At 72.7% G+C, this 56,325-nt stretch carries 51 protein-coding genes (2 of these 51 cut by a window edge); 34 read left to right on the top strand and 17 right to left on the bottom strand.

Annotated features, from left to right (window positions below):
• Positions 1-997, bottom strand: partial view of a YafY family protein gene (locus MTF69_RS30390; protein WP_243339384.1) — the 5' portion only. Its footprint begins 116 nt before the window's first position; the window shows 997 of its 1,113 coding nt (coding positions 1-997); the start codon lies at positions 995-997; its stop codon lies off the left edge, out of view.
• A 113-nt stretch (positions 998-1,110) separates the two neighbouring features.
• Between MTF69_RS30390 and MTF69_RS30385 the strand changes: the two genes are divergently transcribed.
• Positions 1,111-1,584: a hypothetical protein gene (locus tag MTF69_RS30385; RefSeq protein WP_243339383.1), complete on the top strand. Its 474-nt coding sequence runs from the start codon at positions 1,111-1,113 to the stop codon at positions 1,582-1,584.
• A 55-nt stretch (positions 1,585-1,639) separates the two neighbouring features.
• On the opposite strand, the gene MTF69_RS30380 is transcribed toward MTF69_RS30385, so the two are convergent.
• Positions 1,640-2,347: an HAD-IA family hydrolase gene (locus MTF69_RS30380; RefSeq protein ID WP_308401473.1), complete on the bottom strand. Its 708-nt coding sequence runs from the start codon at positions 2,345-2,347 to the stop codon at positions 1,640-1,642.
• A 322-nt stretch (positions 2,348-2,669) separates the two neighbouring features.
• Here MTF69_RS30380 and MTF69_RS30375 point away from each other — a divergent pair, with 322 nt between their 5' ends.
• The 7 genes from MTF69_RS30375 (at position 2,670) to MTF69_RS30345 (ending at position 12,107) form a co-directional block, all read left to right on the top strand.
• Positions 2,670-3,485 (top strand): TIGR03084 family metal-binding protein, encoded by an 816-nt coding sequence (locus MTF69_RS30375; protein ID WP_243339382.1) that lies wholly within the window; start codon positions 2,670-2,672, stop codon positions 3,483-3,485.
• 68 nt (positions 3,486-3,553) lie between these two features.
• Entirely contained in the window at positions 3,554-5,611 is a 2,058-nt protein-coding gene (locus tag MTF69_RS30370; RefSeq protein ID WP_374324364.1) for an acyclic terpene utilization AtuA family protein, read from the top strand.
• The gene (locus MTF69_RS30365; RefSeq protein WP_243339380.1) at positions 5,608-7,206 is read left to right on the top strand and encodes a carboxyl transferase domain-containing protein; all 1,599 of its coding nucleotides are present in this window, start codon (positions 5,608-5,610) and stop codon (positions 7,204-7,206) included. The genes MTF69_RS30370 and MTF69_RS30365 overlap by 4 nt, the downstream gene beginning before the upstream one ends.
• 44 nt (positions 7,207-7,250) lie before the next feature.
• Positions 7,251-9,227, top strand: a complete 1,977-nt coding sequence (locus MTF69_RS30360) for a biotin carboxylase N-terminal domain-containing protein (RefSeq protein ID WP_374324361.1) — start codon at positions 7,251-7,253, stop codon at positions 9,225-9,227.
• Positions 9,224-10,399, top strand: a complete 1,176-nt coding sequence (locus MTF69_RS30355; protein WP_243339379.1) for an acyl-CoA dehydrogenase family protein — start codon at positions 9,224-9,226, stop codon at positions 10,397-10,399. Before MTF69_RS30360 ends, MTF69_RS30355 begins: the two co-directional genes overlap by 4 nt.
• Positions 10,400-10,776: 377 nt before the next feature.
• Positions 10,777-11,520, top strand: coding sequence for an enoyl-CoA hydratase family protein (locus MTF69_RS30350; RefSeq protein ID WP_243339378.1), 744 nt, complete (start codon positions 10,777-10,779; stop codon positions 11,518-11,520).
• Positions 11,508-12,107, top strand: coding sequence for a TetR/AcrR family transcriptional regulator (locus MTF69_RS30345; RefSeq protein ID WP_243339377.1), 600 nt, complete (start codon positions 11,508-11,510; stop codon positions 12,105-12,107). Before MTF69_RS30350 ends, MTF69_RS30345 begins: the two co-directional genes overlap by 13 nt.
• Before the next feature lie 151 nt (positions 12,108-12,258).
• Here MTF69_RS30345 and MTF69_RS30340 read toward each other — a convergent pair whose 3' ends face one another.
• Positions 12,259-13,365, bottom strand: a complete 1,107-nt coding sequence (locus MTF69_RS30340) for a citrate synthase 2 (protein WP_243339376.1) — start codon at positions 13,363-13,365, stop codon at positions 12,259-12,261.
• A 237-nt stretch (positions 13,366-13,602) separates the two neighbouring features.
• On the opposite strand from MTF69_RS30340, the gene pdxH reads away from it, so the two are divergent.
• Positions 13,603-14,226 carry a pyridoxamine 5'-phosphate oxidase gene (gene pdxH, locus MTF69_RS30335; RefSeq protein WP_243339405.1) on the top strand — a complete coding sequence of 208 codons (624 nt, stop codon included), beginning with the start codon at positions 13,603-13,605 and terminating at the stop codon, positions 14,224-14,226.
• 324 nt (positions 14,227-14,550) lie between these two features.
• Here the strand turns inward: pdxH and MTF69_RS30330 are convergent, their stop codons facing one another.
• Together MTF69_RS30330 and MTF69_RS30325 are read right to left on the bottom strand one after the other, a co-directional pair.
• Positions 14,551-14,973, bottom strand: coding sequence for a hypothetical protein (locus tag MTF69_RS30330; protein WP_243339375.1), 423 nt, complete (start codon positions 14,971-14,973; stop codon positions 14,551-14,553).
• The gene (locus MTF69_RS30325; RefSeq protein WP_243339374.1) at positions 14,970-15,248 is read right to left on the bottom strand and encodes a ribbon-helix-helix domain-containing protein; all 279 of its coding nucleotides are present in this window, start codon (positions 15,246-15,248) and stop codon (positions 14,970-14,972) included. The genes MTF69_RS30330 and MTF69_RS30325 overlap by 4 nt, the downstream gene beginning before the upstream one ends.
• A 161-nt stretch (positions 15,249-15,409) precedes the next feature.
• Here MTF69_RS30325 and MTF69_RS30320 point away from each other — a divergent pair, with 161 nt between their 5' ends.
• Positions 15,410-16,717 (top strand): PAS domain-containing protein, encoded by a 1,308-nt coding sequence (locus MTF69_RS30320; protein ID WP_308401472.1) that lies wholly within the window; start codon positions 15,410-15,412, stop codon positions 16,715-16,717.
• A gap of 152 nt (positions 16,718-16,869) precedes the next feature.
• Here MTF69_RS30320 and MTF69_RS30315 read toward each other — a convergent pair whose 3' ends face one another.
• Entirely contained in the window at positions 16,870-17,625 is a 756-nt protein-coding gene (locus MTF69_RS30315; protein ID WP_243339373.1) for an SIS domain-containing protein, read from the bottom strand.
• Between the two features lie 268 nt (positions 17,626-17,893).
• On the opposite strand from MTF69_RS30315, the gene MTF69_RS30310 reads away from it, so the two are divergent.
• Complete coding sequence (locus MTF69_RS30310; protein WP_243339372.1) at positions 17,894-18,586, top strand: metal-dependent transcriptional regulator; 693 nt, start codon at positions 17,894-17,896, stop codon at positions 18,584-18,586.
• 368 nt (positions 18,587-18,954) lie between these two features.
• Positions 18,955-19,842 carry an alpha/beta fold hydrolase gene (locus MTF69_RS30305; RefSeq protein WP_243339371.1) on the top strand — a complete coding sequence of 296 codons (888 nt, stop codon included), beginning with the start codon at positions 18,955-18,957 and terminating at the stop codon, positions 19,840-19,842.
• Between the two features lie 349 nt (positions 19,843-20,191).
• On the opposite strand, the gene MTF69_RS30300 is transcribed toward MTF69_RS30305, so the two are convergent.
• A complete protein-coding gene (locus MTF69_RS30300) occupies positions 20,192-23,488 on the bottom strand; it encodes a BTAD domain-containing putative transcriptional regulator (RefSeq protein WP_243339370.1) in 3,297 nt (1,098 codons plus the stop codon).
• 164 nt (positions 23,489-23,652) lie between these two features.
• Between MTF69_RS30300 and MTF69_RS30295 the strand changes: the two genes are divergently transcribed.
• On the top strand, positions 23,653-24,741 hold the full coding sequence (locus MTF69_RS30295) for an NADP-dependent oxidoreductase (RefSeq protein WP_243339369.1): 1,089 nt from the start codon (positions 23,653-23,655) through the stop codon (positions 24,739-24,741).
• Positions 24,738-25,322: an NAD(P)H oxidoreductase gene (locus tag MTF69_RS30290; protein ID WP_243339368.1), complete on the top strand. Its 585-nt coding sequence runs from the start codon at positions 24,738-24,740 to the stop codon at positions 25,320-25,322. The genes MTF69_RS30295 and MTF69_RS30290 overlap by 4 nt, the downstream gene beginning before the upstream one ends.
• A 75-nt stretch (positions 25,323-25,397) precedes the next feature.
• On the opposite strand, the gene MTF69_RS30285 is transcribed toward MTF69_RS30290, so the two are convergent.
• Positions 25,398-26,399: a helix-turn-helix transcriptional regulator gene (locus MTF69_RS30285; protein ID WP_243339367.1), complete on the bottom strand. Its 1,002-nt coding sequence runs from the start codon at positions 26,397-26,399 to the stop codon at positions 25,398-25,400.
• A 163-nt stretch (positions 26,400-26,562) separates the two neighbouring features.
• Between MTF69_RS30285 and MTF69_RS30280 the strand changes: the two genes are divergently transcribed.
• The 4 genes from MTF69_RS30280 (at position 26,563) to MTF69_RS43080 (ending at position 30,698) form a co-directional block, all read left to right on the top strand.
• Positions 26,563-26,949 (top strand): hypothetical protein, encoded by a 387-nt coding sequence (locus MTF69_RS30280; protein ID WP_243339366.1) that lies wholly within the window; start codon positions 26,563-26,565, stop codon positions 26,947-26,949.
• A gap of 147 nt (positions 26,950-27,096) precedes the next feature.
• The gene (locus MTF69_RS30275; RefSeq protein WP_243339365.1) at positions 27,097-27,273 is read left to right on the top strand and encodes a hypothetical protein; all 177 of its coding nucleotides are present in this window, start codon (positions 27,097-27,099) and stop codon (positions 27,271-27,273) included.
• Positions 27,274-27,630: 357 nt separating this feature from the next.
• Positions 27,631-29,259 carry a CHAP domain-containing protein gene (locus tag MTF69_RS30270; RefSeq protein WP_243339364.1) on the top strand — a complete coding sequence of 543 codons (1,629 nt, stop codon included), beginning with the start codon at positions 27,631-27,633 and terminating at the stop codon, positions 29,257-29,259.
• Positions 29,260-29,435: 176 nt separating this feature from the next.
• Positions 29,436-30,698: a transglycosylase family protein gene (locus MTF69_RS43080; protein WP_279346439.1), complete on the top strand. Its 1,263-nt coding sequence runs from the start codon at positions 29,436-29,438 to the stop codon at positions 30,696-30,698.
• A 97-nt stretch (positions 30,699-30,795) separates the two neighbouring features.
• Here MTF69_RS43080 and MTF69_RS30260 read toward each other — a convergent pair whose 3' ends face one another.
• The 3 genes from MTF69_RS30260 to MTF69_RS30250 form a co-directional block, all read right to left on the bottom strand.
• On the bottom strand, positions 30,796-32,463 hold the full coding sequence (locus tag MTF69_RS30260; RefSeq protein WP_243339403.1) for a transporter: 1,668 nt from the start codon (positions 32,461-32,463) through the stop codon (positions 30,796-30,798).
• 38 nt (positions 32,464-32,501) lie between these two features.
• The gene (locus MTF69_RS30255) at positions 32,502-33,362 is read right to left on the bottom strand and encodes an ABC transporter ATP-binding protein (RefSeq protein ID WP_243339363.1); all 861 of its coding nucleotides are present in this window, start codon (positions 33,360-33,362) and stop codon (positions 32,502-32,504) included.
• A 155-nt stretch (positions 33,363-33,517) separates the two neighbouring features.
• The gene (locus tag MTF69_RS30250; protein WP_243339362.1) at positions 33,518-34,198 is read right to left on the bottom strand and encodes a bifunctional DNA primase/polymerase; all 681 of its coding nucleotides are present in this window, start codon (positions 34,196-34,198) and stop codon (positions 33,518-33,520) included.
• A 219-nt stretch (positions 34,199-34,417) separates the two neighbouring features.
• On the opposite strand from MTF69_RS30250, the gene MTF69_RS30245 reads away from it, so the two are divergent.
• Both MTF69_RS30245 and MTF69_RS30235 read left to right on the top strand, forming a co-directional pair.
• Complete coding sequence (locus MTF69_RS30245) at positions 34,418-35,797, top strand: transcriptional regulator (RefSeq protein WP_243339361.1); 1,380 nt, start codon at positions 34,418-34,420, stop codon at positions 35,795-35,797.
• Between the two features lie 808 nt (positions 35,798-36,605).
• A complete protein-coding gene (locus MTF69_RS30235; protein ID WP_243339360.1) occupies positions 36,606-37,925 on the top strand; it encodes a hypothetical protein in 1,320 nt (439 codons plus the stop codon).
• A gap of 2 nt (positions 37,926-37,927) precedes the next feature.
• Here the strand turns inward: MTF69_RS30235 and MTF69_RS30230 are convergent, their stop codons facing one another.
• Positions 37,928-39,286 carry an ABC transporter substrate-binding protein gene (locus tag MTF69_RS30230; RefSeq protein ID WP_243339359.1) on the bottom strand — a complete coding sequence of 453 codons (1,359 nt, stop codon included), beginning with the start codon at positions 39,284-39,286 and terminating at the stop codon, positions 37,928-37,930.
• A 231-nt stretch (positions 39,287-39,517) separates the two neighbouring features.
• Here MTF69_RS30230 and MTF69_RS30225 point away from each other — a divergent pair, with 231 nt between their 5' ends.
• Together MTF69_RS30225 and purU are read left to right on the top strand one after the other, a co-directional pair.
• Positions 39,518-39,964, top strand: coding sequence for a hypothetical protein (locus tag MTF69_RS30225; protein WP_243339402.1), 447 nt, complete (start codon positions 39,518-39,520; stop codon positions 39,962-39,964).
• Positions 39,965-39,983: 19 nt separating this feature from the next.
• Positions 39,984-40,862: a formyltetrahydrofolate deformylase gene (gene purU / locus MTF69_RS30220; RefSeq protein WP_243339358.1), complete on the top strand. Its 879-nt coding sequence runs from the start codon at positions 39,984-39,986 to the stop codon at positions 40,860-40,862.
• Positions 40,863-40,907: 45 nt separating this feature from the next.
• On the opposite strand, the gene MTF69_RS30215 is transcribed toward purU, so the two are convergent.
• Both MTF69_RS30215 and MTF69_RS30210 read right to left on the bottom strand, forming a co-directional pair.
• On the bottom strand, positions 40,908-42,281 hold the full coding sequence (locus MTF69_RS30215) for a maleylpyruvate isomerase N-terminal domain-containing protein (RefSeq protein ID WP_243339357.1): 1,374 nt from the start codon (positions 42,279-42,281) through the stop codon (positions 40,908-40,910).
• A complete protein-coding gene (locus MTF69_RS30210; RefSeq protein WP_243339356.1) occupies positions 42,278-42,856 on the bottom strand; it encodes a sigma-70 family RNA polymerase sigma factor in 579 nt (192 codons plus the stop codon). The genes MTF69_RS30215 and MTF69_RS30210 overlap by 4 nt, the downstream gene beginning before the upstream one ends.
• 336 nt (positions 42,857-43,192) lie before the next feature.
• Between MTF69_RS30210 and MTF69_RS30205 the strand changes: the two genes are divergently transcribed.
• Positions 43,193-43,732: an EF-hand domain-containing protein gene (locus MTF69_RS30205; protein ID WP_243339355.1), complete on the top strand. Its 540-nt coding sequence runs from the start codon at positions 43,193-43,195 to the stop codon at positions 43,730-43,732.
• Positions 43,733-43,794: 62 nt separating this feature from the next.
• Here the strand turns inward: MTF69_RS30205 and MTF69_RS30200 are convergent, their stop codons facing one another.
• Both MTF69_RS30200 and MTF69_RS30195 read right to left on the bottom strand, forming a co-directional pair.
• Positions 43,795-44,745 (bottom strand): helix-turn-helix domain-containing protein, encoded by a 951-nt coding sequence (locus tag MTF69_RS30200; protein ID WP_243339354.1) that lies wholly within the window; start codon positions 44,743-44,745, stop codon positions 43,795-43,797.
• Positions 44,746-44,926: 181 nt separating this feature from the next.
• Positions 44,927-46,270, bottom strand: coding sequence for a hypothetical protein (locus MTF69_RS30195; protein WP_243339353.1), 1,344 nt, complete (start codon positions 46,268-46,270; stop codon positions 44,927-44,929).
• A gap of 145 nt (positions 46,271-46,415) precedes the next feature.
• Between MTF69_RS30195 and MTF69_RS30190 the strand changes: the two genes are divergently transcribed.
• The gene (locus MTF69_RS30190; protein ID WP_243339352.1) at positions 46,416-46,898 is read left to right on the top strand and encodes a hypothetical protein; all 483 of its coding nucleotides are present in this window, start codon (positions 46,416-46,418) and stop codon (positions 46,896-46,898) included.
• 45 nt (positions 46,899-46,943) lie between these two features.
• On the opposite strand, the gene MTF69_RS30185 is transcribed toward MTF69_RS30190, so the two are convergent.
• On the bottom strand, positions 46,944-48,494 hold the full coding sequence (locus MTF69_RS30185; protein WP_243339351.1) for an AMP-binding protein: 1,551 nt from the start codon (positions 48,492-48,494) through the stop codon (positions 46,944-46,946).
• A 186-nt stretch (positions 48,495-48,680) separates the two neighbouring features.
• Between MTF69_RS30185 and MTF69_RS30180 the strand changes: the two genes are divergently transcribed.
• From MTF69_RS30180 to MTF69_RS30135, 10 genes are all read left to right on the top strand, one after another.
• Positions 48,681-49,892 carry an amidohydrolase family protein gene (locus tag MTF69_RS30180; RefSeq protein WP_243339401.1) on the top strand — a complete coding sequence of 404 codons (1,212 nt, stop codon included), beginning with the start codon at positions 48,681-48,683 and terminating at the stop codon, positions 49,890-49,892.
• A gap of 5 nt (positions 49,893-49,897) precedes the next feature.
• On the top strand, positions 49,898-51,052 hold the full coding sequence (locus MTF69_RS30175) for an acyl-CoA dehydrogenase (RefSeq protein WP_243339350.1): 1,155 nt from the start codon (positions 49,898-49,900) through the stop codon (positions 51,050-51,052).
• 6 nt (positions 51,053-51,058) lie between these two features.
• Positions 51,059-52,000 carry an acyl-CoA dehydrogenase family protein gene (locus tag MTF69_RS30170; protein WP_243339349.1) on the top strand — a complete coding sequence of 314 codons (942 nt, stop codon included), beginning with the start codon at positions 51,059-51,061 and terminating at the stop codon, positions 51,998-52,000.
• Between the two features lie 418 nt (positions 52,001-52,418).
• Positions 52,419-52,901: an ATP-binding protein gene (locus tag MTF69_RS30165; protein ID WP_243339348.1), complete on the top strand. Its 483-nt coding sequence runs from the start codon at positions 52,419-52,421 to the stop codon at positions 52,899-52,901.
• 253 nt (positions 52,902-53,154) lie between these two features.
• The gene (locus MTF69_RS30160) at positions 53,155-53,772 is read left to right on the top strand and encodes a SigE family RNA polymerase sigma factor (RefSeq protein WP_308401471.1); all 618 of its coding nucleotides are present in this window, start codon (positions 53,155-53,157) and stop codon (positions 53,770-53,772) included.
• Positions 53,769-54,311, top strand: coding sequence for a hypothetical protein (locus MTF69_RS30155; protein ID WP_243339346.1), 543 nt, complete (start codon positions 53,769-53,771; stop codon positions 54,309-54,311). The genes MTF69_RS30160 and MTF69_RS30155 overlap by 4 nt, the downstream gene beginning before the upstream one ends.
• 158 nt (positions 54,312-54,469) lie before the next feature.
• A complete protein-coding gene (locus tag MTF69_RS30150; RefSeq protein ID WP_243339345.1) occupies positions 54,470-55,186 on the top strand; it encodes a hypothetical protein in 717 nt (238 codons plus the stop codon).
• Between the two features lie 135 nt (positions 55,187-55,321).
• Positions 55,322-55,570 (top strand): hypothetical protein, encoded by a 249-nt coding sequence (locus MTF69_RS30145; RefSeq protein WP_243339344.1) that lies wholly within the window; start codon positions 55,322-55,324, stop codon positions 55,568-55,570.
• Positions 55,571-55,592: 22 nt separating this feature from the next.
• Positions 55,593-55,994 carry a hypothetical protein gene (locus tag MTF69_RS30140; RefSeq protein ID WP_243339343.1) on the top strand — a complete coding sequence of 134 codons (402 nt, stop codon included), beginning with the start codon at positions 55,593-55,595 and terminating at the stop codon, positions 55,992-55,994.
• A 123-nt stretch (positions 55,995-56,117) separates the two neighbouring features.
• Positions 56,118-56,325, top strand: the 5' portion of a protein-coding gene (locus tag MTF69_RS30135) for an NUDIX hydrolase (RefSeq protein WP_243339342.1). 224 nt of this gene lie beyond the right edge of the window; only the first 208 of its 432 coding nucleotides appear in the window; the start codon lies at positions 56,118-56,120; the stop codon falls past the right edge of the window.

Below are 56,325 nucleotides of genomic sequence, written 5' to 3'. Positions count from 1 at the left end.
CGAGTACCTCCGCCTCCGCACCGAGCCCCAGGAACTGCGCCTCCGCGTGGTCCTGCGACTCGATCGGCAGCACCGCCCGGGTCCACCCGGGCAGTCCGGGGTCCGGGGTCCCGGTGGCGGCCAGGGCCCTGGCCTGGACACCGGTCAGCCGGGAGGCCGCGCGCGCGGAGACCCGTACCTCCGCCTCCTCCGGGTACAGCCGCTCGTGGAACTCCGCCTGGCTGCGCCGCCAGTGGGCCGCCAGCTCGAAGCCGGCGGGGAGCGCGCAATGCGCGCCGGTCTCCCGTACGGCCAGGATCTGGTCCACCCGGTAGGTGCGCGGGGGGCTCGGCGTTCCCTCTGCGCCCTCCGTTCCCTCCGCGCCCCCCGTGCCCTCCGCGCGCTCCGCCTCTGCGCCCTCCGCGCCCTTCGCCTTCGCCTCCGCCTCCGTCGTGCCCGCGACCAGGTACCAGCGCCCCGCCTTCAGGACCAGCCCGTACGGGGCCAGTCGCCGGTCCACCTCGTGGGGTTCCTTCCAGCGCCGGTACCGGACCTCGACGACCCGCCCCCGCCACACCGCGTCGGCGATCCGCCCCAGGTGCGGGGTCTCCTCGTGCTCCGCGTACCAGCCCGGCGCGTCCAGGTGGAACCGCAGCCGCATCCGGTCGGCCTGCGCACGCAGCTCCGCGGGCAGGGCGGCGCGCAGCTTCAGCTGGGCGGTGGACAGGGCGCGGCCGAGGCCGAGTTCCGCGGCCGGTCCCGGCATCGAGGTGAGGAAGAGGGCCTCCGCCTCGCCCGGGGCCAGCCCGGTGAGGCGGGTGCGGTAACCGTCGAGGAGCTGGTAGCCGCCGCTGTGCCCGGCGTCGCCGTACAGCGGGACACCGGCGGCGGCCAGGGCCTCCGCGTCGCGGTAGACCGTACGGACCGACACCTCCAGCTCCTCGGCGAGCTCGGCGGCGGTCATCCGGCCGCGGGTCTGGAGCAGGAGCAGGATCGAGAGCAGCCGGCTGGACTTCACTGGGACTTCACTGACACATGGTGTCAGTGAAGTCCTCCTACGGTTCCCCCATCAGCGCAGAACAGCGCAGAACAGCAGAGAACAGCAGAGAACAGTTGTTGGGGAGACCGCACATGAACGACTTCGACTTCCTCGTCGGCACCTGGGACGTGTCCAACCGGTGGCTCGCCGACTTCCTGGACGCGGACAGCGGCTGGGAGGCGTTTCCGGCGGTGTCCCGCGTCACCCGCCACTTCGACGGCGCCGCGAGCTTCGACGAGATCGAGTTCCCGACGAAGGGATTCGCGGGGCTGACCCTGCGGCTCTACGAGCCCGAGCACGAGCGGTGGACCCTGAACTGGGTCAGCCGCCGGACCGGAACGCTGTTCCCTCCCGTCACCGGACGGTTCGACCCGGCCACGGGGACGGGCGTCTTCGAGGGCGAGGACACCCATGACGGCAAGGCCGTCCTGGTGCGGTTCGTGTGGTCGCGGACGGAGACGGACTCCCCGCGCTGGGAGCAGTTCTTCTCGGCCGACGGGGCCGAGACCTGGGTCCACAACTGGACGATGGACCTCAGCCGCCGGGCGGCCGGCGCCCTCGCTTGATTCCTTCTGCGCCCGGCTGCGTGTCAGAGGAGCCCGAGCGGCCCGAGGGCCGAGCTCAGTCCGTCCGGCCGCTGCGCGACGGCAGGTGCTCGACCAGTCGGACCGGGCAGCCCAGCGCCGCGGCCCCCGCATCCGCGACGGCGTCGTCGCCGACCATGAGCACGTCCGCGGGCGCCGCCCCGAGGGCTTCGCAGGCGATCCGGAACAGGCGGGGGTCGGGCTTCTGGACCCCGTGTTCGAAGGAGAGCACGTACGCATCGACGAACCGGTCGACCCCGTGGGCGCGGAAGACGGGCCGCAGGTCCCAGCCGATGTTGCTGACGACGGCGACGGGGACGCCCCGTTCACGCAGGGCGGCGAGCGTGGCCGCGGTGTCGGGGTAGGGCCGCCAGGCCGCGGGGACCCGGTGCCGCTCGTAGAGGGCGTCGGCCAGCTCCGCGGAGGGCAGCGGCACCTCCCGAGCGAGGGCGGTATAGGCGGCCCGGTGCTGCGCGGGGCTCAGGTCCCGCTCCCGCCACAGCGGCTCCAGCCGGGCCGGCAGCCGTCGCGGCGACGCGCCGCCGGGAAGGGCGCCCGCCTCTTCCAGCAGGGCGGCGCAGGCGATGAGTTCGGCTTCGGGCAGGTCGATTCCGGCGTCCGCGACGATCGCGCGCAGCCAATCCTCGGTGGGCTCGACGCGGAAGAGGGTGCCGGAGAAGTCGAACATCACGCCTGTGACGGCGCCCGCGAGCACGCCCACGTCGCTGCCCGCTTCCCTGCCCACGCCCCTGCCCGCTTCCCTGCCCACGCCCCTGTCCGCGTCCCTACCCACGCCCCTGTCCGCGTCCCTGCCCACGTGTTTACCCACGCCCCCGCCCGCGTCTCTACCCGCGTCGCTGCCCACGTCGCTGTCCTTGCGCTCGGCCATGACGTGGATCCTCGCCGCGGGCCCACGTCCGTGCAAGCCCCCTCCGCTCGGCGAGTGGTCGCCCCAAGTCCCCGGCCTGCCACCCCCGTTCGCGTCCGCCAAAAATAATGCAAGCACGCTTGATTGTTTTCGTGGCGGCTGCCACGCTTCCCCTCACGCCGAGAAGGGGAGCGCACCCGTGCCCGATCCGTCCGCTGTCGAGAACGTCTTCGCCGTCTTCGCCGATCTCCGCGAGGAGGGGCGGGAACTCGACTCTCTGGTCGGGGAGTTGCCCGCCTCCGACTGGGCGAAGCCCACGCCCGCGCCCGGATGGAGCCTCGCCCACCAGATCGCCCACCTGCACTGGACCGACCGGGCCGCGCTGCTCGCCCTCACCGACGCCGCTGCCTTCGCGGGGCTCGTCGAGGAGGCCCTGAAGGCCCCCGACTCCTTCGTCGACGCGGGCGCCGAGGAGGGGGCCGCGCTGGCTCCCGCCGAGCTGCTCGCCCGGTGGCGGGGCGGCCGGGCCGCACTCGACGAGGCCCTCGCCGCGGCCTCGCCCGACGCCAAGTTCCCCTGGTACGGGCCGCCGATGAAGGCCGCGTCGATGGCGAGCGCCCGCCTGATGGAGACCTGGGCACACGGCCAGGACGTGGCCGACGCGCTCGGGGTGCGCCGCGTACCGACGGCCCGGCTGCGGCACGTGGCGCGGATCGGGGTGCGGGCGCGCGACTACGCGTACGCGGTACGGGGACTGCCCGCGCCGGCGGGGGAGTTCCGGGTGGAGCTGACGGCTCCGGGAGCCCGCGCCGAGGTGTGGACGTACGGCCCCGAGGACGCGCCGCAGCGGGTCACCGGCCCGGCGCTCGACTTCTGCCTGCTGGTGACCCAGCGCGCCCACCGCGCCGACTTGGCCCTGACGGCGTCCGGCCCCGACGCCGACCGCTGGCTCGACATCGCCCAGGCCTTCGCCGGCCCGGCGGGCCCGGGGCGCGCGCCGGGGGCCTCCCGGTGACCCGGCGCCCCCTGCTGATCGGCAACGCGTCGGGCTTCTACGGAGACCGCTTCGACGCCCTGCGCGAGATGCTGACGGACGGCCCCCTCGACGTACTGACCGGGGATTACCTGGCCGAGCTGACCATGCTGATCCTGGGCCGCGACCGCCTGAAGAACCCGGAACTCGGCTACGCCAAAACCTTCCTGCGCCAGTTGGAGGAGTGCCTCGGCCTCGCCCACGAGCGGGGCGTACGGATCGTCGTGAACGCGGGCGGCCTGAACCCGGCGGGACTCGCCGGAGCGGTCCGCGCGCTGGCCGCGAAGCTGTCCGTCCCCGTCGCGGTCGCGCACGTGGAGGGCGACGACCTGATGCCGTACCCGCTGCTGCCGTCGGGGGAGGGCGCGCTCACCGCGAACGCCTACCTGGGCGGCGCCGGGATCACGGCCTGCCTGCGGGCGGGCGCGGACGTCGTGGTGACCGGCCGGGTCACCGACGCGGCGCTGGTGAGCGGGCCCGCGGCATGGTGGTTCGACTGGGCTCCGGACGACCACGACCGGCTGGCGGGGGCGGTGGTGGCGGGCCACGTACTGGAGTGCGGCACCCAGGCCACCGGCGGCAACTACGCCTTCTTCACCCGGCACGACGTGTCCCGGCCGGGGTTCCCGCTGGCGGAGATCGCGCAGGACGGCTCGTCGGTCATCACGAAGCACGCGGGCACGGGCGGAGTCGTCTCCGTCGGCACGGTCACGGCGCAACTCCTCTACGAAACCCAGGGAGTCCGCTACCTCGGCCCCGACGTGACGGCCCGCCTGGACACGGTCCGGCTGACACAGGCCGGCCCGGACCGCGTGGCGATCTCGGGCACCCGCGGGGAAGCCCCGCCCGCCACCCTCAAGGTGGGATTGACCCGCATCGGCGGCTGGCGCAACGAGGTCGTCTTCGTCCTGACGGGCCTGGACATCGACGCGAAGGCGGCCCTGGTGCGGGAGCAGTTGGCCCCGCTCCTGTCCCCGGTGGCCTCCACCGTGTGGACGCTGTCCCGCACGGACCACGAGGACGCGGAGACGGAGGAGACCGCGAGCGCGCTGCTCCGCCTGGTCGTCCGGGACCCGTCCCCCGACCGGGTGGGCCGCGCCCTGACCTCGGCGGCCATCGAACTGGCCCTGGCCAGCTACCCGGGCTTCCACGTCACGGCCCCGCCGTCCCCGGCCCAGCCGTACGGAGTCTTCGACGCGACCACCGTCCCCGCCCGGGAGGTCCCCCACACGGCAGTCCTAGCGGACGGCACCCGAGTGACGGCAAATCCAGCGGCGGCATATCCAGCCCCTCCGGCGTTTGAGGAGCGGGGGTCCGGGGGCGGAGCCCCCGAAGGGGTCCGGGGCGCAGCCCCGGTTTCGGGAAGGGGCGGGGTGAGGGAAAGCCCCGCAGGGCCCACCACCCCCGAGCCGCAGGCCCTGGCCACTCCCGAGCCGCAGGCCCTGGCCACTCCCGAGCCGCAGGCCCTGGCCACTCCCGAGCCGCAGGCCCTGGCCACTCCCGGGCCGCAGGCTCCGGCCGCCCCCGGGCCGGCGGCGCCGCCGACGGTGCCCACCGCCCCCACCCGCAGGGTCCCGCTGGGCACCATCATCGGAGCCCGCAGCGGCGACAAGGGCGGCGACGCCAACGTCGGGCTGTGGGCCGAGAGCGACCCCGCCTGGGAATGGCTCCACCGCACCCTCACCGTCGCCACCTTCAAGGCCCTGCTCCCCGAAACAGCCCCACTGGAAGTGACCCGCCACGCACTCCCCAACCTCCGCTCCCTCAACTTCACCATCACCCGGATCCTCGGCGACGGCGTGGCCTCCGGCCACCGCTTCGACCCCCAGGCCAAGGCCCTGGGCGAATGGCTCCGCTCCCGCCACGTGGACATCCCCGAAGCCCTGCTGCAACCGCCCGCGGAGACTCCCGCACCCCTGCCGGGGCCGCCCGCTGGGACTCCCGTAGCCCTGCCGGGGCCGCCCGCGGGGACTCCTGCACCCCTGCCGGGACCGCCCGCGGAGACTCCCGTACCCCTGCCGGGACCACTCGCGGGGACTCCCCTAACCCTGCCGGGTCCGCCCGCGGAGATCCCCGTGCCCACCACCACCCCGGAGGGGACCCCGTGACCCGCCTCAAGAGCGCCGTCGACCCGCTCGCCCCTGAGCACGCGCAGGCCCGTACCGCCACCCTGGAACGCCTCGCCGAGCTCGATGCCGTGCACGCCACCGCCCTCGCCGGCGGCGGCGAGAAGTACACCGCCCGCCACAAGACCCGCGGCAAGCTCCTCGCCCGTGAGCGCGTCGAGCTGCTCCTCGACCCGGACACCCCGTTCCTGGAGCTGTCCCCGCTCGCCGCCTGGGGCAGCGACTACCCGGTCGGCGCCTCCATGGTCACCGGCATCGGCACCGTCGAGGGCGTCGAATGCCTGGTCACCGCCAACGACCCCACCGTCCGGGGCGGCGCCTCCAACCCCTGGACGCTCAGGAAGGCCCTGCGGGCCAACGAGATCGCCCGCCAGAACCGGCTCCCCTGCATCAGCCTCGTCGAGTCCGGAGGTGCCGATCTCCCCTCCCAGAAGGAGATCTTCATCCCGGGCGGCGCCATCTTCCGCGACCTCACCCGGCTCTCGGCCGACGGCGTCCCCACCATCGCCGTCGTCTTCGGCAACTCCACCGCCGGAGGCGCGTACATCCCCGGCATGTCCGACCACACCATCATGATCAAGGACCGCTCCAAGGTGTTCCTGGGCGGTCCGCCGCTCGTCAAGATGGCCACCGGCGAGGAGAGCGACGACGAGTCCCTCGGCGGAGCCGACATGCACGCCCGGACCTCGGGCCTCGCCGACTACTACGCCCTCGACGAGCACGACGCCATCCGCCAGGCCCGCCGCGTCGTCGCCCGCCTCAACCACCGCAAGGCCCAGCCCGATCCGCCGCGCGCCGAAGAACCCCTCCACGACCCGGAGGAACTCCTCGGGATCGTCCCCGCCGACCTCAAAACCCCCTTCGACCCCCGTGAGGTCATCGCCCGCATCGTCGACGCCTCCGACTTCGACGAGTTCAAGCCCCTCTACGGCACCAGCCTGGTCACCGGCTGGGCGAGCCTCCACGGCTACCCGGTCGGCATCCTCGCCAACGCCCAAGGAGTGCTGTTCAGCGCGGAATCGCAGAAGGCGGCCCAGTTCATCCAGCTCGCCAACCAGCGCGACATCCCGCTCCTGTTCCTCCACAACACCACCGGCTACATGGTCGGCAAGGAGTACGAGCAGGGCGGCATCATCAAGCACGGCTCGATGATGATCAACGCGGTCTCGAACTCGAAGGTCCCCCACCTCTCCGTCCTCATCGGAGCCAGCTACGGAGCCGGCCACTACGGCATGTGCGGCCGCGCCTACGAGCCCCGCTTCCTCTTCGCCTGGCCCAGCGCCAAGTCCGCGGTCATGGGCCCCGCCCAGCTCGCCGGAGTGCTCTCGATCGTCTCCCGCCAGTCCGCGGCCGCGAAGGGACAGCCCTACGACGAAGAGGCCGACGCCGGCATGCGCGCCTTCGTGGAGGCGCAGATCGAGTCCGAGTCCCTGCCGATGTTCCTGTCCGGACGGCTGTACGACGACGGGGTCATCGACCCCCGCGACACCCGCACCGTCCTCGGCCTCTGCCTGTCGGCCGTCCACAACGCCCCCGTCGAGGGCGCCCGTGGCGGCTTCGGCGTCTTCCGGATGTGAGCCCGCACATGAACCCGCACGCGAACCCGACGACGACCGCGCCCATGACCTCGCCCATGAGCGCGGCCATGGACCCGGCCATGACCTCGCCCACAAACCTGACCTCCCTCCTCGTCGCCAACCGCGGCGAGATCGCGGTACGCGTCTTCCGCACGGCCCGTGCGCTGGGCCTGGCCACCGTCGCCGTCCACTCCGACCCCGACGCGGACGCCCTGCACGTCCGCACGGCCGACGCGGCCGTACGGCTGCCCGGCGCGGCCCCCTCCGACACCTACCTGCGCGGCGACCTGGTCATCGCGGCCGCCCTCGCGGCGGGCGCCGACGCCGTCCACCCCGGCTACGGATTCCTCTCCGAGAACGCCGACTTCGCCCGCGCCGTCAGCGCCGCCGGTCTCACCTGGGTCGGCCCGCCGCCCGAGGCCATGGAGGCCATGGCCTCCAAGACCCGGGCCAAGGACCTGATGCGCGCCGCCGGGGTCCCGCTGCTCGACCCCGTCGACCCGCACGCGGCCACCACCGCCGACCTCCCGCTGCTCCTCAAGGCCGCGGCGGGCGGCGGCGGCCGCGGGATGCGGGTGGTCCGGGACCTCGACTGTCTCAAGGAATCCCTCGAAGCCGCCTCCGCCGAGGCCCAGTCCGCCTTCGGTGACGGAGAGGTCTTCGCCGAGCCCTACGTGGAGCGCGGCCGCCACGTCGAGGTGCAGATCCTCGCCGACTCCCACGGCACCGTCTGGGCGCTCGGTACCCGCGACTGCTCCCTCCAGCGGCGCCACCAGAAGGTCATCGAGGAAGCCCCGGCGCCCGGCCTGCCCGAGGCCCTGCGCGCCACCCTGCACGAGGCCGCCGTGGCCGCCGCCCGCGCGGTTTCGTACGAGGGCGCGGGCACGGTGGAGTTCCTCGTCACCGCCGACGGCCGCCCGTACTTCCTGGAGATGAACACCCGCCTCCAGGTGGAACACCCCGTCACCGAAGCGGTCTTCGGGATCGACCTCGTCGCGCTGCAACTGCGGATCGCCGAGGGCGCCGCCCTCCCGCTGCACCCGCCCACGCCCGCCGGACACGCCGTCGAGGCCCGGCTCTACGCCGAGGACCCGGCCCAGGACTGGCGTCCGCAGACCGGGACCCTGCACACCCTCGCCGTGCCCGGCGAGGTCCGCGTGGACACCGGTTTCACCGACGGGGACACCGTCTCCATCCACTACGACCCCATGCTCGCCAAGGTCGTCGCCCATGCCCCGACCCGCGCCGAGGCGGTCCGTGCCCTGGCGCACGCCCTCGCCGGAGCCCGGATCCACGGACTGACCACCAACCGCGAGCTCCTCGTAGGCTCCCTGCGACACCCGGAGTTCGCGGCCGCACGGCTCGACACGGGCTTCTACGAGCGCCACCTGCCCGCCCTCACCGAGGCCGCCGCGGACGACCCGGCCCCCGTGCTCAGCGCGCTCGCCGCCGCCCTGGCCGAGGCCGCCCCCGACCCGGACGCCCGGCTCGCCACGCGCCTCGGCGGCTGGCGCAACCTCCGCTCCCAGCCGCAGAGCCGCCGCTACACGGCCGCCGGGACCGAGCACGAAGTCCGCTACCACCCGTCCCGCAGCGGCCCCCCGGAACTCCTCGACCACCCCGGCGTGCGCATCCTGTCCGCCACGCGCCACCTGGTGACCCTCGAAGTGGACGGCGTCCGGCGGCTGTTCCACGTGAAACAAAAATCGAACACGACGTACGTGGACTCCGTGCTCGGCTCCCAATCCCTGACCCCCATCCCCCGCTTCGCGGACCCGCAGGACCGCACCGAACCGGGCTCCCTGCTCGCCCCCATGCCCGGCACCGTCGTCCGCGTCGCCGAGGGCCTCGCCCCCGGCAGCCCCGTCACCGCCGGGCAGCCCCTGCTCTGGCTGGAGGCCATGAAGATGGAGCACCGCATCCTCGCGCCCGCCTCCGGCACGCTCACCGCGCTCCACGCCGTCACCGGCCAACAGGTCGAATTCGGCGCCCTGCTCGCCGTAGTCCAGGAGGAAGCATGAGCTCCACCCCCGGCACCACGACCCTCGAAACCGAAGAACACCAGGCCCTGCGCGCGGCGGTCGCCGCCCTCGGCCGCAAGTACGGCCGCGAGTACCTCGCCCGCACCGCCCGGGAGGGCGGCCACCCCGACGAGCTGTGGGCGGACGCGGCCAAACTCGGCTACCTCGGGGTCAACCTCCCCGAGGAGTACGGCGGCGGAGGCGGCGGCATCGCCGAACTGTCCATCGTCCTCGAAGAACTCGGCGCAGCGGGCTGCCCGCTCCTCATGATGGTGGTCTCGCCCGCCATCTGCGGCACGGTCATCGCCCGCTTCGGCACCGAGGCCCAAAAGCAGGCCTGGCTCCCCGGCCTCGCCGACGGCACCCGCACCATGGCCTTCGGCATCACCGAACCCGACGCCGGCTCCAACTCCCACCGCATCACCACCACCGCCCGCCGCGACGGCGACGACTGGATCCTCACCGGCCGCAAGGTCTTCATCTCCGGCGTGGACATCGCCGACGCCACCCTCATCGTGGGCCGCACGGAAGACGCCCGGACGGGCAGCCTCAAACCCTGTCTCTTCATCGTCCCCCGCGAAACCCCCGGCTTCGCCTACACGCCCATCGACATGGAACTCCAGGCTGCGGAGAAGCAGTTCGAGCTGGTCCTCGAAGACGTACGCCTCCCCTCCTCCGCCCTGGTCGGCGACGAGGACGCGGGCCTGCTCCAGCTCTTCGCGGGCCTCAACCCCGAGCGCGTCATGACCGCAGCCTTCGCCATCGGCATGGGCCGCTATGCCCTCGCCCGGGCCGTCGACTACGCGAAGACCCGCCAGGTCTGGAAGGCCCCCATCGGCGCGCACCAGGCCATCGCGCACCCCCTGGCGGCCGCCCACATTGACCTCGAACTGGCCCGCCTGATGATGCAGAAGGCGGCCCACCTCTACGACGCCGGCGACGACATGGGGGCGGGCGAGGCCGCGAACATGGCGAAGTACGCAGCGGGGGAGGCCTGCGTCCGGGCGGTGGACCAGTCCGTCCACACCCTGGGCGGCAACGGCCTCACCCGCGAATACGGCCTGGCCGCGCTGATCGTCGCCTCCCGAGTGGCCCGGATCGCCCCGGTCAGCCGCGAGATGATCCTCAACTTCATCTCCCACCAGACCCTGGGCCTCCCCAAGTCCTACTGACCGAACTCCGGTGCCGTTGCCGCTGCGCGGGGCGGGGAGTCCCCTACCCGCCCTTCCTCCGTTCCCCGGGGCTCCGCCCCGGACCCCGCTCCTCAAACGCCGGAGGGGCTGGATTTTCGCCGGTGTCAGCCATATCCAGCCTCGCCGGCGTTTGAGGCGCGGGGTCTGGGGCGGAGCCCCAGGGGGTCCGGGCAGCGCCCGGGGAACGGTGGAAGGGCGGGTCGGGGAACTTCGCCGCGCGCAGCGGCAAGGGTCGCAGCGGGGACTCCGCCCCGCAGGGCCACCCACCCGCAGCCCACCGGAGCCCGCCGCAGGCGACCCGCATACCCTCCCCGGAGGGGATCCCGACCGAGCCGACCACCCCCTCCGGAGGAGACATGCCCCCACTGGTCCACGCCGCGCGAACGCCCGGCCTCGCCACCCTCACCCTCGACTCCCCGGCCAACCGCAACGCCCTCTCCGCCACCCTGGTCCAAGAACTCCGCGCAGCCCTCGCCACCGCGGCGGCGGAACCGTCCACCCGGGCCGTGGTCCTCACCCACACCGGCACCACCTTCTGCGCCGGCGCCGACCTCAAGTCGCCCTGCGACCCGGCCGACTTCCTGGCCCTGCTCCGGGAGATCGCCGAACTCCCCAAGCCCGTCGTCGCCCGCGTCACCGGCCACGTCCGCGCGGGCGGCCTCGGCCTGCTCGGCGTCTGCGACATCGCCGCCGCCGGGCACGGGTCCACGTACGCCTTCACCGAGACCCACCTCGGCGTGGTCCCGGCCGTGATCTCGGCGCCGCTGCTCCCGCGCCTGGACCCCCGCGCCGCGGCCCGCTACTTCCTGACGGCAGAGGTCTTCGACGCCGCCGAAGCCACCCGCATCGGCCTGCTCACCCTCCACACCACCGACGCGGACGTCGACAAGGTGCTCGCCCCCGTCCTGGAAGGCCTCCTCAAGGCGGGCCCCGAGGCCCTGGCCGCGACGAAACGGCTGGTCACCGCCCCGGTACGGGCCGCCCTGGAGCGGGACGGAGCAGCTCTCACGGAGCTGTCCGCCCGGCACTTCGCCTCCGCCGAGGCCCGCGAGGGCATCACCGCCCGCTTCGAACGACGGGACCCGTCATGGCTCAGCTGACGGAGACGGGACCCAAGCAGGCCCGCAGCCGGGTCACCCGCCGCCACCTCCTCGAAGCGGCCGTCTCCTGCCTCGCCGAACAGGGCTGGGCCGGATCCACCGTCGCCGTGGTCGCCGAGCGCGCCGGCGTCTCGCGCGGGGCGGCCCAGCACCACTTCCGCACCCGCGAGGAACTGTTCACCGCGGCCGTCGAGTACATGGCCGAGGTGCGCTCGACCGCACTGCTGGACCTGTTCCCGCGCGGCGGTACCGCCGCGGCCCGCGCCGACGTGGTCGGGGCGCTCATCGACCTGTACACCGGCCCGATGTTCCGCGCAGCCCTCCAGCTGTGGGTCGCGGCCTCCCACGAGGAGCAGCTGCGGCCCCGCGTGGCCGAGCTGGAGGCCCGGGTCGGCCGCGAGACCCACCGCATGGCCGTGGAACTCCTGGGCGCGGACGAGTCCGTACCGGGCGTACGGGAAACCGTGCAGGGCCTGCTCGACATGGCCCGCGGCCTGGGCCTGGCCAACGTCCTCACCGACGACACCGCCCGCCGGGCGCGGGTGGTCGCCCAGTGGGCCCGCATCCTGGACTCGGAACTGGGCTGAGACCGCCCCCTCCACCTCTCCGGAAACGCGGCGGGCGCCGCACCCCCGAGGGGATGCGGCGCCCGCCACGAGCGGCGGCCCTGTGCGGGGGCAGCCGACGCGGTCGCGCACTCAGGCGGACTCAGGCGGTCTCCGCCAGTCTCGGGCGGATTCAGGCGGTCTCCGCCATGTCCGCGTAGCCGGCGATCTCGCGCGGGTTGCGCACACCCGGCCCGGTGTAGCGGGCCGAGGGGCGGACCAGGCGGCCCGTGCGCTTCTGCTCCAGGATGTGCGCGGACCAGCCGGCGGTACGGGCACACGTGAACATCGAGGTGAACATGTGCGCCGGGACCTCCGCGAAGTCCAGCATGATCGCGGCCCAGAACTCCACGTTCGTCGCGAGCACCCGGTCGGGACGGCGCGCGTGCAGCTCCTCGAGGGCTGCCTTCTCCAGGGCGGCGGCGACCTCGTAGCGCGGGGCGTCCAGCTCCTTGGCCGTACGCCGCAGCACGCGGGCGCGCGGGTCCTCGGCGCGGTAGACGCGGTGGCCGAAGCCCATCAGCCGCTCGCCCTTGTCCAGGGCCTTCTTCACGTACGCCACGGCGTCGCCGGTGCGCTCGATCTCCTCGATCATGCCGAGGACGCGGGACGGCGCCCCGCCGTGCAGCGGCCCGGACATGGCGCCGACGGCCCCGGACAGCGCGGCCGCGACATCGGCACCCGTCGAGGCGATGACGCGCGCGGTGAAGGTCGAGGCGTTCATCCCGTGCTCGGCGGCGGAGGTCCAGTAGGCGTCGACTGCCTTGACGTGGCGCGGGTCGGGCTCGCCGCGCCAGCGGATCATGAACCGCTCGACCACGGACTCGGCCTTGTCGATCTCGCTCTGCGGGACCATCGGCCGTCCCTGGCCGCGCGCGGACTGGGCGACGTACGACAGCGCCATCACGGCCGCCCGCGCCAGGTCGTCGCGCGCGGTCTGCTCGTCGATGTCGAGGAGCGGTTTCAGACCCCACACGGGGGCGAGCATGGCGAGCGCGGACTGCACGTCGACCCGGATGTCACCGGAGTGCACCGGGATCGGGAAGGGCTCGGCGGCCGGCAGGCCGGGGTTGAAGGCACCGTCGACCAGCAGGCCCCAGACGTTCCCGAAGGAGACGTGGCCCACGAGGTCTTCGATGTCTACGCCCCTGTACCGGAGCGACCCACCCTCCTTGTCGGGTTCGGCGATCTCCGTTTCGAACGCGACGACTCCCTCGAGACCGGGTACGAAGTCGGACATCAGGCGGCTCCTCAAATAGTGCGAACACGCGCGGCTCCCGGCGTGATTCGCGGTCCGGCGCGGTCATCCCCGTTGATGCCCGGCACGGCCGATGGTCATCCGTTCGGGACCGTCGGACCGGCCCCAAGATTTTGTACGTTCCGCTTGGCGCGGGGAAGCGTGACATACGGCACAGTCCCGGACGCGCCGCTGCGGCAGGATGGCCGCGTGACCGATCAGCACCCTGACCCTGCCGACATGCGCAAGCAGTACCGCTCCCAGCTCGTCGCCGAGGAAAGCCTCGCCGAGGAGCCGATGGGCCAGTTCGCGCGCTGGTTCCGCGACGCTGCGGAAGCGAACGTCTTCGAACCCAACGCGATGGTCGTCGCCACCGCAACCCCGGACGGCCGCCCCAGCTCGCGCACGGTCCTGTTGAAGCAGTTCGACGAGCGCGGATTCGTCTTCTTCACGAACTACGACTCCCGCAAGGGCCGCGAACTGGCCGCCAACCCCTTCGTCTCCCTGCTCTTCCCCTGGCACCCCATCGCCCGCCAGGTCATCGTCACCGGCACGGCGACCCGTATCGGCCGCGACGCGACGGCGGCGTACTTCCGCTCCCGCCCCCACGGCTCCCAGCTGGGCGCCTGGGCCAGCGAACAGTCCACGGTGATCGCCTCCCGCGCGGAACTGGACCGCCGCTACGCGGAACTGGAAGCCCGCTACCCCGAGGGCGAACAGGTTCCGGTTCCCCCGCAGTGGGGCGGCATCCGCGTGGTCCCCGACGCGGTGGAATTCTGGCAGGGCCACGAAAACCGCCTCCACGACCGCCTCCGCTACGTCCTGGAGGAGGAGAAATGGCGCGTGGAACGCCTCTGCCCGTGACCCCGTAGGGGCCCGCACACGCAGACGACCCGCGAGCTCGGGTTTCCCCCCTGCAGTGGGGGAAGCCGGCCGGACGTACCGGCGAGCTCGCGGGTCGGGTGACTGCTTGGGATTGGCGCCAGGCGTTCCCGCCGGGCACCGCACTGGGTGCGTGCGACAGCGGGCGCTTTAGCCCGCAGCCACCTCACGCGTCCGGTTTCCGTACATTGCGGCAACCACCTCCCTTCTCGTGTGCCGCCACTGTAGGCACTCCCTCAGAGCGCGCTCAACCGAATTTCGGGGGCGAATCCGCAGACGTATCCAGGGCCGTCCGGAGCCGCCGGGTCATACCTTCCTGACGACGATCGAGTCCGGGACCAGCCGCTCCAGATCGTCCACGTCCGAGGTGTAGACGGTGACCTGCCCCTTCTGCTGGCGCGCGATGACGGCGAGCACCGCGTCGATCGCGTACTTGTGGCCGTGAAGCTCGGCGTCCGCCAGGAGTCGTCGGGCCTGACGTGCTTCGTCCTTTCCGACGTCGGCGACCTTGAGCCGGGAGAGGACCCAGTCCCATCGCTGTTCGGTGGTCCTCCCGTCATAGGCCTCGACGAGCGTCATGGGAGAGGTCACCGCCTCGGCTCCACCCCGGGCGGCGATGTCCAGCAAGGCGATCATCTTTCGGTCGCCGCGCACGGCTAGGGACAGTGCTTCGCAGTCGAGCACGAAGACGCGCGGCGGTGGCTGCCCGCGCTCACCGGTCCGCTTCACGCGGCCTCTCCGGCCTGGTGCCTTGCCATGGCGCGGCGGCGTTCGTGCTCGGCGTCGAGAGCTTCCAGATCCTCGAACGCGGCCGCGCGCTCCTCCTCGGTGACAGGGCCGTGCTCCTCCTGGAGCCAGTCGACCAGTTCCCGCAGCCGGTCCCGGTCGCGCTTGAACCGCAGCGCTTCGGCGACGTACGCCGACAGGCCTCGCTCCGCCGCTTCCGCACGGATCTCGTCAAGGAGCTCTTCGGGAATCGTTACCGTGATCTTCTTGGTCGCCATATACAAGACCATACTCCCCGTATCGCAGCCCTCACCAGTTCGACGGGCGGCCCCGGGTCACGGACATATCGGGATGATTGCGGGAAGTGGGTGTGTGCTGCGTCACGTTCGAGTTCAATGACGTGACGTGCCGCACACGCGAACACCTGCAGGGGGCCCAGGTGACTGCATTCGGACGTGATGAGACCGCCGACGATCTGCTCGCAGCGCTGCTGGACGGGATGGACGCGGCCTTGTGCGCGTTCGATGCCGATGGCGTGATCACCCACTGGAACCGTGAGGCCGAGCGGATCCTCGGGTGGTCGGCGATCGAGGCCGTGGGGCGCAAGGGGTTCGCGGGGTGGGCCGTGCGGGCCGCCGACGCGCAGGACGTGCAGGACAGACTCATGGCCGCCCAGGACGTGCAGGGGCGGCAGGTGCACGAGTTCGCGCTGCTGACCAAGGACGGCGGGCGGTTGCTCGTGCGGACCCAGTCGGCGGGGGTGCCGGGCGCCGACGGGAAACCGGCCGGGGTGTACTGCGCCTTCAGCGAGGTGCACGCGCAGATCGACCTGGAGCGTTCCATCGCCTTGAGCGAGGCGCTGATGGAGGACGCCTCCTGGGGGGTCGTGCTCGTCGACGTGGACCTGCGCCCGGCCGTGGTCAACGCCCACGCCGCCCGCGCCTTCGGGTCCGGCCGCACCGTGCTGCTCGGGCGGCCCCTGGGGGAGCTGCTGGCGCAAGGGGTGGAGGAGCTGGAGGGGGCCCTGCAGCACGTGCTGGCCGAGGGGGCGCCTCCGGCCCCGGCGGAGCTGTGGGTGTCCGTACGGGGCCCCGAGGGCGTGCGGCGGCGGTGCTGGCGGTGCGGGTTCCTGCGCCTGGCGTCGCCGCTCGCGGAGGAACCCGTACCGCTCGGGGTCGCCCTGCTGTTCCAGGACGTCACCGAGGCCCGCCAGGCGCAGCTGGACACGGCGCAGCTGCGGTTCCGGTCCCATCAGCTGTACCGGGCCGGGCGGGCCGCCGCCGAGTGCGAGGACCCGGCCGAGGCGGCGGCCGTACGGCTGGAGTTCGCCCTGGCGGGCTTCGCCGAGCACGCGCTGGTGGACGTACTGGACGGCTCGCTGCGGGAGCGCGTACGGCTGTTGCGCTGGGCGGCGTCCCCGCCCGGCCTGCCGGGGCTGCCCGAGCCCGGGGCGATCCCGGTGCGCTACGACGCCGGCCACCCGGTGCTGCAGGCGCTGGACCGGGCCGGGTCGGTGCGGACCAGCGCGCCGGGCGGGCAGGCGGACGGGGCGTGGGCGGGCGCCCGGCGCTGGCCCGAGGGTGCGGCGCACGCCCTGTGCACGGTCCTGCGCAGCCGGGGACGGAGCCTGGGGACGCTGACGTTCCTGCGGGGGCCGTCCCGGGCCGCCTTCGAGCGCGCGGACGCGGAGTACGCGGAGGAGGTGGCGGCCCGCGTCGCGGCGGACCTGGACCTGTCGGGGCGGTGAAGCCGGGGCGGCGGCCACGCAGGGCTGGGCTAAGAGGCCGGACCAGCGCCCTGAGCGACCCCGGATGAGCCGCCCTCGGGCGACCACGCCGGACAGCCCAGGAATCGCCCCGGCTGCAATCCGTCATCCCCACAGGAATAACGGATCAAGTCTTAGTGGCGGAAGAAGATGCGGTCGCCGTATTCCTGCATGACGCGGCCGTTCCACTCGTGGCCGCCGTCCACGTTGCCCGAGCGCAGGAGCGGCGGTTCGACCCCGCGGGCGACGAGCTCGCCGGCCGCGGCGGCCATGACCGCCTGCATGATCGCGCTGGTGACGACGGTGGAGGCGGGGGCGAAGGGGGCTTCGATGCCTTCGTGGGTGAGCTCGGCGTCGCCGACCGCGATCTTGCTGTCGAGGACGATGTCGCAGTGGTCCTTGAGGAAGGTGCCGGAGACGTGGCGGGACCTGGTGCCGGTCGCGTAGGCGACCGAGGTGACGCCGATGACCTTGAGGCCGATCGCGCGGGCGTTCATGGCCATCTCGACCGGCAGCGCGTTGCGCCCGGAGAGGGAGATGATCACGAGGACGTCGCCGTCACTGGCCGGGCTGCTGTCCAGGACCGCCCCGGCGAGGCCGTCGACGCGCTCCAGGGCGCTGCCGAGGGTGGCGGGCATGACGTCGATGCCGGCGGTGCCGGGGACGGCCAGGAAGTTCATCAGGGCGAGCCCGCCGGCCCGGTAGACCACGTCCTGGGCGGGGAGCGAGGAGTGCCCGGCGCCGAAGGCGAAGAGCTTGTGCCCGGCGGCCACGGCGTCCGCGATGACGGTCCCGGCCTCGTTGATGCGGGCGGACTCCTCGTCCCGTACCCGCTCCAGCAGGCCGATCGCGGCGTCGAAGAACTGACCGGCCAGCTTGCTCTCGCTCATACGCCGATGGCCTTCCGGGGTGGGAGTGGGTGAGGTTGTCGTCCGTGTCCGCCGCTCACCGTGCGGTCTGGACCAAGGGCGTGTCAATACGAACTTTCATCCAGGGGGCGAAAGGCCCGGTGGGCGGCGTAATGAGAGGTGGCCGGAGGTGCCCGGGGGGCGTTCCGGGGCGGTCCGGTACGGCCCTTGACGTCCTACACGGGACGGTTGTCGGCGCGATGGGTCAGAATTGGGGGCAGGGCCAGCGCACGCAATCCGAGGGGCACGAATGTCCGGACTGATCGATACCACGGAGATGTACCTCCGCACCATCCTCGAACTGGAAGAGGAAGGTGTGGTGCCCATGCGCGCCCGTATCGCCGAGAGGCTGGACCAGAGCGGCCCGACGGTGAGCCAGACGGTGGCGCGGATGGAGCGCGACGGCCTGGTGGCCGTCGCCAGCGACCGTCATCTGGAGCTGACCGACGAGGGGCGCAAGCTGGCGACGCGGGTGATGCGCAAGCACCGACTCGCCGAGTGCCTGCTCGTCGACGTCATCGGCCTGGAGTGGGAGCAGGTGCACGCCGAGGCCTGCCGCTGGGAGCACGTGATGAGCGAGGCGGTGGAGCGGCGGGTGCTGGAGCTGCTGCGCCACCCGACCGAATCGCCGTACGGGAACCCGATCCCGGGGCTGGAGGAGCTGGGCGAGAAGGCCGAGGCCGATCCCTTCCTGGAGGAGGGCATGGTCAGCCTGTCCGAGCTTGACCCGGGCGTGGAGGGCAAGACCGTCGTGATCCGCCGGATCGGTGAGCCGATCCAGACGGACGCACAGCTGATGTACACGCTGCGGCGGGCGGGCGTTCAGCCCGGCTCGGTGGTCAGCGTGACCGAGTCGCCCGGCGGCGTGCTGGTCGGCAGTGGGGGCGAGGCCGCGGAGCTGGAGGCGGAGATCGCCTCCCACGTGTTCGTGGCGAAGCGCTGACGGACGGACCGAGGGAGGGGTAGGGGGATGTGACGGGCTGACGCACGAACGTTCGAGCGGGTCGTCAGTGCGAGCGAATCCGACTGGTGTCGGCCTGTGTGGGCCGGTGCGGATCTGTATGGATGGTCCCGGCGCCTTGCGGCGCCGGGACCGGTCCTCCCCTGCTTGACCTGGAGCCCCGAGCTCTCAAGGTCATCCCTTCGGACCGTCTTCCCCGAGCGGCCCGCCTCCCTGTTGAAAGGATCTCCATCGGCAGCGGCGGTCAATCCTTGAGCAAGGTCACTCGAAAGAGCGGTGTTGTCGGCGAGAACCCCGTTTTCGAATACGGGTTCGATACTGTGGCCGGGAGCGAAGGGGGTGCATCTGCGGTGGTACGACGCCTCGATGTGACGGGGGCCGACGGCGTACGCCTGGCGGCCTGGGAGTTCGGCGAAGCGGCCGCGGAGCCCCAGCGGTCGCCGTCGGGTGAGCCCGCGGCTCTCTTACTGCACGGCCTGATGGGCCGCGCCTTCCACTGGACGGGCACCGCCCGCTGGCTCGGCGAGACCCGCCGCGTCGTGGCCCTCGACCAGCGCGGCCACGGCCAGAGCGAGCGCCCGCCGACCGCCGGCCCCGGCAGCTCCGTCGCGTACGGGCGCGAGGCCTTCGTGGCCGACGCCGAAGCGGCCGTCGAGCAGCTCGGCCTCGCGCCGGTGACGCTGATCGGCCATTCCATGGGCGCCCTCACCGCCTGGCAGCTCGCGGCCCGCCGCCCCGATCTCGTAGCGGCCCTGGTCATCTGCGACATGCGGGCGTCCGCGCTGGGCGAGGCCTCGCAGCAGGAGTGGGAGGAATGGTTCCGGCACTGGCCGCTGCCGTTCCCCACCCAGGACGCCGCGCGGCGCTGGTTCGGCGAGGACGACCCGCGGGTGGAGCGCCCGGATCCGGGCCGGGGCGAGTTCTTCGCGGAAGTGATGCACGAGGCCGACGACGGCTGGCGCCCGCTGTTCTCGCGCCGGCAGATGCTGACCGCGCGGGAGACGTGGGTGCACGACGCGCACTGGGAGGAGCTCGCCCAAGTCCGCTGCCCGACGCTGGTCGTCCGCGGCCTGGACGGCGAGCTGGGCCGGGCCGAGGCCCAGGAAATGGTCCGCGTCCTGCCGGCCGGACAGTACGCGGAGATCCCGGACGCCGGGCACTACCTCCACTACGACCACCCGACGGCTTGGCGGGCGGCGGTGGAGCCGTTCTTGGAGGGCATCAAGGCGCCGGCGTGAGGGGTGGGGCGGGGCCGGGCGCGGGGGCGGGGGCCCGGACAGGACCGGCCGGGCCGGTGGGGCGGCTGTGGGCCCGGGTGTGGCTTGTTGCTCCTCCTTTGCCGGATGGGCCTCCTGTGGGGCCCTGTGGGGCCGTACGGGGCCCTGCGGGGCCCAGGTGCGGCCGACGGGGCCGGCGGGTCGGCCCGGGTCGTCGCGGGCTGTCGGCCCGGCGGGCTGTCGGGCCGTCGGGTGGCGGCTCGGCCGGGCTGTTCGGCCCCTGCGGGCGACGCGGCATCCGTAGCGCGTCAGCCGGCGTCACGGTGCCGTCGCCGCTCCAGGAGCAGCCCTCCCGGCGCTGGGAGCCGGTCTACGGGGCTTCCAGGAGGGTGAGTTGTTCCGGCAGCGGGAGGGCTTCGCCCGCGGCGAAGGCGGCCGCGAAGGCCTCCGGGCCCAGGGCCGCGCGGGCTCGGGCCGCCGCCCGGTCGGTGTCGGTGCGTTCCGCCTGGGGGCGCGGGGTGCCCACCGAGGCGCGCAGCGCCGTCGCCGTGCCCAGCAGGGAGGCCGCCCGGGCGGGCGGGAGTATCCCCGCCAGGCCTTCGAGGGCCAGCGCGAGCGCGCGGGGATCCCCGGAACGGCGGGCCGCCGCGAGGCCTTCCCGGTGGAGGGACTCCGCCGCGGCCGGGTCGGCCCGCAACTCCGCGACGTACCCCAGCTCCGCCAGGACCAGCGCCGCTCCGGAGTCCACGCCGAGCCGCTGGTTCCAGTCGAGCCACGGCCGCAGCCGGGCTTCGGCGCCGTCCAGGTCTCCGCCGCGCCGCGCGCCCAGGGCGAGCCCGATCGCCGCGAACTGCTCGGCCGGGCGGTGGCATTGCTCCTCCGCCAGCCGCAGGGCCTGCTCGTGCAGCACGGCCGCGTGCGCCAGGTCGCCGGTCAGCAGCGCGATGCGGCCCTGCCGGGCCAGCCGGTAGGAGGCGTGCGTCCACAACTCCAGTTCCTGCGCGTCCCGTACGCCGTCCTCGTGCAGCTGCGCCGCCGCCGCGTAGTCCCCGGTCACCTCGGCGAGGATGCCGAGCTGCTCGGAGGTCTGCAGCTGGCCCCAGCGGTCACCGAGCTCGGTGAACACCGCGGCGGCGGCCTCCGCGTTGCGGCGCAGTTCCGCGAGGTCGCCGTCGTACATCGCCCGCGTCGAGAGGGTGAGCAGTGCGACCGCTTCGCCCCACCGGTCGCCGCTTTCGCGGAACTGATCGGGGAAAAAGGCGAGTTCGTCCTCCAGGACGCCGGAACCGAAGCCGCACCGGGCGTAGGTCAGCAGCCACTGCCCCCGGAGGTCGGCGCCGGAGAAGTCGCCGCCCAGGTGGCTGTCGTCCCCGCCGAGCAGTGCGAAGGCGGCGTGCAGGGCCGTGGCGCCCGCCGCTCCGGTGGCGTCGGTGGCTTCCTGGATCCGGCCGCGCAGGAACCAGTACCAGGACTGCGCGCCGACGAGCCGCAGTCCCAACTCCCCGGCCCCCGTGTGCTCCAGGGCGGCGCGGGCGTTGAGGCCCTCCCGGTCGAGCCGCCGCAGCCACTCGCCCTGCTCGGGCCCGTGCAGCCGCTCGGCCGCGCGCTCGGCGAACCCGGTGTAGTACTCCGCGTGCCGCTGCCGGGTCGCGCCCGTCTCCCCGGCGGCGTCGAGCCGCTCCAGCCCGTACGCCGCCACCGACTCCAGCAGCCGCAGGCGCGAGTCTCCGTACGCCGAGACCACGAGCGAGCAGTCCACGAGCCGCGTGACGAGATCGAGGACGTCCTCACCGCGGATGCCCTGGCCGGGGCCGCTCTGACCGGGACCGCTCTGGCCGGAGTCGCTCTGACCGGGGCCGCCCTGTCCGGAGTCGCTTTGACCGGAGCCACTCGGACCGGGGCCGGTCCGCCCGGCGGCGCCACCGTCCGCGCACACCGCCTCGGCCGCCTCGACGGTGAATCCGCCCGCGAACACCGACAGCCGGCGCAGGACCGTCGCCTCCGCCGGGGAGAGCAGCTCCCAGCTCCAGTCGATCGTCGCGCGCAGCGTGCGCTGGCGGGCCGGGGCGTCGCGGCGTACCTGGTTGAGCAGGCGGAAGCGGTCGTGCAGGCGTTCCGCCAGTGCCTCCACCCCCAGGACCCGCACCCGCGTCGCGGCGAGTTCCAGCGCGAGCGGGATCCCGTCCAGCCGGCGGCAGATCAGGGCCACGGCCTCCGCGGTGTCGGGGCCGAGGACGAAGCCGGGGGCGGCGGCCGCCGCGCGGGCCGCGAAGAGTTCCGCGGCCTGTGCCTCCGCGAGCGGGGCGACGGCCTCGATCACCTCGCCCGAGAGCGCGAGCGGCTCCTGGCTGGTGGCGAGGACGCGCAGGCCGGGGGCGCGGCGCAGGAGCCGTTCGGTGAGGGCCGCGGCGGCCGGGAGGAGGTGTTCGCAGTTGTCGAGTACGAGGAGTGCCGCGCGCCGCCGCAACGCCTCGGCGAGCCGGTCCTCGACACTGCCGCCGCCCGCGTCGTCCTCGCGCATCCCGATCGCGGCGGCCACCGCTTCGGCGACCGACGTGGCGTGCGCGCCGGCGAGTTCCACGAACCACACCCCGTCGGGGTGGGCCTCCTCCAGCCGCGCCGCCGCGGCGAGCGCGAGCCGGGTCTTGCCGACGCCGCCCGGCCCGCACAGCGTCACCAGCCGCCCGGCCCCGAGTGCCGCGCACACCCGGGCGACGGCCTCCTCGCGGCCCACCAGGGAGCTGACGGGCGTGGGCAGGTTGCCGCCGCCGCCCGCGTGCGCCCGGCCGCTCCGAGCCACCTCCCCTGAGGGGCCGCGCCCGGCTGCCGAAGCCGGGCCCGCGGCCGAGGCCGGGGCCGCCGCCTCCGGGCCCGCCCCCGCCTCGGGGCCCGCCCCCGCCTCCGGGCCCGTCAGCGCCGGGTCCTGGCGCAGGATGGCTTCGTACAGACCGGAGAGCTCCGCTCCGGGGTCGATGCCGAGTTCCTCGGCGAAGAGCTCGCGCAGGTGCGCGTAGACGGCGAGGGCCTCGCTCTGGCGGCCGGCGCGGTACAGCGCCCGCATCTGGCTGCCGCGCAGCCGCTGGCGCAGCGGGTGGGCCGCGGCGGGGCCGGCCAACTCGTCGGCGAGCTCGCGGTGTTCGCCGAGTCCGAGGCGGGCCTCGGCCAGGTCCTCGTACGCCGTGATCCGCTGCTCCTCCAGCCGGGCGATCGCCGCCTGCGTGAAGTCGGCGTCCCGGAAGTCGGCGTACGCCTCCCCCTGCCACAGCCCGAGCGCCCGCGCCAGCAGCTCCGCCCTGGCCCGCGGCTCCGCCTCCTTGCGCGCGGCGGCCGTCAGCTCCGCGAAGCGGTCCGCGTCCACGGCCCGCGCGGGAGCGCGCAGGGCGTAGCCCGCGGGACCGTACGCGACGAGAGCGCGTGCGCCGTCCTCGGCCTTGGCGAGGGTCCGGCGGAGCTGGGAGACCTTGGTCTGGAGGGTGTTCCCCGGGTTGCCGGGGGCGGCGTCGCCCGCCCCGCCCCACAGGTCCTCGATCAGCCGGTCCACCGGCACGGGCCGGCCGTCGCGTACGAGGAGGGCCGCGAGCAGGGCCCGTACCTTCGCCTCGGGAACGGGTACGGGAGTCCCGTCATCCGTGCGGACGGTCAGTGGCCCCAGCACCTCGAAACGCATGCCGCAACGTTACTTCTTGCCCGTCAGAACGGTGTGAGGAGACGAACCATGGAAGCGTGCGAGCGCCCGTGCGTGACTCGTGCGCGGCCCGTGCGCGCCCCCGGACATGGTGTTCCTGTGACCGCGACCGAGCGGTCAGGCAACACACCGGAAGGAACAGTCGGATGACCACGACCATGACCACGACCGCCGCCACCACGAGCCCCCTCTCCCGCGAGATCCGCCTCGCCGCCCGCCCCGTGGGCGAACCGGGCCCGCACCACTTCGACCTGGTCGCCACCGAGGTCCCGGAGCCCGCCCAAGGGCAGATCCTGGTCCGCAACACCTGGATGTCCGTGGATCCGTACATGCGGGGCCGGATGGACGACGCACCCTCCTACATCCCGCCCTTCGCCCTCGGCGCGGCCCTCGAAGGCAGCGCGATCGGCGAGGTCGTCGCCTCCCGCTCCGCGGCGGTGCCGGTCGGGGCGACCGTCTCGCACTTCCTCGGCTGGCGGGAGTACGCGGTCCTCGACGCGGCCGCCGCCACCGTCGTGGATCCCGCGATCGCCTCGCAGTCCTCGTACCTCGGTCCGCTCGGCACCACGGGCCTGACGGCGTACGCGGCGCTGACCCGCACCGCCCCGGTCAAGGAGGGCGACGTCGTCTTCGTCTCCGCCGCCGCCGGCGCGGTCGGCAGCGTCGCCGGGCAGCTTGCGCGGCGCCTGGGCGCCTCCCGGGTGATCGGTTCGGCGGGCGGCCCGCTGAAGACGAAGAAGCTGCTGGACCGCTTCGGCTACGACGCGGCCGTGGACTACCGCCAGGGCGACCTGGCCGGCCAGCTCGCCGAGGCGGCCCCCGAGGGTATCGACGTCTACCTCGACGCGGTCGGCGGCGACCACCTCCAGGCGGCCATCGGCGCGATGCGCCAGGGCGGGCGGATCGCCATGGTCGGCGCGATCAGCGGCTACAACGCCACCGCTCCGGCGGTGGGCCCGGACAACCTCTTCCAGGCCGCGGCCCGCGAGGTGACCCTGCGCGGGATGCTCGTCTCCAGCCACTTCGACCTGTTCCCGGAGTGGATCGGCCGGGCCGCGGGATGGCTGGCGGACGGCAGCCTGCGCACGGAGGAGACCGTCGTCGAGGGCATCGAGCACGCCCCGGAGGCCTTCCTCGGCATGATGCGCGGCGCGAACACCGGCAAGATGCTGGTCCGCCTCTCCCCGGAGACCGCCACCGCGAGCGTCTCCGCCCTCACCACCGATGCCCGATGAGCGCCGCCCTGGTCGTCCTGGCCCACCCCCGCGGCGATTCCCTGACCGCCCAGCTCGCCCGCCGCGCCGTGGCCCGGCTGGAGGCCGACGGCCACACGGTCGACGTGCTCGACCTGCACGCCGAGGGCTTCGACCCCCGGATGGGCGCCGAGGACGAACCGGACTGGTCGGACCCCGACAAGGAGTACTCCGCCGAGACCCGGGCCCACATGGACCGGATCGCGGCCGCCGAGATCCTCGTGGTGGTCTTCCCGCTCTGGTGGTTCGGCCTCCCGGCCATCCTGAAGGGCTGGATCGACCGGGTCTGGAACAACGGCTTCGCCTACGGCCGCAGCCACCCGCTCCTGAAGGGCAAGCGGATGGTCTGGATCCCGCTGGTGAGCTACCCGGAGGCGAAGTTCAAGGAGCTCGGCTGGGACGAGCCGGTGGACCGCCTCCTGCGCGTCGGCATCTCGCAGTACTGCGGCATCGAGGAGGCAGTCGTCCACTTCGTCTACGACTCCCTGAGCGCGGGCGCCTCGGCCCTCGCCGAGGCGGACGCCGCACTGGCTCCACAGCTTGAGAGCCGTGCTCATCTTTAGAGCCGTGCTCATCGACGGGAGCGGCCGAGGGGGTGCCCGGCGCCCACGGGCCGGGCACCCGTCCCGCGTTCAGCGCTACTCCGTGCCGGGGAGCCAGCCCCGCTGGACCGCGCGGACGCCGAACTCGAACCGGCTCGCGGCGCCCAGCCGTTCCATCAGCCCGTTGGCCAGCCGGCGGGCCGTGCGCGGCGAGACCGCGAGCCGTTTGGCGATCGCCTCGTCGGTCAGGCCCTGCGCCAGCAGGCGGATCACCGTGGTCTCCTGCGGGCTGAGCCCGCCCCCCTCGTCACGCTCCTCGGGGGTGCTGCCCAGGGGCCGCGCCGCCGACCAGACGTTCTCGAAGAGTGCGCACAGCGCCGTCAGAGTTCCCTGGCCGGTGAGGACCACCGCGCCCGCCCCACTGTCTTCGCTGCTGACCGGGATGACGGCGGTGGTCCTGTCGAAGATCATCAGCCGGGTCGGCAGGTCGGGGGCGGTGCGCACCTCCCCGCCGAGCTCGCCCAGCCACGTCGCGTAGGCCACGGTGATCTGGCTGTTGCGCACGCTGTCCTGGTACAGGGTGCGCATCCGCACGCCGCGGCCCAGCAGTGCGAGGTCGTTCGCCTTCGAGGCCTCCTGAGTGTCCGGCCGCTGCCCCCCGCCGGGTGCGAACGTCATCAGCTCGGACCGGACCCCGTGCGCCAACCCGGTGATCCGGGTCCGTATCTCGTCCAGGCCCACCAGCTGCTCGACGCCTGGGCTGGGGGCGGCCGGGCTCAGATCGGCGAACTCCGCGATCAGCTGGGCGGCGGCCGCGCGCGACGACTCGATGCGCAGTTGCTGGGCCGCGAGCTCCGCCTGCTGGCGGGCCATCAGGATCTCCATGCCGACCTCGGGTGGGACGGCGTGGAGCTCTCCCTCCCGTTCGTAGGACGGGCGGAGCAGGGCCAGCTCGCTGAGCAGGTCCAGACTGTTGCGGATGTCTGCCTCGGATACGCCGAGACGGCCGGCAAGAGCACGCACTCCGTCGCGCGGGTGCGCGAGCATGGCGCGGTAAACGGCCTCGGCGGTCGCGTCGAGGCCAAGCGTTGCAAGCACAGCGGTTCCCCCCCCTGTGTACCCCCGTGAATCAGGGTCCGAAGATCATCGCACGCGGTGTCCAGCGAGGGACCAAGCGGTCCTTGGCCGCTTCCGGCCATGGCCCGAACAGTCCACGTTCAAGTCATATGCCCGAAGTGAAGAATTCGGGATCGTGGAGTGCATGTACCTCGTTCACGCGGCCCTCCGCGCTCCCGAGCCCGGCACCCAACTCCCGCCGCACGCAGGCGAACTCATTCGCGCCTTTGCCGGCGCCAGTGCTGCCGGTGCCGGTGCCGGCGCCTGTGGCCCGGTGGAGCACGTTTCCGCGCATCCGCACGCCCTGCCGGATCCGACCCTCGGCGTCTATCTGCTCGCGGACAGCCTGAACGAGGCGGAACGGCGTACGGAGGCGCTGTGCCGCCGCGCCTTCGAGGAAGTGCCGGCCCTGTGGGGCTGGACGGTCGGGCGCGTCGGCGCACCTCTGGTCACGCCGTACTACGAGCACCTCCTGGCGGCCGCTTCCGGACGTGCTGGACGGAACGGTCCAGGTCCGGTTCCGTCCAGCTGAAACCCCTTCCACCCGCCGTGACCTGCGACGAAAGTAGTGATCGCCGGAAGGGAACACCGCCCCGAAGGCAACACCGGAGGAAACGTCACCGCGGGACGTGAGACCGGAAAAGGCCGCTCATCCCAGCTTTCGCAAAGGACCACTCCCATGCTTCGCACCCGCCTCGCCAAGGCCGCCGCGGTCACCACTCTCGCCCTCGCCGCGATCACCCCGGTTCTGGCCGGCCAGTTCACCGCCACCACCACCACCGACGAGACCCGCATCACCGCGACCACCGGCTGGCAGACCGCGCCCGTCGGCAAGCTCACCACTGGCTGGCAGTAACTGGCCCCGCCGCCGGGGGAGCAGCGCCTTCAGCGCCACCCCGCCGCGGCCCACGAACTTCACCGCAGGACGCAGGACGCAGGACGCAGGACCGCCCGACCGTAAGACCGCCCGACCGTAAGACCGCCCGACCGTAAGACCGCCCGACCGTAAGACCGCCCGACCGCAAGACCGCAGAACCGCCTGACCCGCCCGACCGCACCACCGCGCGCCGCATCCACCGGCCTGACAGCTGCTCCTGCAGGGCAGCCGTCCCACCGCCCGGCCGGCGCGCCCCCACTCTTCGGCCCTCACCAGGCCCGTCTGCGGAATCCGCAGCGACACCACACTTCCTTTCACGCCATCAGGAGCTTCGCCATGTCCCGCACCATCAAGACCATCGCCATTCGCATCGCCTCCACCTCCGCCCTGGCGGCGACGGCGTTCACCATGGTGGTCGCCAACCCGGCCAGTGCCTCGCCGCTGACCGACGGAATCTCCGCCACCGCCCGTGCCGAGAACGGCAACGGAGCCTGTGCGCACGGTGGTTACGATGGCGGCCCCAACCAGACCAACAGCTGCAGCGGCGGCGTCACGGCCCATGCCTGGTGCGCCGACTTCGCCGGCTGGGTCTGGTCCCGCAACGGGGTCACGGGTCTGGCCAGCCTGGACGACCGTGCGGCCAGCTTCATGGACTACGGCAAGAAGTACGGGACGATCTCCAGCACGCCGCACGTCGGTGACGCGGTGGTCTACAACTACAACGGCAGCAACTACGCCGACCACGTGGCCCTGGTGACCGCGATATCCGGGAACACGGTCACCATCACCGGTGGCAACCAGGGCAGCCGCCCGGGCCACGTCAGCACCTACCCCACCACCAACTGGCACGTGGGTGACCGGCCCTTCGGTCAGACGATCAGCGGCTACGTGTCCCCGGCCGGCAGCTCGACGCCCTCCCTCCCGAACCCGGCCTCGCTGGCCGAAGGCACGCTCGTGAAGTCGGCGAGCAGCCCGTCCGTCAAGGTGATGATCAAGGGAGCCGGTCTCGCGGTGGCGGGCTCCGACGTCACTCCCGGCAAGTACGACCTGAGCAAGGTCGTCACCATCGACGACCAGGCCTTCCGGTCCCTGTCGAGCGCCCCGCCGTCGGGCACCGTGGTCCACGACCAGGCCGGCGGTGCGGACCGGTACGTGATCATCGGTGACGCCGCGCTCAAGATCGGCGGTGCGGACTGGGTCGCCGGCGGCTACAACACCCGTGCCGACATGGGCGTTCCGACCGCATGGCTGAAGGCTGCCGCCCAGCGCACAGTGGCGACCGGCATCGTGGTGATGGACCAGTCGGGCACCGACCCGTCCCGCTACGTCATGGTCGCCGGCTCGGCGCTGCACATCTCGGCCACGGAGTGGACGGCCAACGATTACAACGAGCAGACCCTGATGGGCGTTCCGGCCGAATGGCTCAAGGGCGTCGTCGCCAAGCCGCTCCAGGCCGGCACGGTCGTCATGAACCAGTCGGGTACCGACTCCTCCCGCTACGTCATGGTCGGTGGCACCCCGGTGGGCATCTCCGCCACCGAGTGGACCAGCGTCGGCTTCGACAAGCTGTCCCTCATGGGCGTCCCCGGTGGATGGCTCGGCTCCGCGGTGACCAAGCAGGTCGCCAACGGCACCATCGTCAAGGACGCCTCCGGGTCCTCCGCCTCGGTCTACGTCATGGCGGGTGGCGTCGCCGCTCCGCTGACCAGCGCGGACTTCACCGGCTTCGGCTACGACCAGCGCCCCCTGGAAGGTGCCCCCGCCGCATGGCTGAACACGGCCGTGACCAAGGCGGCCCCCGCCAACGGCACGATGATCAAGTCGGCGGGCGACGCCACGGTGTGGGAGATCGTGGGCGGCAAGAAGCGGGCGATGGCGGCCACCGAGTTCGGCGCCGGCAAGCGCAGCTTCGCCGATGTCGTCGGTGTCGGCAGCGCCTTCACGGCGAAGTTCCCGACCGCCTGATCCCGGTCGCTTCCAGCGCCACCGCTGAGCACCACCCGTGAGTGCCTCCAGTGAGCGCCACCGCTGAGCACCACCACTGAGCACCGCCCCTGAGCCGCCCGGCCCGAAACAGCCGGGCGGCTCGGTCCCGGCCGCTCCGCCGCCGACACCCAGACCTGCTGCCCGAGGGAATTCCGATGCGCTCCGCCGCCGCCCGCAAGAAGTCCGCACTCGCCACCGCCGCCACCGCCCTGCTGGCCCTCGCCGCCCCGCTCCTCGCGAGTACCCCCGCCTCCGCCGCTTCCGTGGCGACCTGGGACAAGGTCGCGCAGTGCGAGGCCAGCGGGAACTGGCAGATCATCGACCGCACCGGGACCTACTTCGGCGGTCTGCAGATATCCATGCCGACCTGGCGTGCCTTCGGCGGTACGCAGTACGCCGCCCGCGCCGACCAGGCGACCAAGCAGCAGCAGATCCTGATCGGCGAGAAGATCCTGGCCGGGCAGGGTCAGGGCGCCTGGCCCCACTGCGGTCCCGCCTCGGGCCTGGGAGCCGACCACGCGAACCCGTACCCCACCGCCCCGACCTACCCGGCTCCCTCCTCCCTGGCCAGCGGCACTCTGGTGAAGTCGCCGAACGGCCCGGAGGTACGGGTGATGATCGCCGGGGCCGGAGTTCCGGTGGCCGGCTCGGACGTCGCCCCGGACCACTACGACCTGGGCAAGGTCGTGGTCATCGACCCCAACGCCTTCAATGGGCTGCCGAGCGCCCCGCCCGCCGGCACGGTGGTCCACGACCAGGCCGGCGGAGCCAACCGGTACGTGATCATCGACGGTGCCGCGCTGCCGATCTCCGCATCGGACTGGACCGAGAACGGTTACAACCTCCGTGCCGACTACGGCGTCCCGACCGCCTGGCTGCAGGCCGCGGCGCAGCGGACCGTGTCGACCGGCCGCGTGGTGATGGACCAGACCGGCAACGACCCCTCCCGCTACGTGGTCGTGAACGGTGCGGCGCTGCACATCTCGGCTTCCGAGTGGACCGCCAACGGGTACAACCAGCAGGCCCTGATGGGCGTTCCGACCGACTGGCTGGCCTCCGCGGCGACCCGGCAGATACCCAACGGCTCCATCGTCAAGGAGGTCTCCGGCGCCGACTCCACCGTCTATGTCATGGCCGGTGGCGTGGCGGTCCCCCTGACCAACGCCGAGTTCACCGGCTTCGGCTACGACAAGCGTCCGCTGCTCGGCACCCCGGGCGGGTGGCTGGCCGCGGCCGCCGCCAAGGCCGCCCCGGCCAACGGGACGATGCTGCTCTCCCCGAACAGCGCCACGGTGTGGGAGATCGTGGGCGGCAAGAAGCGGGCGATGGCGGGCTCCGAGTTCGGCGCGGGCAAGCGCAGCTTCGACGACGTGGTCAGCGTCGGCAACGCCTTCACGGCGAAGTTCCCGACCGTCTGATCGCCGGCTCCGCAAGCGAACGGGCCGTGGGCCTCCGCTCCCCAGGGGAGTGGAGGCCCACGGCCCGTTTCGGCTGCCTCCGCCGGTACGCGGCCGGTCAGCCCTTGCTGACCGCGACCAGGATCTCCGGGAGCTTGCGCACCACCGTCGGGGCCGCGAGGCGCAGGCCGGCCCAGGTGGACAGCGTCCCCCAGGCCACGCCCAGGGGGAGCAGGATCCAGGCGAGGGACTGCTCGTCCGTGGCGCTGAAGTAGATCGCCAGGGCGATCAGCGGGGAGCTGATCAGTGCCGAGGCGAGCATGCCTCCGAGGAGGGCCGCCCAGGCCAGGGCACCCTGGCCCGGGGCGACGCTCTTGAAGGCGCCGTCGGTCGGGATCGAGTACGCGAGATGGGCGGACGCCAGGGCTCCCGTGCACAGCATCGAGCCGAGCAGGGCCAGGGCCAGGCCCAGGGCCCCGGGGAGGCCGGACCAGTCGCCGAGCAGGCCCGCCGTGACCACCGCGACCAGCGCCGTGAAGGGCACGGTGACCAGCGCGAGGGCCAGGGCGCGGGCGCGCAGTTCCACGTACGCGTCCCGGGTGTTCGAAATGGTCTGCGCGACCATCCAGAACGCCGAGGTGTCCTGCCCGAACTGGTTGTACATCTGCAGGCCGAGCATGCCCGAGGCGAAGCAGGCCAGGTACACCGAGCCGCCGCCCTGGACGGCGTTGGCGACCGGGATGATCAGGCCGAGCGCCAGGGCCGATACCCACGCCGCCTTGGTCTTCGGGTCGCGCACCATGTAGCGCAGCACGCGCTGGGCGGCCGCGCCCGTACGGTCGTCAGGCAGGAGCGACCAGCCGCCGCCGGCCGCGCCGTTCGCCGGCTTCTTCTTCTCCTTGGCGGCCGCGATCGTCGAACCGTCAGGGGTGACCATCAGCTTGGTCAGGCTGCGCTCCCAGAACCAGAGCACCAGGCCGAGGGCCGCGACCGTGATGAGGAGTTGGGCGGCCGCGACCCCGTACGAGCCCTCGCTCGCGGAGTCCACCATCCCGACGGCCGTCGCGGGCGGCAGCCAGCGCACGATGGCCCCGGCCGGCTCCAGCTTCTCCGGGCCGCCGGTCTGGAACAGCCGCTGGGCGGCGAAGTTCGCCACCTGCGCGCCGATCGCGATCAGCAGGCCGCTGAGCAGCGCGAGGTCGCGCCCCTTGCGGCTGGTCAGCAGCCGGACGTTGGCGGTCGCCACCGCCCGGGCCAGCGCGACGCAGCCGACCAGCAGCAGCGGCACGGCCAGTACGGCGGCCACCACGCCCGCCGCGCCCCGGGCGACGGCGATCATCGAGCCGACGGCCAGGCACAGCGTGAACAGCGGCCCGATGCCGACGAGCGAGGCGGCCAGCATGGCCCGTACGAGCGGACGCGGGCGCAGCGGAAGCATGACCAGCCGGGTCGGGTCGAGCGTCTCGTCGCCGGTGGCGAAGAACAGCGGGACGAACGTCCAGCAGAGGGCCGTGATGGCCGCCAGCAGGACGACGACCGCGCCGGCGTGCGCGTTGCCGCGCAGCACGGTGAAACCGAGCGTGGCGAGGACGGCGATGAAGATCGCGAAGGCGAGGGCGCCGAAGTAGGCGGCCTTGCGCATCGGGGAGCCCTTGAGTCCGTTGCGCAGGAGGGACAGCTTGAGGCGGACGAAGATCGGGGTGATGTTGACGGACGCGGACGCGGACGCGGAAGCGGAGGCGCCGGCGGGGGTGGCGGACCCGGATGCGGGCGCAGCAGCCCGCATCGGCGTCGGCGTGGGCGTCGGCGTGGGCATGGGCGTGCTCATCGGACGCCCGCCCCGTTGCCCGCGGCCCCGCCGCCGAGCCAGTCCAGGGACTCGCCCGTGGCCCGGCCGTGCGCTCCGACCAGCTCCAGGAACGCGGCCTGCAGCGAGGGCGCGTCGCCCCGTACGTCGGCCAGCGGGCCCGCGGCCCGGATCCGGCCGGCGGCCATGACGGCGACCCAGTCGCACAGCGACTCGACGAGCTCCATGACGTGGGAGGAGAAGACGACCGTGGCTCCGGAGGAGGTGTAACGTTCCAGCACTCCGCGGATGGTCTGCGCGGACACCGGGTCGACGCCCTCGAACGGCTCGTCCAGGAAGAGCACTTCGGGGTTGTGGAGCAGTGCGGCCGCCAGGCCGATCTTCTTCCGCATGCCCGTCGAGTAGTCGACGATCAGCTTGTTCTGCGAACCGGCCAGGTCCAGGATGTCCAGCAGCTGGGTGGCCCGGCTGTCCGTCTCCCGGCCCGGGAGCCCCCGCATCCGGCCCATGTAGCCGAGGAGTTCCCGGCCGGAGAGCCGCTCGAAGAGCCGCAGTCCCTCGGGCAGCACGCCGATCCGGGACTTGACCTCCACCGGGTCCGCCCACACGTCGTGCCCGGCGACGATGACCCGGCCCATGTCCGGGCGCAGCAGCCCGGTCACCATCGAGAGGGTCGTCGTCTTGCCCGCGCCGTTCGGCCCGACCAGGCCGACGAACTGCCCGGCCGGCAGCTCCAGATCGATCCCGGATACGGCCACTTGCTCGCCGAACCGCTTCCACAAACCCTCGACCCGCACGGCGGGTGCGGCGGCCGGTGCCGGTCGTGCACCGCCGCCCGTTCCGTCCGCCCCGCCGATCGCAACGCCCTGGTCCGGCATGCGCCTGCCTCTCGTTCCGTTCCCCGTGTCCTGCTTTTCTCACCATAGGAGGAGGGGGAGAGGCCGGGCAGTTACTTATGTCATGAGTTTCCGCGCGGAGATCTTCGCTGGTCAGGGCGGGGCGGGCGGGGCGGTTGGAGCGGGTGGGGCGGGGATCACGCCGTGCGCCGGGCCCGTTCCGCCGCCGCCTCGCGACCGCACGCGTACGCCAGGGCGTCGATCAGCTCCTCCACGTCCGGCAGCCACCGGTTCGCGGCCGTCGGCGGCTGCGCCCACTGCACCGAACCGCGTCCGCCGATGCGGGTCGGCGGCGCCGCCACGTACTCGCCCTCGCCGCGCGTGGCCAGGTCGAGCTGGGCCGGCTGCCAGCCGATCTTGCGCAGCAGGTCGGGCACCTTCGCCCCGGCGCCGGGCAGGACGAAGAACAGCATCCGCCCCGCCGGGTTGGCGATCACCGGTCCGAGGGTGCGCTTCATGCGCTGGAGCCGGGCCAGCGCCAGGAATCCGGCCGCGTCCGGGACGTCGAGGGCGTCGAAGGTCCGGCCGGTGGGCAGCAGGATGGCGGCCTTCGGGTTCTTGCCCCAGAGCCGCCTGACCTGCACGGCGCTGCCCGAGGCCTGCGAGGCCCAGTCCTTCCCCGCCGCGTGCGCGCCGGGCGCCGGGCACTGGGCGCCCCCGCACGAGCACTGTTCCCGCCCCTCGCCGGACTCCAGCCAGGTGCCGGCGAAGACATCCCAGTGCCGTTCTTCCGTGTACCGCACGGCATGGTCCAGCAGCGGCTCACTGCGCTGCAGGGGGATGGGCGCGGTCTCCGTGACTCCGATGGTCTCTTCCACGTGCAACACAACTCTTGCGGTCACCGGGGGTTACGGGCTTCAACCGGCCTGGCTCGGGAGCATCGATCCTGCATGCGGGGCGCATCGGTGCATCGCGGGGGGCGCGTGGGAGGCCGGGGCGCCGGAGGTGGGTAGCGACGGGACGCAATGGGGAAGATTCCCCGCACATCAGGCGGGAAGTGATCATTCGAACGATCACCCGCGTCTCTGGGGGTTTTCATGGCAGCCAGGCCTCTCGTCGCCCGCCAGCCGAACGAACGGCTGCAGGCGCTCATCCAGGAAGCCGGGTGCTCCAATGCCGGGCTCGCCCGGCGCGTCAACATGTGCGGGGCCGAGCACGGCCTCGACCTCCGCTACGACAAGACCTCCGTAGCCCGCTGGCTGCGCGGTCAGCAGCCGCGCGGCCGGGCCCCCGGGATCATCGCCGAGTCGCTGGGCCGCAAACTCGGCCGGACCGTCACCATCGACGAGATCGGCATGGCCAACGGCAAGAACCTCGCCTCCGGTGTCGGCCTGCAGTTCTCCCCGACCGTCATCGGCGCGATCGAGCAGGTCAGCGAGTTGTGGCGGAGCGACGTGGGCCGGCGCGACTTCCTGTCGGGGGCGAGCGTGGCCTCCTCGGCGCTGGTCGAGCCGAGCCGCGACTGGCTGATCACCGGGGCCGACGCGCAGGTCGCGCGCAGCGGCGGCTCACGGGTCGGGATGTCGGACGTGGAGGCGGTACGGGCCACCACGCAGGCACTGAAGGACCTCGACCACCGCTTCGGCAGCGGGCACGTGCGCCCGGTGGTCGTGCACTACCTCAACTCGGTGGTCTCCGGCCTGATCGGCGGCTCGTACCGGGAGCCGGTCGGCCGGGCCCTGTTCGCGGCGGTCGCCCGACTGACGGAGCTGGCGGGCTACATGGCGGTGGACACCGGCCAGCCGGGCCTGGCACAGCGGTACTACATCCAGGCGCTGCGGCTCGCGCAGGCGGCCGGCGACCGGGCGTACGGGGGCTACGTCCTGGCGGCGTCGATGAGCCACCTGGCGGCGGAGCTCGGCAACCCGAGGGAGATCGCGCAGCTGGCGAGAGCGGCGCAGGAGGGCACCCGGGGCCAGGTCACCCCGCGGGTCGAGGCGATGTTCTACGCGGCGGAGGCGCGGGGGCACGCGCTGCTCGGTGACGCGCGGTCGACGGCGGTGCTGTCCTCGCGGGCGGTCACCGCGCTGGAGCGGGCGGAGCCGGAGTCGGGGGACGACCCGGAGTGGATCCGGCACTTCGACGGGGCGTACCTCGCGGACGAACTGGCGCACTGTCACCGGGACCTGGGGCAGGCCGACGCGGCGGCGAAGCGCGCGGAGGAGGCTCTGCGGGACCTTCCGGTGGGGAAGGCGCGGCGGCGGGCGATCGGGCTGCTGCTGTTGGCTGCGGCGCGGGTGCAGCAGCGTGAGGTGGAAGCGGCCTGTCAGACGGCGACGCGGGCGGCGGACGTTCTGTCGGGGATCCGCTCCCACCGCGGGGCGGTGTACCTGGAGGATTTCCGCAGCCGTCTGGACCCGTACCGGGAGGAACCGGCGGCCCGCGAGTTCACGGCCCGCCTGGAGCCGGTGTCCTGACCGGGGCCGGTCGCATGGTGCGGCGCCGTTGCCGGGGACCAGTCCCCGGGCCCCTGCGCCTCAAACGCCGGCGGGGCTGGGTTGTGGCCGGCGTGGCCGGGGCTGCGGGTGGGGCCGGTGCCGGGGTCGGGGTGGGGTGTCGGCCTGGACTGCATGATTTAGGCGCCCCCTGTTCTACTCCGACAGGGCGCGGGGTGTGCCTGCGCCACAAATCACGCTTTACGTCCAGTCCAACACCCCACCCCGCCCCCGTCCCCGTCCCGGCCGCCCCCAGCCCCGCCGACGGGAGGATGATCGGCCCGCCTCCAGCCCCGCCGACGGGAGGGTTATCAGCCCGCCCGCGCCAATCCAGCCCCCTGCGCCAATCCCGCCGACCACGCCAATTCCGCCGCCTGCGGCAATCCAGCCCGCCCGCGCCAATCCAGCCCCCTGCGCCAATCCCGCCGCCCACGCCAATTCCGCCGCCCGCGCCAATTCAGCCGCCCACGCCAATCCCGCCGCCCGCGCCAATTTAGCCGTCCGGCGTTTGAGGACCGGGGTCTGGGGCGGAGCCCCAGGGGGTCCGGGCGCAGCCCGGTACCCCCTTCCAGCCCGTCCGGCGTTTGAGGACCGGGGTCCGGGCCGGCCCGGGGAACGGTGGAAGGGCGGGTCGGGGACATCCCACCGGAGGGCCGGACCGCGGGGCCCGGGGGATTCGGCCCGCCCGGGGATGATCTTCGGTGGGGGCGGGCCTGCCGGGCGAGGGGGGTGACCGGGTAGCGTGAGCCGACGGTTCCGTAGACGCGGACAGGTCGGAGAGGGAGTTCCGGTGACCGAGAGCGGACAGGGCGGCAGCCCGCAGGGAGGCGAGCCGTGGGGCCCGCACGTGCCCGCGCAGCCGCCCGCGCAGCCCGGCAGGGAGCCGGAGTACCTGCACGGTGAGCCCGCCTACGGCTACCCCGCACCGGGCGGCCCCGCCTACGGCTACCCGCAGGGTCACGTGGTCGGCCCCGGCTACGAGGGCCCCGGCGACCCGCACGGCTACGGGTACCCGCCGCTGCCGGAGGCGGCCACCCAGTACATTCCGCCGGTGCCCGCCGCCCCCGCGCACGAGGAGGCGGCGACGCAGTACATCGCGCCGGTCCCCGCGGCCCCCTCGTACGACGAGGCGGCCACCCAGTACATACCGCCGGTCCCCTCGTACGACGAGGCCGCCACCCAGTACATCGCGCCGGTCCCGGCCGCCCCCTCGTACGACGAGGCCGCCACCCAGTACATCGCGCCGGTTCCGGCCGCGCCCGCCGATCCCGCCGCCGGGTTCGACGGGATGTTCCGGGGGGACACGCAGGTACTGCCTCCCATCCAGGAGCCGGTGCTCCCCCAGCAGCCGCGCCGCCCTCAACCGCAGCAGTACGCGCAGCAGCCCCAGCACCAGCAGTACGCGCCGCCGCCGCAGCAGCAGTATCAGCAGCAGCCGCCCCCGCACTACCAGGAGCAGGACCTCGCCCCCGCTCCCCGCAGGGTCTCGCCCGTGATCATCGCTGCCGTCGTCATCGGCCTGGCCGTCGTCGGGCTCGGGGTCGGTGCGCTGCTCGGTGACGGCAAGGCGCAGAACAACGACCCGGCCGCCGCGGCGCCCACCCCCACCCCCGGCAGCTCCGCCGCGGACAGCGGGGAGGCTCCGCTGGATCCCGCGCAGCCGCAGGCGGTCCAGCTCGACAAGCTGCTCGCGGACAGCAACGACAGCCGGGCCTCTGTGATCAAGGCCGTCGAGGACATCAAGGGCTGCAAGAACCTGGACCAGGCGGCCACCGACCTGCGCGACGCGGCCCGGCAGCGCGAGGAGCTGGTGACCCGGCTCCAGGAGCTCAAGGTGGACCAGCTCCCGAACGACGCGAAGCTGACCGCGGCCCTCACCAAGGCGTGGAAGTCCTCCGCCGAGGCCGACAAGAGCTACGCGGCCTGGGCGGACGACGTGAAGTCCGACGGCGACAAGTGCAAGGACGGCAGGGCCAGGTCGACCGGCAACGCCTCGGACGGCAACAAGGCGAGCGGCGACGCCACCAGGTCGAAGGAGTCCGCGGCGCGGATGTGGAACACCATCGCCGCCAAGTACGACCTCACCAAGCGCGACAAGAGTCAGCTCTAGCCTTAGCTTGAACGGGGGGCCTGTTCCAGGGTCTTGGTCATGTCCATGGACTGCTCGCCGCCCGGCTGGGCCACCAGGCGGCCCTGCTGGACGACCTGGAAGGTGACCCGGCCGTTGACCATGCGGGGGAAGCCGGCGACGGCGCGCATGTCCTCGTAGCGCCAGCTGAGGTCGGGGGTCAGGCCGCCGGTCTTCACGGGGGCGGACTGGTTGAGCTTGCGCGTGAGGGCGCGCGCGGTGAGGTCCTCGTCCTCCTTGAACCGCTTCACCACCTCGTTGAACACCGTGTACGCGATCCAGGTGGTCTGGGCGCCGCTGTCGTCGGGGTCCACGGCGTTGTCGCCGAAGGCGTGGTCGGAGATGACGTTGCGCATCTGCGTCCACAGGGGATCGGCGGCGACCGGGTACCAGCTCGTGACGTACGCGCCCTCGAAGGGGCTCTCCTTGCCGCCGGTGCGGTCGACCAGGGCCTGGCTGACCGAGCCCAGCACCGAGGAGACCTGCGGTTTGCGGTTCTGGGAGTCGGCGGCGCGGCGGAAGGCGTCGAAGAAGGTCTCGGTGCGGGCGCCGAGGACGGCGGCCACGCAGCCCTTGTCCTTCCCGTCCTTTCCGTCCTTCGCGGAGGAGGCGCCGCCCTTTCCGGGGGTCCCGGAGGAGGAGGAGGAGGAGGAGGACGCCAGTGCCTCGTTGGCCTGGGTGGAGAGGTCCGCGGCGTCTTCGGCGGCCCGGATGTCGCTGGCCTCGGCCATCTGGTTGGCCGTGAGGCCGGCGTTGAGCTGGTTGGGCAGGGAATCGCCGGCGAGGGTGTCGGGGCGGACCAGGGCGACCTTGGCGCAGGTGCGCCCCAGCTGGTGGCCGGCTCCGGCCATCAGGACGGGCTGGCCGCCGTTGACGGGGAAGGAGAGCGGGGAGCGGAACTCCTCGGAGGAGATCCCGTACCCGCCGATGAAGGGGATGCCCTCGGCTTCCAGCGGGGCCAGGAAGGCGCGTCCGTGCTGGCTGTAGGAGCCGATGACGGCGACGGCCTTCTCGGCGACCGCCTTGCGGGCGCAGTCGGCGGCGCCGGTGGGCGTGTTGCGCTCGTTGCAGGTCAGGACGCGGAGCTTGTGCCCGTTGATGCCGCCCTTGGAGTTGACCCAGCGCTCGTAGGCCTTGGCCATGCCCGGCATGCCGGGCATGTTGGTCGCCTTGGAGTCCTCCGGAGCGAAGGTCATGACCGTGAGGGTGCCGGCGTCCCCGGGGCCCCCCGAGCCCCCGGGGAGCACCCCGCAGCCGGCGACGAGACACGCGCCCATCGCCATGGCCGTGGTCCGGGCCAGGAAGGTGCGGGAGAGTGCTGCTGCGCATCGCCGGGTGGTCATGTGCATGCACCATTCCGCGCCCGGGGTAACTGAAGTGTGAGGTGCGAGCAACATCGGGTGACGTCGAGGTGAATTACGGGTGTCACCCGCACGCTGAGTGAGCGCCGGGCGGGTCCGGGCCCCCGGGTGCGGGCGCCTCAAGATCACGCCGGACGGGAACGTACGATCGAAAGCGTGACATTCGCCCAAGGTTCGAAGAACTCTTCCCGCCGCGGCGGCCGCTCCTCCACCATGGGCGGCATGCCCCTCAACGACATGCCGTGGTGGCGCTGGCGCAGCAACGTGCGCTCGGCGCTGCACATGCTTTCCGACCCCGTGTTCCAAGAGGACACCTGGCTGGCCGGCGCCGAGGGGTACGGGGACGTCACCGACGCCGTGTACCGGCTCGTCGAGGACACCTGGCTCGACAGCTGGTCCGCGGAGAAGTACGTCGGCACGATCTTCCGCGACTCGCAGGAGGCGGCCCTGGTGGACCTCGCCGTGCTGCGGGTGCTGCGGATCATGCACCAGATAGGCGCCGACGCCCCGGTCTCCGGCTACCTGGAGCACCACGCCTGGCCGGAGGCGGTACGGGCCGCGCGCGAGGCCCACGTACGGCTGGCGACGGCGGACGGGGACGACCCGGACGCGCGTCCGCGCTCACTGGACGTCCTGAGGATCCTCACGCGCGCGGTGTGATGTGGAAGGCTGTCGGGTCATGAGCGACGACCCGCAGCCCCAGGCCACGCAGCAGCAGTACGTACTGACCCTCTCCTGCCCCGACAAGCAGGGCATCGTGCACGCCGTGTCCAGTTATCTGTTCATGACCGGGTGCAACATCGAGGACAGTCAGCAGTTCGGCGACCGCGACACCGGCCTCTTCTTCATGCGGGTCCACTTCGAGGCCGACGCCCCGGTGACGGTGGAGAAGCTGCGGGCCAGCTTCGCCGCGATCGGCGACACCTTCCGGATGGACTGGCAGATCCACCGCTCCGACGAGCGCATGCGGATCGTGCTGATGGTCTCGAAGTTCGGGCACTGCCTCAACGACCTGCTCTTCCGCCACCGGATCGGTGCGCTGCCGGTGGAGATCGCGGCGGTGGTGTCGAACCACACCGACTTCGAGGAACTGGTCGGCTCGTACGGGGTCCCGTTCGTGCACATCCCGGTGACGAAGGACACGAAGGCGGCGGCGGAGGCGCGGCTGCTGGAGCTGGTGCGGGCCGAGGAAGTCGACCTCGTGGTCCTCGCGCGGTACATGCAGGTGCTGTCGGACACCCTGTGCAAGGAGCTGAGCGGGCGGATCATCAACATCCACCACTCGTTCCTGCCGAGCTTCAAGGGCGCGAAGCCGTACCACCAGGCGCACGCGCGGGGCGTGAAGCTGATCGGCGCGACCGCGCACTACGTGACGGCGGACCTGGACGAGGGCCCGATCATCGAGCAGGAGGTCGAGCGGGTGGGGCACGAGGTCACCCCGGACCAGCTGGTGGCGATCGGGCGGGACGTGGAGTGCCAGGCGCTGGCGCGGGCCGTGAAGTGGCACAGCGAGCACCGGGTCCTGCTGAACGGGACCCGGACGGTCGTCTTCACGTAGGCCCGGACGTAGGCCGCGCGTGGGCCGCGCGTAGGCCCGGTCGGCCTACATCCGGCTGAGCGAGGCTGCCGCGAAGAGGACGTCGCGGATGGCCTCGCGGTCGCCGTTCTGGCCGACCGCGGCATCCTCCGGGGAGATGTGGCCCGCGGCGAGCTGGCAGAATTCGGCGCCGTCCAGGGCGATCCGGGCCACCGTGTGGTCCGGCGAGGGTTTCGCCGCGGGGGAGTCCAGGGCGATGTCCCACCCGCCGCCCCCCGCGCCCTCGATCTCCAGGTGCAGGGTCCGGCCCGGCGCCCCCGCCGCGACCAGCCCGCGCGGCGGCGCCGCCAGCCCCGCCCGCCGGCGGACGGCCAGGGCCGCCGGCAGGAGCCGGGCCGCCAGGTCGATCATCCGGTTCAGGTGGGGCGCGGACGGCGGCTCGTACGGGTAGTCCACCGCCTCCGCGATGTCCACGGCGTGGACCCAGCACTCGAAGGCCCGTTCCAGGAAGGCGTCCCCGAGGGGCAGGGCGAAGGCGCCGTACTCCACGTCCAGTTCCGCCACCCCGCGGCCCGCGAAGGACACCGTGCGGACCAGCGTGTGGCCCTGCTCCCGCCACGGCTCGCGGACCCGGCGGGTGGTCGGGTACGGGGAGTCCTCCCAGAACCGCTCCGTGCGCTCGGCCGGGCTGCCAGCGGGCGCGTCCCGGCCCAGGGGGTCGTCCAGGCCCAGCGCGGCCGCCACGAGGCCGTCCACCGCCAGCAGGTGCCCGATGACCCCGGCGACCGTGGTCCGGCGGGTCTGGCGGCGTTCCTCCTCGAACCACTTCAGCCGGACCGGGGTGTGCCACTCCGAGTCCCCGAAGTCCCGTAGCAGCGCGTCCAGCCGGGCCGTCTCGGTGTCGTACGGGCTCGCCCACACCGGGACCGGGATGCGGGCCGGGCGCTTGCCGAGGCAGTCCTCCAGCACGCGCGAGCGCAGCAGCGGCTTGAGGTCGAGGCTCTCCTCCGGGTGCAGCAGGCCCACGGCGTCGCGCAGCCGCAGGGCCTCCTCGGCGCAGGGCGCGCACTCGGTGAGGTGGTCCTCGACGGCCTGGGTCTCCTCCGCGGAGCAGGCCGCCAGGGCCCAGGCGCCGAGCAGGGATTTCAGTACGGCGTGGGTGGGCGGGGGAGCGGCCGGGACGGGCTCGGGCTCGGCGGGCGCCGGTACGGCCGGGAAGCCGGTGATCTCCGTGTACTCCGGGTAGGGCGAGTCGTCCAGGTCGTCCAACTCGTCGGGGTCCGGCGCCCCGTCCGCGGCCGGCGCGTAACCCGGCCCCGCGAGGTCGAGGTCGTCGGGCGCTCCGCGCGGGCCCGGTATGCGCGCCGGGCCGCCGGGGTTCGGGGGCCGCTCGTACTCTTCGCCGTCTTCTTCGCCGGAGGGGCTCGGCGGCATCGTCATCGGGTCGTTCCAAATCCGGAGGGGCCGTATCCCGGCGGGACCGTGTCGTCGCGCGGGACGGCGTTGGCCGTGGAGAGGAGCTGCAGGCCCAGGCGCAGCCGGCGCCGGGCCTCGTCCTCGCTGATCTGCAGGTCGGCGGCGGCCTGCCGGTAGTCGCGGCGCTTGAAGTAGGCGAGTTCGAGCGCGGCCCGCAGGGGTGCGGGCATGGAGGTGACGATGAAGTCGGCGCGGGCGGCCGCGTTGGCGCTGCGCACCTTCTGTTCCAGTTCCTCGCGGGAGCCGTTGCCCAGTTCGGCCTGGCGCAGGCGGGCGACGGCCTGCCCCTGGGTGATGCGGGCGACCCAGGAGCGCATGGAGCCCTGTTTGGGGTCGTAGGCGTCCGGGTTCTCCCAGATGTAGCCGAAGACCTCGCGGGTGACCCGGTCGGCGGCCTTCTCGTCGCCGAGGACCCGGTGGGCGAGGCTGTGCACGAGCGAGGCGAAGCGGTCGTACAGCTCGCCGAGCGCGGCGGCCTCGCCGCGGGCCAGGCGTTGTTGCATGCGGCGGTCCCAGCGCGGTGGTGCGTCCTTCGGCATCGTGCCCCCAGCCGGCTTCCCGGTTTCGCAGCCGTGTGTCGACCACTCGAATGTAGTGGGCATGCAGCGGTCCGCGCCCGTTTTGCCAGAACCTCGTCTCGGAAGTGCGCCCTCCGTGATAGGGGCGCCGCACGGCGTGAAGGGGGAGGTGCCGCCCGGACACCGCCGTTGAGAAGACGTGGGTACAGGCGTACGCGCCCCGTCGCGCTCCTCGTGCGCTGGTTCGATGCGGCCACCTCCTTGCCCGCTTCGCTTAACGCGCAGGCCACGTAGGCCTTACGCTCCTGTCCTGTCTTGAACTGACTCCACCGCACACGTGAAGGCGGAACGCCGAACATGGACAGCGCAGAATACGAGCGCAAGATCGCCGCCCGATTCGCCACCTTCGACCAGGACGGGTCCGGGTATATCGACCGGGAGGACTTCAGTACGGCGGCCAAGGCGGTCCTGGCCGAATTCGCCGTGGCGGCCCGGTCCGACAAGGGTCAGGCCGTGTTCGCGGGCGCGGAGGCCTTCTGGCAGGGCATGGCGGGCATCGCGGACGTGGACGGGGACCAGCGGGTCTCCCGCGAGGAGTTCGTCACGGGCGCGGCGAAGCGGCTGCGGGACAACCCGCACCGGTTCGCGGAGATCGCGCGGCCGTTCCTGCGGGCGGTGATCGCGGTGGCGAGCCCCGCCGGCGAGGCGGCCGGCGACGCCGCGGGCGGCGCGACCCCGGCGGCGACGGCGCGCGTCCTGCGCGTGCTGGGCACCCCGGAGGAACTGGCGGGCCCGGTCGCGGCGGCCCTGGACGCGGACGGCGACGGCCGCATCACCGAGGACGAGATCCTGGCGGCCTTCGCCGGCTACTGCGGGGTGGCGGCGCCGGACGCGTAGGCCCTGGCCGGGCGGGGGCGGCGGGCGGTCTGCCCACGCCCCGGCCCGCAGGATCGCCCGCGTCAGGCGAGCGCGGGCAGGCCCCGGAGGGCACGGCGGGCGATGTCGGCCAAGGAGGCCACCCGCTCGGAAGACGGCAGTCCGCCACGAGGGGCCGTAAGGGCTCCCGCGCACTGGCCGCAGTGGGCGTCCGGGGCGGGCAGCGGGTCGCGGCAGACGCCGCATTCGGCAGGGGGCGCTGCGGGCGCCGCGGGGTCCCTGGGAGCCCGTGGCGCGGGCAGTTTGCGGACGAGGCGGTCGGCCAGCAGGGCGCGAGCGGAGTAGACGAACGGCGGCAGGCCGTCGGTGAGCAGGCAACGAGCCTCGAGGTCGGACACGCCGTGCTCCAGCCACCGCTGGGCGAGTGGGGCGAGAGCGAGCGTCTCGGTGACGCCGAGCCTGAGCCGCGGCTCGTACGCGGTGATGCGCGCGAGCAGCGCCGCCCCCCGCGCGGTGCCCTGCGTGGCGGACTGCCCGACCGTGCCGGGTGGTTCCGGCGACGGGGGCGCTTCGGGCGCCTCGAGTGGTTCGAGTGCTTCGAGTGCTTCGGGGAGGGAGGGTACTTCTCCCGAAGTCTTTGTCCCCTGGGGGGACGCTCCCGCCCTTCCGGTCACCCCCTCACCGGTTCCCGGGGTGGGGTCCGGGCCCGCCCCGGGTGGCTGCGGCCGGTCCTCCGTGGGCGGGGTGTCCGAGACGAAGGTCTCCGTGTGGACGTGCCCGGTCAGCGGGTCACGCACGGTGCGGCGCGCGTAGTACCCGTACCGCACCAGCTCGTCGACCGCCTTGGAGACGCCTCGGCGCCCCACCCCCGGGTGCTTGTCGGCGAGCGTACGGACGTCCTCGCGGGAGCCGTCGGGGAGGGAGAGCAGATAGCAGAGGATGCCCCGTGCGGTGAAGCTGAGGCGCCGGTCCCGGACGACTTCGTTGCCGAGGACGGTGAAGGCACGCTTGCGCGGGCTAAGGTGGATGCGCACTGAAGGTCTTTCTCTTCGGTGTCGGACCCCGGGGTGTTGGAGCACCGCCGGGGTCACCTGTCTGTGTGCAGTTCGTGTTGATCCGGGACGGTAGCGCACCCGTTCCGGCATATACCAGCCGTGGCCAGCACTATGAACTGGGCGTAATGTCGCATGAGTTCGCGTCTCGAAGGGCTACTGGCTATCCCTTGAGTTCCGCCACGGTTCGCGCGCGGTTGCTCAGCTCGCGCACCGCGCGGACGGTCGTATGCTGCTTGAGGCGGAGCGCCATCACCTCGAAGTGTTCGTCGCCCCTGGCCGAGGACAGGTCCTCGTACTCGTCGAGGAACCGGCCCCAGGACTCGCAGGCGGCCTCCACGTGCCCGATCGTGAGCTGCCGCTGGGCCAGCAGGCCGTACGCGTGGAGACGCCCTTGCCTCTCGTGTGCCGGCTGCACCCGGATCGACTCTTTGAGGGTTCGGACGGAGCCCGGGACGTCCTTCGTCTCGTTGAGGACGTGCGCGACGTGGAAGAGGTAGGCGGTCCGGTCGTAGCCCCCGATCGATTCGCGCCGGTCGTCTGCCTGTCCGAGTGCGGCCTCGGCCTCCCGGAGCCGGTCGAATGCCTGCCGCTTGTCTCCTACCATCGCGGCACCGTGGGCCTGTTGGCCGCGTAGGAACGCCACCAGTCTTGGTCCGGCCACGGGGGCGGCTTCGGCGGCCGAGTCGGCGAGCTCCAGCGCCCGTCGGCCGTAGCCGAGGTTGGAGGCCTGGAGGCTCATCCCGCGCAGTGTCCGGCAGTAGGTGACGTGGTCATCCGCTTCGCCGGCCAGCTTGAGGGCGCTCACGTAGTAGTCCTGGCCGAGGCGGTGCTGACGTTCGTACATGGCCATCCACCCCGTGAGGTAGACGAGGTCCGAGGCTGCGGCGAGCATGCTGCGCCGTACTGGGGCTGAGGCCTCCGCCTTCAACCAGGGACCCACCGAGTTGACGAGGAACGCGGCGGCCATCGGGCGTGCATGCCCTGCGCCAAGCTCGTCGAGGATGTCGGCGATCCGGTCCGTCATCGACCTCACGGCATCCACCTGGCCCTGGCCGACTCGCGTTGTAGCCTTTCCCGGCCTTATGGGGTCGGGGCTGTCGGCTCGCGCGAGCTCGGGGAACAGGGGGATGGCCAGCGCTGCGGAGAACACACCGGCCGCGATGACGCGACGGCGGGATGGATCCATGTCAGCCCTTCCGAGGTCTACGAGGTCCCGGACGGTGTCCGTCTCTTCCCTGTCCGACGGGGCCGTGAGACCGGCTTCGGCGTAGGTGACCGGCCGGCCGAGCTTCCGCTCGAAGGCTTCGATGATCAGCCCCCTGACCTGTGCGCGGGGTTGATGGCCGGCGATCCATTGAGATACGGCGGGCTGACCGTACTTGAGCCCGATCCCAGCCTCCGCGCCGAGACGGTTGATGATCGAGGCGAACTGCTGTCGCGACCATCTGGCCTGTTCGAGCAGCGCGGGCAGGCCGGTGTTGGGTGTGCGTGAGTGTTGCGCCATGTGCAGCTCCCGACCGGTGCATGGCTTGCATACTTCTCCGACCGTTCAACGGTACTCGCGGACAGGGGTCGTGGGGTTACCTCTTCATACCCGGTGGTGATCGAGCGGGAGTTGTTCGCCCGCTGACGACGGTAGGGAGCGGTCGATGACCGACGACGGTGAATGGCACGAGTCCACGGCTACGGGCGGCGGCGTATGCAGCAGCCTCGGCGAGGCGCTCCTCCAGATGGCCGCGGCGATAGAAGCCGGGGTCGAGGAGGCCGCCGAGACGGACATCATCGAGGTCCTCACCACCGAGCCTGAGATGATGAGGCTTGCCGAGCTGACCTTGCGCCTGCTCACTCACTGCAAGTGCCTCGCCGTCGGTCTCGGCGAAATCGCGCCCGCGCAGCGCTCACCGCGCGCACTTGGCGCGTTGCGTGACTGGGGGGACGTCGACTCCGCAGACCCGGAGCTGGACACCCGCTACGACGCCACCAGCAACCTCGCGTATGCGCGGATGTTGGCCCTGATCGCCCGCAGCCTGTTGACGGCGCTCCGGGATCACCGGGCCGCTCTACCAGCGACAAGGGCTTTCGTGGGCCGTACGGGCGCGCCTCCGATCGCGCCGGGTCAGGCCGGCCGGTGAGCGACCACGTGCGGCCTCTTCCGGTCGGGTGGCTCGTGATGTGAACTACGCGAAGCGCTCGCGAAGTTTGTACTTGAGGACCTTGCGCAGGGCGTCGTTGCGGGGGAGGGCGTCCACCAGTTCCAGTTGTTCCGGGAGCTTGTGGGTGGAGAGGCCCTCCGTGCGGAGGTACGAGGTCACCTGGGCCAGGGTCAGCGGGGCCGCGCCCGGGGGCTGTTCGACGACCGCGCAGACGCGTTCGCCGCGTTCCGGGTCCGGCAGGCCTATGACGGCGACGTCGGCCACGGCGGGGAGCTGGTGGAGCAGGTCCTCGATCTCCTTCGCCGAGATGTTCTCGCCCTTGCGGATGATGACGTCCTTGCTGCGGCCCGTCAGGACCAGGTAGCCGTCCTTGGTGAGGTGGCCGAGGTCGCCGGTGATCAGGTAGCCGTCGGTGTCGAACACGCCGGTGTTCTGGTCCCGGTTGAGATAGCCCTGGCAGACGGCCTCGCCGCGCAGCCGGACCTCCCCGTCGGTGTCCGGGGGGAGGAGCGTGCCTTCCGGGGTCGTGATGCGGATCGACATGCCCTTCGGGGGCCGGCCCTCCGTGGTGGCGAGGTTCTCCGCGGTGTCGTCCGGGGCGCCCATCGTGATCATGGGGACCTCGGTCATGCCGTAGCCGTGGGTGAGCTGGCAGCCCAGTTCGCGGACGACCGCGTGGTAGATCTCCGGCGGCTTCGGGGCGCCGCCGCCCGCGAGGAGGCGGAGGGTGGGGATGAGTCTGGCGGACGGGTCCTTGCGCTGCTCGGTGAGGAACATCGAGTAGAAGGCCGTGGAGCCGCCGGCGACCGTGACTCCGTGGCGGCGGTAGCCGTCCAGGGCGTCGGGCATCGCGAACTTCTCGAACAGGACCGCCGGGAAGCCGTAGAGCAGCAGCATCACCGTGTAGTCGGGGCCGGCGATGTGGGCGAACGGGAAGGCCATCGAGCCGACGTCGTCCGGTGACAGGTGCAGGGCGTGGGCCAGGCAGGAGCCGCCCGCGATGAGGGAGCGGTCCGTGTGCAGGACGCCCTTGGGGTCGGAGGTGGTACCCGAGGTCCAGTAGATCCACCGGACCGCGACGCCCTCCTCGGGGGGCGGGGGGAGCACCGCCGGATCACCGGTGGGGAGGGACTCGTAGGCCTCGAAGACGCCGTGCGCGCCGAGGCGGTGCGCCATCGCGGTGTGGTCGAAGCCGCGCCAGACGCCGGGGACGGCGAAGAACTCCGCCTTCGACTCGCGCAGGGCGAAGCCGACCTCGCGGTCCCGGTAGAAGGGGATGACGGGCGTCTGGACGGCGCCGATGCGGGCGAGGGCGACCGAGAGCAGCACGGTCTCGATGCGGGTGGGGAGCTGCCAGGCGACCACCGTGCCGGGGCGCACGCCCATGCCGTACAGGCCGGCCGCGACCTGCTCGGAGCGGTCGCGCAGCTCCGCGAAGGTCAGCCGGCGGTCGTCGCCTGGGTCCTCGGCGGCCTCGATGAGGACGGGGGCGTCGGGGGTGATGGCGGCCCGGCGGGTGATCAGGTCCCAGAGCGTGCGGGACCGGCTGAGTTCGACTGCGGTGCTGTCCGTCATCCCGGACCGACCTCCCCTGGCCGACATGACCTGACGGATAGTCAGATCAAGCGCAGAGCGTAGGGCGCGGACGCTTGTCGGTCCAGAGGCGGGGAGCTAGCTTGGTTCCAGATTTCTGACGCTCCATCAGATTCGCCGGAGCGGCGGATCGGAGCGACGGAGCCATTCGGCATGCGGCGAGGGGACATCATGGAACTGCCTCGGATCATCAGCGTCGACGACCACGTCATCGAACCGGCCCACCTCTTCGACGTGTGGCTGCCCGCCAAATACCGCGACCGCGGGCCCAAGGCGCTCACCGCCGGCATCGGCGAGCTCGCCTACACCGGCGGCAAGTACGTGATCACCATGGACCCCGACGGCCCGCCCACCGACTGGTGGATCTACGAGGACCTGAAGTTCCCGTACAAGCGCAACATCGCCGCCGTCGGCTTCGACCGCGACGAGATGACCCTGGAGGGCATCACCCGCGAGGAGATGCGGCGCGGCTGCTGGGACCCCAAGGCGCGCCTCCTCGACATGGACCTCAACCACGTCGAGGCCTCCCTGTGCTTCCCGACCTTCCCGCGCTTCTGCGGGCAGACCTTCGCCGAGGCGAAGGACAAGGAAGTCGCCCTCGCCTGCGTGCGCGCGTACAACGACTGGATGGTCGAGGAGTGGTGCGGGGACAGCGGCGGCCGCCTCATCCCGCTCTGCATCATCCCCCTCTGGGACATCGACCTGGCCGTCGCCGAGATCCGCCGCAACGCCGCGCGCGGGGTGCGGGCCGTGACCTTCTCCGAGATCCCCACCCACCTCGGCCTGCCCTCCATCCACTCCGGCTACTGGGACCCCTTCTTCGCCGTCTGCCAGGAGACCGGCACCGTCGTCAACATGCACATCGGGTCCAGCTCCCAGATGCCCGCCGCCTCCCCCGACGCCCCGCCCGCCGTCCAGGCCGCGCTCAGCTTCAACAACGCCATGGCCTCGATGATGGACTTCCTGTTCAGCGGCGTGCTCGTCAAGTTCCCGACGCTGAAACTGGCGTACAGCGAGGGCCAGATGGGCTGGATCCCGTACGCCCTGGAGCGCGCCGACGACGTGTGGCAGGAGCACCGCGCCTGGGGCGGGGTCAAGGACCTGATCCCCGAGCCGCCGTCCACGTACTACTACCGGCAGATGTTCTGCTGCTTCTTCCGCGACAAGCACGGAATCGCCTCGCTGGACGTCGTCGGCCGCGACAACGCCACCTTCGAAACCGACTACCCGCACGTGGACTCGACCTTCCCGCACACCAAGGAGGTCGCCCTCGACCACGTCAAGGGTCTCGACGAGGAAACCGTATACAAGCTCATGCGCGGAAACGCCATCCGTATGCTCGGTCTGGACTTCGACAAGGACCGGCGGACGGGGCGGTAGGCGCAGTGGACCTCACCTACACCGAGGAGGAACGGGAGTTCCGGGCCCGGCTGCGGGCCTGGCTCGCCAAGGAGCTCCCCGGGCTGCCTCCCAAGCCCTCGCCCGACGACTGGCCGGGCCGCCGCGCCTACGACGCGGGCTGGCAGCGCAGGCTGTACGACGCCGGGTACGCCGGACTGCACTGGCCGGTGGACGCGGGCGGCCGCGGGGCCACCCCCACGCAGCACCTGATCTTCCTGGAGGAGACCGAGCGCGCGGGGGCCCCGTACGTCGGCGCGAACTTCGTCGGGCTGCTGCACGCCGGCCCGACCATCGCCGCCGAGGGCACCGCCGAACAGCGCGCGCGCTGGCTGCCGCCCGTCCTGCGCGGCGACGAGGTGTGGTGCCAGGGCTTCAGCGAGCCGGACGCGGGCTCCGACCTGGCCTCGCTGCGCACCCGCGCCGTCCGCGACGGCGACGAGTACGTGATCACCGGCTCGAAGATATGGACCTCGCACGCGGAGGTGTCCGACTGGTGCGAGCTGCTGGTGCGCACCGATGGGGACGCCCCCAAGCACCGCGGGATCTCCTGGCTGGCCATGCCGATGGACGCGCCCGGGGTGACGATACGGCCGCTGCGCACCCTGGCCGGGTCCACGGAGTTCGCGGAGATGTTCCTCGACGAGGTACGGGTCCCGGTCGCCAACCGGGTCGGCGCCGAGAACGACGGCTGGCGGGTCACGATGGTGACCCTGTCCTTCGAGCGCGGCACCGCCTTCGTCGGCGAGGTCGTCGCCTGCCGGCGCACCCTGGGCGAGCTGGCGCGCACCGCGAAGGCGAACGGCCGCTGGGACGACCCGGTGCTGCGGCGCCGGCTGGGCCGGCTGTACGGGGAGTTCGGCGCCCTGTGGCGGCTCACCCAGTGGAACGTCAGCGAGTCCGAGCGCTCGGGCGGGGTCCCGGGCATCGGCGGCAGCGTCTTCAAGCTGGCGTACTCGCACGCGCGCCAGGAGCTGTACGACACGGCCGCCGAGGTGCTGGGCGCGCAGTCCCTGTCCCTGGACGAGGAGTGGACCCTGGACCGGCTCTCCTCGCTCTCGTACACGATCGCGGCGGGCACCTCGCAGATCCAGCAGAACATCGTGGCCGAGCGGATCCTCGGCCTTCCGAAGGGCAGGTGAGCGTCCGTGGACTTCCAGCCGACGCAGGACCAGCGGGACCTGCGGGCGGGCGTACGGGACCTCCTGGCGGGCCGGTACGGGCGCGAGGAGCTGCGCGCCTCGGTCGACCGGGCGGCCGCCACGGGCCGGTCCGTGGATCGTGCGCTGTGGCGGGAGCTCGGCGAGGCCGGGTTCTTCGCGCTGCGGCTCCCGGAGGACGAGGGCGGGGTCGGACTCGGGATGCCGGAGGCCGTCCTCGTCTTCGAGGAGGCCGGGCGGGCCCTGCTGCCGGGACCGCTGGTCGCCACCCACCTGGCCGCCGGGCTGGTCGCGGGGGCCGCGGAGGGGGAGGCGGTGGTGACGGCCTTCGACCTGGAAGGCCCGCTGGTGGCCCACCTCGGCGAGGCCGACGCGGTGCTCGGCGCGGACGGGGAGCCGGTCGAGCCAGCCGGCGGGTACGGCGCCGGGGAGCCGGTGCGCTCCGCCGACCCGCTGACCCCGCTGGCGCGGGTGCTGCTGCCGGGGGAGCCGGTGGCGTCCGGCGCGTACCGGGACGCGGGGGCGCTGCTGACGGCCGCGCTGCAGCTCGGCAGCGCGCTGCGCACGGTGGAGCTGGCGGTGCGGTACGCCAAGGAGCGCGAGCAGTTCGGACAGCCGATCGGGGCGTTCCAGGCGGTCAAGCACCTGTGCGCGCAGATGCTGGTGCGGGCGGAGGTGGCCCGTACAGCCGTCTACGCGGCCGCGGTGACGGCCGATCCGGCGGAGGTGGCCGGCGCCAAGCTGCTGGCCGACGAGGCCGCCGTACGCAATGCCCGGGACTGTCTGCAGGTGCACGGCGGGATGGGCTTCACCTGGGAGGCGGACGTACACCTGCACCTGAAGCGGGCGTGGGTGCGGGCGGAGCAGTGGCGGACCGCGGCGCAGGCGGAGGAGGCGCTGGCGGCGGAGCTGCTGGCGGTGGTGGAGTAGGCGGTGGCGGAGTAGGCGGTGGTGGGGCAGGCGGCGGCGGAGTAGGCCGGGCCCGGGTGGGCCGGCCTTGCCGGCCGACCAGCCCGCCGTGTGCTCGCTCGCTGTGACGGAGGGGTGCGGGAGGGACGGCGCGGGACGCATGTCCGATTACGGAGAGTTGATATCGGTTTGTGTCCTTCGCCCGACTCATTGCGGCCCGGAGCCGGGGGGCCGCTCCGGTACGCTCCCGGGAATGCGAGCGGTTGAGCGGCGCGAGCGCCGCACAGTATGCACCACGCCCACTCCTTCACGCTGGAATATGCCCGAAGCGCTTGTTGTGGTGACTGTATGTCAACCATGCTGCTCCGCAAGGGGGTCACACTCGGTGACCCCGTCCTGTCGCGAGGCGAAGTGTCCGCCGGTTCGGATGGTGTGAGCGGTGCAGGTGCTTCAGGTTCAGCTGGAGGTAGGACCGGACCCCGCCGAGGTCGGCCGGGCCCGCCGATGGGCCCGCTCCCGGCTCGCGGGCTGCGGCATAGGGGATGACGAGCCGCTCGCCGAGACGCTGATCCTGCTGATCTCCGAGCTGGTCACCAACGCCGTCGTGCACACCGGTTGTCCGGCCGTGCTGCGCATGCTCTTCGGGGAGCCGGGGGTGCGGGTGGAGGTCGCGGACGCGAGCGACCGGGCGCCGTCCCCGCGACAGGCCGCCGGGGACGACACGGGCGGCCGTGGACTGGAGCTGGTGGACGGGCTGGCGGACCGCTGGGGCTGGCAGCGCGAGGGCGCCGGGAAGCGGATCTGGTGCGAGATCGACCGCGCCGAGAAGAGTGCGGGGGAGTTCGCCGGGGGGCCCGCGGGGGACGCTCCGGGCGGGCCGGAAATCCAGGGCGCGATCCGGGAACCGCGCGTGTACCTCTAACGAGGTGTTGACGGTTCGTCAACTGGTGATCACTCTTGTGTTGAACGATTCGTCGCGAGGGGACGCCAAGGGTCAGTCCTGCCTTGACGAGTGCGGGTCGTGGGGTGGCGGCCGCCGTGCCGCGCTCGGGGCGTGCATGCGCGCCGCCGCCACCCGCAGAACCCTTCCGTGAACTTCTCCGTCGTGTTCGTGCCCCCGTCGTGCAATGCGATGGCGCCCCCGGGTCGTCTTGGGTGTGAGGGGGTGAGGCCGGGTGGAGCCATCCGAAGAATCGTTTGCGGAGTTCGTCGCGGCAGAGGGACTCCCGTTGCTCCGCACCGCGCGGCTGCTGACGGGCGACTGGCACCTGGGGCAGGACCTGGTGCAGGTGACCCTGGCCAAGGTGTACGACCGCTGGGCTCGCGCGGGCCGCTACGACGCGCCGGTCGGCTACGCGCACAAGGTCATGGTCACCACGTACTGCACCTGGCGCCGCAGGCGCTGGCACCACGAGCTTCCCCACGCGGCCCTGCCCGATTCCGCCGGCGGCCCGGGCACCCCGGGCGGCCCGGGCGGTCTCGGCGCCGACGCGGCCGAGGCGGTCGCCGCCTCGGACCTGCTCGAACGCGCCCTGCTCGGCCTGCCGCGGCGCCAGCGGGCCGTACTGGTGCTGCGCTACTACGAGGACCTGGCCGTCGAGCAGACGGCGGAGATCCTGGGCTGCCCGAACGGCACGGTGACCAGCCTGGCCGCGCGGGCGCTGACCCGCTTGCGGTCCCACCCCGACCTCTGGCCGGGCGACGGCACGAGCACGAGCAGCAGTAGCAGCAGCACCAGCACCAGCACGAGCACGAGCACGAGCATGGGCACGAGTGAGGCGGAGGCGCGATGAACGGGTTGCCCGAAGAAGAGCTGCGCCGCGCCCTGCACGCGCTGGCGGACCGGCCGGCGGTGCCGCTCGCGGTGCCCACGCCGCAGGCTGCCGTCCGGGCGGCCGCCCGGATCCGCGGGCGCCGGAGGGCGGCCGGGGCCGCGCTGGTGGCGGCCGTCGCGGTGCTGGCCGTCCTCGCCCCGCAGTGGTCGGGCGGCGGGTCCCGGATGCCGGCCCCGCCCGCCGCGTCCGCGGGACCGCCGAGCGAGCAGGCCGAGGCGACGGCGCCGGCCGTTCAGACCGACCCGGCGCTCGGGGTCCCGTACGCGCACACGCTGTACGTGCACTGCGGGATCCGGTACACGAAGTTCGGCGGCCGCTGGTGGCGCGCCGAGCCGGAGGTGCCCGAGGAGGCCCTGGACGCGGCCCTCAGGGCGAACCCGTACACGGCGGGCACGATGGTGCTCGTCTCGGAGGTCGAGGCGCGCTTCGTCCGCAGCGGCCCGGACCTCGCGGTCACCTTCCGCCCCTTGGCGGTCGAACCACCGCCCTGCCGCTGAGAGTTGGCGTACGGGCCTCGGTCCGCCCGGGCCCGGGCCGGGTCCGGGCCGGGTCCGAGTGCCCGCGGTTCGCGTGGAACTATGAGGTGTCCATGACGTGTCTCTGGTCGTGGCGCGTCGTCCCACCCCGAAGACCCACCTCACCGCAGGAGGAGCGCATGGCAAACCCGTACGAGGTGACGCCTCCGCCCGCCCCGGGGCGCCGTGGGGGCAGACTCCCCGGCTTCCTCGTCGTCGTTGTCCTCGTTGTCCTCGTGCTGCTCGTCGCAGGCGTCTACGGAGCCTCCCAGTGGCTCGGCAAGGACGGCGACACGGGCGACGCCAAGGCCTCCCCCTCCGCGTCGGCGTCCGCCGAGCCGTCGTCCAAGGACCCCGGGAATCCGGAGTCCTCCTCCGACACGTCGAGCACGTGGGCGGTGGGCGACTGCGGCGGCCCCGACCCGGACAACAGGCCGGACGGCTACCGGCCGCAGAAGTGCTCGGCGTCCGGTGCCACCTTCAAGGCGATCGACATCAAGGACGCCAGCATCCTGCCGGGCGCGATCCAGTGCCCGCCCGGCACCGACCTGATGATCCAGGTGAGCATTTCCTACGGTTCTGCGAAGTCGGGCGGCATCCCCACCAACACCGTCTGCGGCCGCAACCTGACCGGCGAGCACCCCGGTGACGCGGGCGCCGGCGGCGGCCAGCTGGTGCAGGGCGACTGCGTGACCGACCAGGCGCAGGAAGTGCCGTGTGCCCCGGGTGGGTCGGGCACGTACAAGGTGCTCGGCCTGGTCAAGACGAAGGCCGAGTGCCCGTCCGGCACCACCGAGCCGATGCGGCTGACCATGGCGGTGGGCCGCCCGTACGACGTGATCTGCGCCAAGGGCTGACCGTAGGGCGTGCGAGGCGGTGGTCCCGGACCACCGCTCCTGCACTGCGAACGGAATTACCCGCATTTGAGCCTAGGGCGCACCGGTCGGGATGTCGACTCGGCGAGTCTCCCCGCAGCCGCCTACCGTCGAGGTATGAGCGGGATTGTCGTGGTGTACGAGATGTCGGGTGACGACGAACGGTCCGTCCTGCGTGTGCATGCAGCGCCTGCCGCCCCGGGAATGACCACGGTCCCGGGTCCGAGGACCTTCTGCGGCAGGGACACCTTCGCCATGGAGGCGGCCTCGTGGACGCCATCCGGAGATCCCGGTTCCCCGTGGTACCCACCGCAGGACGCGAGCCGGATCTGCCCCACCTGCGATGACGCGGCCGACGGCGGTTGAGCACCCCCCGAACCGACGGCCTGTGGGAGACGACGACGGACCTATGGCCGTCGCGGGAAAGAGGATCGTGATGAGCACTGCGGTTCTGAGAATCCTCCGCCTTCAATGCGAAAGGTCCAGCGAGGATGCGGGCGATGAAGTGAGCATGCGCCTCGACGGCGTTCCGGTCTGGCCGGCCGTCGGCGAGCGCGACTACCCGCCGATGACGAGTGGGCAGGACATCGGGTTCGCGAGAGATGTGCTGATCCACCACGCCGATGCGGTCCTCACTCTCCACGATCTCGACGATCTCAGCGCCGACGACGTTCTCGGCAGCATCAGGATCCCTGCCGGCGAGGCGGGTACGGGGGAGCACACCCGGGACATCCTCGGCCCCGAGTCGCACTACAAGCTGACTTACAGGGTCGGGAAGATCACGTTCTGAGGTCCCAGGCCAGGGGAGGGGTCCGCCCCCGCCCTGCTACCACGGACGCGGCATCGCCCACCCGACGGTGATGAATGTGCCGTTCGCCGCCATGCACATCTAGCGGCTCATTACGCTCAAACCATGGACGCACACCCCGAGGAAATGCGCTCCGCCGCTGTGGTGGTCGCCCGCGACGAGACCGGCCTGGTTGCGCTGCTCACCTCCCGCTTCCCCCGCCACGGCGGCGACTTCCTGTTTCTGCCCGGCGGACGCATGGAGCCCGGCGAGGACCCCGAGACGTGCGCCCGCCGTGAGCTGCGCGAGGAGGCTGGGGTCACCGCCACCCTCT

This window comes from Streptomyces sp. AP-93, assembly GCF_022808175.1.
In the GTDB taxonomy this organism is placed as follows: domain Bacteria; phylum Actinomycetota; class Actinomycetes; order Streptomycetales; family Streptomycetaceae; genus Streptomyces.
Note: the sequence above shows the minus strand (reverse complement) of the source record. Positions and strands in the feature narration are given on the sequence as shown.

Bases quoted from the DNA above. Each gene is read 5' to 3' on its own strand.
- MTF69_RS30275 (WP_243339365.1), top strand. From the start codon at position 27,097: ATGCTTCGCACCCGCCTCGCCAAGGCCGCCGCGGTCACCACTCTCGCC.
- MTF69_RS43080 (WP_279346439.1), top strand. From the start codon at position 29,436: ATGCGCTCCGCCGCCGCCCGCAAGAAGTCCGCACTCGCCACCGCCGCC.
- MTF69_RS30385 (WP_243339383.1), top strand. From the start codon at position 1,111: ATGAACGACTTCGACTTCCTCGTCGGCACCTGGGACGTGTCCAACCGG.
- MTF69_RS30185 (WP_243339351.1), bottom strand. From the start codon at position 48,494: ATGACGGACAGCACCGCAGTCGAACTCAGCCGGTCCCGCACGCTCTGG.
- MTF69_RS30345 (WP_243339377.1), top strand. From the start codon at position 11,508: ATGGCTCAGCTGACGGAGACGGGACCCAAGCAGGCCCGCAGCCGGGTC.
- MTF69_RS30350 (WP_243339378.1), top strand. From the start codon at position 10,777: ATGCCCCCACTGGTCCACGCCGCGCGAACGCCCGGCCTCGCCACCCTC.
- MTF69_RS30340 (WP_243339376.1), bottom strand. From the start codon at position 13,365: ATGTCCGACTTCGTACCCGGTCTCGAGGGAGTCGTCGCGTTCGAAACG.
- MTF69_RS30295 (WP_243339369.1), top strand. From the start codon at position 23,653: ATGACCACGACCATGACCACGACCGCCGCCACCACGAGCCCCCTCTCC.
- MTF69_RS30225 (WP_243339402.1), top strand. From the start codon at position 39,518: ATGGGCGGCATGCCCCTCAACGACATGCCGTGGTGGCGCTGGCGCAGC.
- MTF69_RS30155 (WP_243339346.1), top strand. From the start codon at position 53,769: ATGAACGGGTTGCCCGAAGAAGAGCTGCGCCGCGCCCTGCACGCGCTG.
- MTF69_RS30215 (WP_243339357.1), bottom strand. From the start codon at position 42,281: ATGACGATGCCGCCGAGCCCCTCCGGCGAAGAAGACGGCGAAGAGTAC.
- MTF69_RS30195 (WP_243339353.1), bottom strand. From the start codon at position 46,270: ATGGCGCAACACTCACGCACACCCAACACCGGCCTGCCCGCGCTGCTC.
- MTF69_RS30280 (WP_243339366.1), top strand. From the start codon at position 26,563: ATGTACCTCGTTCACGCGGCCCTCCGCGCTCCCGAGCCCGGCACCCAA.
- MTF69_RS30210 (WP_243339356.1), bottom strand. From the start codon at position 42,856: ATGCCGAAGGACGCACCACCGCGCTGGGACCGCCGCATGCAACAACGC.
- MTF69_RS30310 (WP_243339372.1), top strand. From the start codon at position 17,894: ATGTCCGGACTGATCGATACCACGGAGATGTACCTCCGCACCATCCTC.
- purU (WP_243339358.1), top strand. From the start codon at position 39,984: ATGAGCGACGACCCGCAGCCCCAGGCCACGCAGCAGCAGTACGTACTG.
- MTF69_RS30270 (WP_243339364.1), top strand. From the start codon at position 27,631: ATGTCCCGCACCATCAAGACCATCGCCATTCGCATCGCCTCCACCTCC.
- MTF69_RS30300 (WP_243339370.1), bottom strand. From the start codon at position 23,488: ATGCGTTTCGAGGTGCTGGGGCCACTGACCGTCCGCACGGATGACGGG.
- MTF69_RS30355 (WP_243339379.1), top strand. From the start codon at position 9,224: ATGAGCTCCACCCCCGGCACCACGACCCTCGAAACCGAAGAACACCAG.
- pdxH (WP_243339405.1), top strand. From the start codon at position 13,603: ATGCGCAAGCAGTACCGCTCCCAGCTCGTCGCCGAGGAAAGCCTCGCC.
- MTF69_RS30290 (WP_243339368.1), top strand. From the start codon at position 24,738: ATGAGCGCCGCCCTGGTCGTCCTGGCCCACCCCCGCGGCGATTCCCTG.
- MTF69_RS30205 (WP_243339355.1), top strand. From the start codon at position 43,193: ATGGACAGCGCAGAATACGAGCGCAAGATCGCCGCCCGATTCGCCACC.
- MTF69_RS30190 (WP_243339352.1), top strand. From the start codon at position 46,416: ATGACCGACGACGGTGAATGGCACGAGTCCACGGCTACGGGCGGCGGC.
- MTF69_RS30145 (WP_243339344.1), top strand. From the start codon at position 55,322: ATGAGCGGGATTGTCGTGGTGTACGAGATGTCGGGTGACGACGAACGG.
- MTF69_RS30260 (WP_243339403.1), bottom strand. From the start codon at position 32,463: ATGCGGGCTGCTGCGCCCGCATCCGGGTCCGCCACCCCCGCCGGCGCC.
- MTF69_RS30245 (WP_243339361.1), top strand. From the start codon at position 34,418: ATGGCAGCCAGGCCTCTCGTCGCCCGCCAGCCGAACGAACGGCTGCAG.
- MTF69_RS30255 (WP_243339363.1), bottom strand. From the start codon at position 33,362: ATGCCGGACCAGGGCGTTGCGATCGGCGGGGCGGACGGAACGGGCGGC.
- MTF69_RS30370 (WP_374324364.1), top strand. From the start codon at position 3,554: ATGCTGACGGACGGCCCCCTCGACGTACTGACCGGGGATTACCTGGCC.
- MTF69_RS30360 (WP_374324361.1), top strand. From the start codon at position 7,251: ATGACCTCGCCCATGAGCGCGGCCATGGACCCGGCCATGACCTCGCCC.
- MTF69_RS30315 (WP_243339373.1), bottom strand. From the start codon at position 17,625: ATGAGCGAGAGCAAGCTGGCCGGTCAGTTCTTCGACGCCGCGATCGGC.
- MTF69_RS30230 (WP_243339359.1), bottom strand. From the start codon at position 39,286: ATGACCACCCGGCGATGCGCAGCAGCACTCTCCCGCACCTTCCTGGCC.
- MTF69_RS30325 (WP_243339374.1), bottom strand. From the start codon at position 15,248: ATGGCGACCAAGAAGATCACGGTAACGATTCCCGAAGAGCTCCTTGAC.
- MTF69_RS30150 (WP_243339345.1), top strand. From the start codon at position 54,470: ATGGCAAACCCGTACGAGGTGACGCCTCCGCCCGCCCCGGGGCGCCGT.